The sequence below is a fragment of the Campylobacter sp. RM19072 genome (assembly GCF_024723485.1).
Lineage (GTDB): Bacteria > Campylobacterota > Campylobacteria > Campylobacterales > Campylobacteraceae > Campylobacter > Campylobacter porcelli.
On sequence record NZ_JANQCU010000001.1, the window covers coordinates 115343 to 173013 of the forward strand.

Consider the following 57671-nt stretch of genomic DNA (forward strand, 5'->3'; position numbering starts at 1 on the left):
TGTGGCAAAAAGCTGTGATTTAAGCATTGAAGAGGTTAGTTTGCACTCTAGAAATTTAGAAGGGGTTTATGATGAGAGATGAGGTCTTTAAAACCGCTATAAATAAGCAATTTGAATTTGATGAGAGTGTGGCAAGTGTATTTGATGATATGGTGTTTAGATCTGTGCCATTTTATAAGCAAACCCAGGAGCTTATAATCTCATTTTTATCTAAAAGATTAGAGCAAGGCTCTAGGGTTATTGACCTTGGATGTTCTACTGCTACTACTTTATTGGAGCTTTATAGGGTTAGGGGGGATTTGGAGCTTTTGGGCGTTGATAATAGTCCTGCTATGCTAGAGCGTGCTAAGAATAGGGCTAGTGGCTATGGAGCGAAAATTGAGCTGATTAATGCTGATATTTTGGAGTATGATTATAATAGGGCAGATGCGGTAATGCTTAATTATACTTTGCAGTTTATTAGGCCTATTAAAAGAGATGAATTTGTAAAGAAAATTTTTGCTAGTTTAGATAGAGATGGGATATTTATATTTAGTGAAAAGCTAGTATATGATGATAAGAAGTTGGCTCTAGATATGATAAATATCTATGAAGAGTATAAAGAGTCGCAAGGATATTCTAAATTTGAAATAGTACAAAAGCGTCAAGCCTTAGAGAATATCTTGATACCATATAGCGAAAATGAGAATAGAGAATTATGCATAAATAGCGGTTTTAAAAGTGTAGAAACCATATTTAAATGGGCTAATTTCGCTACCTTTGTAGCATTTAAGTGATAATATTGATTTATTAGTATTTAAATAAATTTAATGTAGAATAATCATTATTTTAAGGGGCTTTTTTGAGATTTTTGGCTTTAATATTTCTGTTTTTTGCTTCTGGATTTGGCGCTGATACGGTAACCGTGCCTACTATAAATCTTAGCCTAAGCGCACCAGATACCCCACAGCAGTTAGTTACTAGTTTAAATGTTTTAGTAGTTTTAACTCTTTTAGCTCTTGCTCCATCTTTGATATTTGTAGTTACTAGCTTTTTAAGATTAGTTATAGTGTTTTCATTTTTGCGTCAAGCTATGGGTACTCAGCAGATGCCACCTACAAATGTGCTTATATCTCTAGCTTTGATACTTACATTTTTCATTATGGAGCCAGTGGCTAAGCAGAGTTATGAGCAGGGTATAAAGCCATATTTGGATGAGCAAATTGGTTATCAAGAGGCTTTTGATAAAGGTGCAAAGCCATTTAAAGAATTTATGATACGAAATACTAGAGAAAAGGATTTGGCACTATTTTATCGTATTCGTCAGCTACCAAATCCGGCAACTATAGATGATGTGCCACTGACTATAGCGGCTCCAGCTTTTATAATTAGTGAGCTTAAAACTGCATTTGAGATAGGCTTTTTGCTATATTTGCCATTTTTGGTAATTGATATGGTTGTAAGCTCGGTTTTGATGGCTATGGGTATGATGATGTTGCCACCTGTTATGATATCGCTGCCATTTAAATTGCTTATTTTTGTCCTTGTTGATGGTTGGAATTTATTAGTTGGTAATTTAGTCCAAAGCTTTAAGTAGCTATAAAATATAAAATTGGCATTGTGATAAATATAGTTATCATACCTATGGCTACGCTTGATATGGCTAGATTTGAGTCTAAATTTGCCTTTAATATCATAGCACTTGCTAATACCATTGGCGGAGTAGCGACTTCTATTAACCCTATTACCCACTCTTTGCTAAGCTCTATACCAAAGATTTTTACGATTAATAAAAATATAATCGGCGCTAATATCATCTTGGCTAAAATCACTACCGAGCAAGCCTTATAAGAGCTTTTAATGCTATTAAACCCAAGCCTTAACCCAACGGCAAATAGAGCCACTGGCACCATACTACTAGATAGCATTTTTAAAGGCTCAAATATAATCTCAGGTAGGGTAAAATTTTTAAGTATTACAGCTAGAGCTAGTGCAATAAATGGGGGAAATTTGATAATTTTAAGACTATTTTGGATTATTGAGCTTTTCTTTGAAGTTCCAAATCCTAGTATCAATGGCCCAAAGATACTAATAGGCAAAGCTGTAACTACTTGATCATATAAAATAACTATACTCAAAGCACCCTCACCATACAATCCTTGAACTATAGGAATACCTATAAATAGGGTATTGCCAAACATACTAAGGAGTGCTATACTAGCTAAAGTAGCATTTGAAAATTTAAGCATATAGCCTATTACTACAGCTACAAAAGCAGCTACTACTGATGAGATAAGCCCCACAAGCACCATACTAATTAAATTTAAATCTACAACTAAATGATATACTTTATCAAAAATCAATGATGGCAAGGCAAACCATAAAACAAAATCCAAAAATACTATAGCTTTATTTGGCGAGATGATTCTTAATCTCTTTGCTACATATCCGCTAAATAGCAGTATAAACATTGAAAATAGGGGATATATTATCATTTTTTGCGTCTTTTTTGTATGTATAGATATATGAGCGTGATGATGGCTACAGCAATTAATAGATATATGGTGATTTGGAGTAAATACTCTTTAATTAGCTCTTTTTGGTCTCCAATATAATACCCAATAGCAATTAAAATCGCTACCCAAATTCCAGCTCCAAGCGTGGTATAAATGCTAAAAGTAAAGATATTCATCTTAGCTAGTCCTGCTGGCAAGCTGATATATTGTCTAATGCCAGGAATTAAACGGCAGTTAAATGTGGAAATTTCACCATATTTATTAAAAAATCTCTCAAATTTAGCCATTTTCTCATCTGTAATTCCTATATATTTGCCATATTTTAATATAAATGCTCTACCAAAAAAGTAGCACAAATAGTAGTTAAATATCGCTCCAGCAAGGCTACCTAATGCTCCAGATGCAAATACCATATATAAATTCATCTGATTAGTATATACCAAATATCCAGCTGGTATCATCACTACTTCACTAGGAAAAGGAAAAAAGCTACTCTCTAAAGCCATTAGTAAAAATATGCCCACATAGCCCCAATCAGCTACTAAATTCACTAAGTAATTAACGATAGTTTCTAGCATATTTGACCTATTTGTTTAGATTTTGCTCTAGCAAATTTTGCATCTTAACTCTAGTATTTTCAAGCCAATTTTTATCGCTAGTATCTACAATATCCATATAGATAATTTTCAAGGTGCCAGAATTTACGCTAATACTCTTGCTATCTATAATCTTTCTTGATCCGATGATTAGCACAGGTTGAACGACTAAATTTAGCTTATTGGCAATCATATTTGCACCGCTTTTGAATTTTAAAATCTTATCTCCATTTCCACGAGTGCCCTCAGGAAATATCGCTATTACTCTACCTTCGCTAATTCTATCTTTGGCTAATTTTATTATCTTTGGTAGTGATCTTGGGTCTTTGCGATCTATTGGTATCATCTTTGGCACACGAATTACATTACCAAAAAATGGTATATCCTCAATCTCTTTTTTGGCTATCCAGCAGATATTAGCTGGATGTATATCTTCTAATGCCATTATATCTAGCATACTTTGGTGGTTAGCTATAATCATATTTGCCCTTGGGTCTGGAGAGCCTACTATATCTATTTTATACCCAATTAGAAATTTTTGCATTCTTGACCATTTGCGTCTTACCCATAGATTAGATGATGGAGCTACAAAAAATATTAAAACTACGATAATCACACTTAGTAGTATCTCAATAGCATATAGCCAGCTTTTTATCTTATTTAATGCTTTCATTATCTACCCAGCCTATTGTTTGATTTTGTAAAATTATCTTTGTGTAATTCTCATTTTTGGTGATAATTTTAACGTTTTGCTCTTTTGCTGCTATGGCAAATATAGTTGAATTTGACATTGGGAGAATTCTTACCTTAGCATTTGCTTTGAGCTTAGCGTCGCTAAAAGGCTTATTATCATGAATAGAGTAGGCGATGAATGCTATCGCAATTAGCAACCAATAGTAGCTCCTTTGCCAGATAAAAATAAGCAAAGATATAATAATAGCAATATATATGCTAATCTCTTTATATAGTTGAAATTCTCCATCTTTTGGGTTTAGTGGAACCTGCGTGCTTAGGTCGCTATCTTGGACATTTATAGTAAGATTTATATCATCAAAGCTATTTTTATCAAGGTTATAGTAACTAAAGTTTATATTGGTTAGATTATTATCGCTTATTATTAGGTAAATTCCACTTTGATTTTTATAATCACCCTTAAGAGTGTCAAAGCCCTGTTTTTCGAAATTTCCAGGGATATTAAAGAGTGTTAAATTCCCATTTTTGCTGCTTAATTCAATGGTGGTTAGATTAGAATACTCATTAAATTTAGAGCTTTTAAACATTTTTATCTCTAAATTTTCACCTACGAAATTGGCAAAATTCCCCTTTGGTTTAATGGCTTTTATCAAAGGAAGATTTGGTTTGATTGTTCTATTTTGAAAGAACATACCATTTCTTTTAAGAGTTAGAGTAATAGCCTCAATATCAGCATTTGGACTACTAGCTATTAAATGTATGGAGGTTTCATATACTCCAGCGGCTTTTTTACTCCATAGTGGCTTTTGGTTTAGCCAAGTTATATCATTAGATTGCAAGGTAAGATTCATATCAAAATCTAGAATTTTATCAGTATTTGCAACTAAATTTAGGGTAAAAGGCTGATAGATATAGACTGATTTTTCTACACTTTGACTAGATAGGCTTAGCTCTACTGGATCGATATTTTGGTATATTAGAGATGGATCAATATCCATTATCTCATCAGTATCTGCTATGCCTTGTATCTGCTCATTCGTAATTAATCGCTCATTACTAAAAGATATATTAACAAGCAAAATAAGTGCAAAAATAGCTCTTAACAAAGAAATCCTTTAAGCATTTTAGCGCCATCTGTGCTGCCTAATATGCTCTCTACAGCTCTTTCTGGGTGAGGCATAAGGCCAAATATATTTTTATTTTTATTACAAATTCCAGCAATATTATCCACTGAGCCATTTAGATTTATCTCATTTCCATCTTTATCGCAATATTTTAGTAATACACAATCATCATCATATAGTGATTTTATAGTATCATCATCAGCGTAGTAGTTGCCCTCTCCGTGAGCTAGTGGGATATTGATTATATCGGAGTTATTGAAATTTGATAGAAATTTATTATTATTTGATACTACTTTTAGATGGTTAAATTTGCTAATAAAACTCATATTTTCATTTCGTCTCATAGCCCCAGGAAGTAAGCCAAGCTCTAAAAGCATTTGAAATCCATTACAAATCCCAAGTAGCAATCCACCGCTATTGGCGTGCTCTATAACTGTTTGCATAGCTGGGCTAAATTTAGCAATTGCTGCTGTTCTTAGGTAATCTCCATAGCTAAATCCACCAGGCAATACTATCAAATCAGCCTTAAAATCCCTATCTTTATGCCAGATTATCTCTGAATTAAATCCTAGCAAATCAAAAGCGTATTTAGTATCCCTTTCGCAGTTTGTCCCAGGGAAATTTATGATAGCTACTCTCATTTTTAGCCTTTTACTATCTCATAATCTTCTATAATCGTATTTGCTAGTAGCTCCTCGCACATATTTTTTATCTCTTCATCTGTGGTATTCTCATTTAAATTTAAGATAATTTGTTTGCCTATTCGGACATCATTTACGCTATTAAAACCAAGACTTTGTAGAGCATGTTTTGTAGCCTTACCAGCTGGGTCTAAGACCCCATTTTTTAAATATACATTTATAGTTACTTTCATAATCTACCCTTTTAAATTTATTATGATAATATCCTACGCAAAACCTCTTCATAGGCTACTTTTACACTACCTAGATCTTGGCGAAATCTATCTTTATCCATCTTTTCACCTGTATCTGCGTCCCAAAATCTACAGCTATCAGGGCTAATCTCATCAGCTAATAAAATATTTCCATCTTTATCAACACCAAATTCAACCTTAAAATCAACAAGTTTTAGCCCTTTTGAAGCAAAAAATGGCACTAATATTGAGTTGATTTGTCTTCCAAGATGACGCAGAGTTACTAAATCTTGTTCGCTCTTTACAATATCTAATAAAATAGCGTGTTCATCATTGATTAGCGGATCGCCTAAAGCATCATCTTTATAGTAAAACTCAACCAAAGTAAAAGGTAAAACGGTAGCTTCTTTAATACCCAATCTCTTGCTTAAACTTCCTGTAGCGATATTTCTAACCACTACTTCTAAAGGGATAATTGAGCATTTTTTGACTAGTTGCTCAGTTTGGCTAATGCTTTTTATTAAGGCAGTTTCTATGCCATTTTCTTTTAAAAGTTTAAATATAGCGGCGGAAATTTTATTATTCAAAGCACCTTTTCCCTCTTCGTTGCCTCTTTTTTCAGCGTTAAATGCTGTTAAATCATCTTTAAATTCAGCGATTAATAGCTCATCACTACCTTTGACCGACCACATTTTTTTACCTTTACCTTCGTAAAGCAACTCTAATTTTTCCATACATTTCTCCTTATTTGATATTTAATACTTTTATAGAGTCAATAGCTGTTTTTAGCTGAATATCATCATAAATTTGCTTTTGGGTTATTGTATTTTTATCATCTTTATCTTTTTTCTTATTTTTTGGTTCGATTTTGTTTAACTCACTCTCTAAATGTTGCTTTAAATCAGCCTCTTTTATATTAAATCCACTCTCTTCGTTTGGCACTTTGCCAGGATATACTACAATATCTGGTGTTACTCCTACTGCTTGGATAGTTCTACCGCTTGGGAGATAGTATCTTGCTACAGTTAATCTTAAAGCCTCTTTTTGATCAACTGGCATAATTACTTGAACGCTCCCTTTACCAAAGCTATTTTCTCCGATTACCACGGCTCTTTTTAAATCTTGTAAGGCTCCGCTTACTATCTCACTAGCACTAGCACTTCCGCCATTTATAAGCACTGCTAATGGTGCGTTTGTAATGAAGTTGCCTTTTTGTGCTGAGTGGATCTCATCTTCATTTTTATCTCTACCTTTTTGAGATACTATAACGCCACTTTCAACAAATAAATTTGTAAGCCCAACAGCTTGGTTTAATAATCCGCCTGGATTATTTCTTAAATCTAGGATTATGCCTTTGGCTTTTGGATATTTTTTGATAAATTCTCTAGCCTTTTTGGTTACATGTTGATCGAAATTTGTAACTCTTAAATATAGGATATTCTCATCTTCAATCATCTTAGCTTGGACTGATTCTACGGTGATTATATCCCTTACTATTTTTAGATCAAATGGCTTTTTCTCCCCTTGTCTTACTATGGTTATCTCTACTGGGGTATTTGGCTTGCCTCTCATCTTATTTACAGCCTCATCAATAGTAGTGTTTATAGTTGATTCGCCGTTTATCCTTAATATCACATCACCTGATTTAACCCCAGCTTTATAAGCTGGAGTATCATCGATTGGGGCTATAACGGTTAAAGCTCCATCTTTTATCCCAACAGTTATGCCAAGACCGCCAAATTCGCCCTTAGTTTGGATTAACATATCTTTAAAGGCTTTTTCATCTAAATATCCAGAGTGAGCATCTAGATTTGTTAAGAGTCCGGATATGGTTTTATCAACTATTTGAGTAAAATTTATATCATCTACATAGTGCTTTTCTACTATGGCTATAGTTTTTGTCAGCTTCGCAAGAGCTTCTACTCTGCTATCTTGTGTTGTTTGAGCATTTAGGGCAATGGCACTAGCGGCTATAACGCTTATAAAACCAGTTAATTGTAAAATTCTACTACTTTTCAACATATAACTCCAAAAAAATAAAATCAGCTATTTTACCTAAAATTATATTAATTTTGTTATAACATTAAAAAAATTAGTTAAATTTGATTAAAAATATTAGAAAATTTACCAAACCTTGACAAATACAGACTAAAGTTATATAATACTACTCATATAAAGTTTAAGGAGAAAATATGGCAAATATATTCAATGAACTAACATCAATGAGCCAAGATTTAATAGATAGTGCTATATCTTTAGCCATTGGAAATAAAAATCCGCAAGTTGTCCCTTTGCATATGCTTTGGGCTTTGAGTGCTGATAGTAACTCAGTATTAAATCAAATTCTAAATAAAGCAAATGTAAGCAAAGATGCCTTGGTGCTAGATATAAAAAGCAACGCTGATAAATTACCACAAAGCTCAAATGTCTCAAAAAATAATATTCAAATTTCAAATGAATTAGTAGATAGCTTAGAGCGTGCTAAGTCCGTAATGATCGGCTTAGGGGATAAATTTATAGCAGTTGATAGCTGGATAATTGGAAATTTAGATAGTGAGCCTATAAAGGGGATTTTATCAAAATATCTAGATTTGCTTGAGATTAAAAAAGAGTTAGAGCTAATGCGTGGAGGTAAGAGTATTGATACCCAAACTGCTGATGAAAATCTAGACTCTTTAAATAAATTTGGGATTGATCTAACTAAAAAGGCCGCTAGCGGTGAGCTTGATCCAGTCATCGGCAGAGATGAAGAGATCACTAGAATGATGCAAATTCTAATTAGAAAGACTAAGAATAACCCGATATTATTAGGTGAGCCAGGAGTTGGTAAAACCGCAATTGTAGAGGGCTTGGCTCAACTAATTGTCAAAAAAGCAGTCCCTACAACCTTAGCAAATAAAAGAGTAATTGCTCTTGATATGAGTGCGTTAATCGCTGGGGCAAAATATAGAGGGGAGTTTGAAGATAGATTAAAAGCTATAATTGATGAAGTTAAAAAGGCTGGAAATATAATATTATTTATAGATGAAATTCACACTATTGTAGGGGCTGGAGCTAGTGAGGGCTCTATGGATGCAGCAAATATACTAAAACCAGCCCTAGCTCGTGGAGAGTTACACACAGTTGGAGCTACAACGCTAAAAGAGTATAGAAAATATTTTGAAAAAGATGCCGCATTACAACGCAGATTTCAGCCTGTAAATGTCGCTGAGCCTAGCGTAAATGAGGCCTTACAAATACTTCGTGGGATAAAAGATAGGCTAGAAGTCCATCACAATGTAAATATCACAGATAGCGCTCTTGTAGCAGCTGCTAAGCTAAGCCATAGATATATCAGCGGTAGATTTTTGCCTGATAAAGCTATAGATTTGATAGATGAAGCAGCGGCTGAATTAAAAATGCAAATTGAGAGTGAGCCATTTGAACTAGCCAAATCTAAAAGAGAGATTGAGACTTTAGTGGTTGAAAAAGAGGCTTTAAAGATGGAGGGCGAAGATAAAAATAGAGATAGATTAAATGAGATTGAAAAAGAAGTCGCAAATTTAAATGAGAAAAAATCAAATTTAGAGGCTAAATTTAAAAATGAAAAAGCGGTATTTAATGGTATAAGTGAGGCTAAAAAACAGATAGAAACTCTCAAAAATGAAGCTGAATTAGCAAAGAGAAATAACGCTTATGAAAAGGCCGCAGAGATAGAGTATGGCAAAATTCCAGAAGCAAACACTAAGATAAAAGAGCTAGAAGCTAAATGGGAAGAGATGAAAAAGGGTGGAGTGCTACTCAAAAATGAAGTAGATGAAGATATGGTAGCTGGAATTTTAAGCAAATGGACAGGAATCCCAGCTGGCAAGATGCTCACAAACGAAAAAGAGAGATATCTAAATATAGAAAAACATCTCAAAGATAGCGTAATAGGTCAAGATGAAGCCTTACACGCACTATCTAGGGCTATTAAGAGAAATAAAGCTGGCCTAAGTAGCCAAAATCGCCCGATCGGTAGCTTTTTATTCCTTGGGCCTACGGGCGTTGGTAAGACTGAGAGTGCGAAGGCGTTGGCGAAATTTCTTTTTGATGATGAAAAAGCGATGATAAGATTTGATATGAGCGAATATATGGAGAAACACGCCGTTAGCAGACTTCTTGGTGCGCCTCCTGGATATGTGGGATTTGAAGAGGGCGGACAGCTCACTGAAGCAGTTAGGCGTAAGCCATATAGCGTGATTTTGTTTGATGAAGTTGAGAAGGCTCATAAGGATGTATTTAATATCTTGCTTGGAATTTTAGATGATGGTAGGGCTACTGATAGCAAGGGCGTAACTGTGGATTTTAAAAACACAATTATCATTTTAACTAGCAATATCGGCTCATCGGCGATTATGGATCTAAATGGTAAAGAGAGAGATGAAGCGGTTAAACTAGCTTTAAAAGAGTATTTTAAGCCTGAATTTTTAAATAGATTAGATGATTGTATTATATTTAATCCGCTTGGTGAAGGGGAGTTGGGTCAGATTGTAAAAATAATGTTTAAAGAGCTAGAGAGCAAGCTTTTGGCTCGTGGGATAAAATCAGAGCTTAGCGATAAAGCTATAAATTTAATTTCACAAGCCGGATTTGACCCTGTATATGGTGCTAGACCACTTCGCAGAGCCCTATATGAGCTAGTAGAAGATAGGGTGGCTGATATGATTTTAAAAGATGAAATCATAAGCGGTGATAGCATAATTATAGATGCTAATGATAGTCAAATTGTGATAACAAAGGGTTGATTTATCCACGAATAAATTTATCTTGCTAGATGGTTTGTGCTAATCATCTAGCAGACCTTAAATAAAAAATATTTTAGCTATATAAAATTGTCCCAAGTCTTACCATATTTGAGCCACACTCTATAGCTAGATTAAAATCCCCACTCATTCCCATTGAGCATATTATCGCTCCTTGTGGTTTTAGCTTTTCAAATATCTCTTTAGTGATTTCAAAACTCTGTTTAATCTCTTTTTCATCATCGCTATTAGCACCTATACTCATCACGCCGATTAAATTTAAATTCCTACATCTATCTTTAATCTCTTTATAAATTTCTATAGCATTTTTAGGATCAACGCCTTGTTTGGTTTCTTCTTTGGCAGAGTTTATCTGAAGTAGGGTATCAAGCTTATAATTTAGCCTTTTATCCACCTCAAGTGCTATCTCTAAGCTATCGCAACTTTGCCATAAAGCTGGGTGAAGTGATATGAGTTGATTTATTTTATTACTTTGTAAGCGACCTATAAAGTGCCATTTAATATCCAAATTTGATAGAATTTCGCTTTTTCTTTTTAGCTCTTGGACTCTATTTTCGCCAAATTCTCTAACGCCTTGATTATATAGTGTTATTACCTCATTTTGGGTTACATTTTTGCTTACAGCAATTAATCTTGCCTTGCCATTAATCTGCTTTAAAATAGTATCTAAACTCATCTACTCTCCTGCTAATCTAACTATATCATTGATTATGGTAAATGCCATTAAGGTAAAGAGCAACGCCATAGAAGCATAGCTAAGAGTTACAAAAACACGCTCATTTACCGCTTTTTTAAATATCATCTCATAAAGATTAAACACTATATGGCCGCCATCAAGCACTGGAAGTGGAAGTAAATTTAATATACCCAAATTCACTGATATTAAAGCAACGATTATTAAAAGCACAGATATGCTGATTTGACTAGCCTTAGTAGTGATATCAGCCATAGCGACAATCCCGCCCATCTGATTTACTGGGACTACTCCTGTTATTAACTTTTCTAGCCCTTTATATATTAGCGTTGATGCTTTAATTGTCTCATCATATGCAAATTTAATGCTATTAAAGCCAGAATTATATATAGTTGTAGTTTCTCCACTTGGAGTAATGCCAATTAGTGGGGTGTTTATGGTCTCGCCAAATATATTTTTACTTTGGCCAATTTGTGGAGTTAGCGTTATATTGATATTATTATCTCCACGCTTGATAAGTATATTTGTAGGCTCTGTTGATATATGTTTTTTTATCTCATCCCACTCCTCAATTTTAACCCCATTTATAGCTAGAATTCTATCATTTGTCTCTATATTAGCACTTAGTGCGGCTGAATTTGGCAATATAGTGCCAACAACTGGTGCTAATCTCTCAACCCCGATAAATCCAAGTGCTATATATAAGATAAAAGCTAATAATATATTAAAAAATGGCCCAGCAAATAAGATTATAATTCTTTTTAATGGGCTTAGTGTGTTATAGCTATCACTATCGTAATTTTTATCCTTTGGATTTATATCATCTTGCCCTTTTAATTGGACATATCCTCCAAGCGGAATGGCGCTTAGGCAGTATGTGGTATCGCCAAATTTTTTGCTATAAATTTTCTCCCCAAATCCTATGCTAAATGTCTTGACAAAAACTCCAAAATATTTAGCAGCCAAGAAGTGCCCAAGCTCGTGAAAAAATATAAGAAATGATAGTGCTAAGATAGTTACTCCAAAGTGCAATCCCCAATACCAAAAACTAGCTATTAAAAGCATTGAAACAAATATTAAACTTCTCAAATTCCACCCTTATAAAAAATTGCGTTAGTATAACAAAAAATATATAATAACCCACAATTATAAAGGTAATTTTATTATAATTTGAGTAAAATAACGCGTTTAAATAAATTTTTAAGGTAGAAAAATGTATGTAGCCCCAAGTATTTTATCAGCTGATTTTGGTAAGTTAGCCCAAGAGGTAAAAGATGTCTGTGAGGCTGGGGCTGATTTAATACACATAGATGTTATGGATGGGCATTTTGTGCCGAATTTGACAATTGGTCCACTCGTTGTAGATGCGGTGGCTAAGGCATCTACAAAGCCACTTGATATTCATTTGATGGTTGAGAATGTGCCGTTTTTTGTGGATCTATTTTTGCCATTAAAGCCTAAATTTATCAGCTTTCATATAGAAGAAGAGAAGCACCCATTAAGGCTAATTGATCATATCCGTCAGCACGGTGTAAGCCCAGCTATAGTACTAAATCCACACACGCAAATAAGCTCTTTGGAGTATATAATAAATGAGATTGATATGGTGCTTTTAATGAGTGTAAATCCTGGATTTGGCGGACAGAAATTTATCTCTTCAGTTTTATCTAAAGTTGTGCAATTAAGAGAGTTGATAGAAGCAAAAAATGCTAAATGTATGATAGAAGTTGATGGTGGAGTAAATGGTCTAAATATCTCAGATTTAGATAATGCTGGCGTGGATATTGCGGTGGCTGGAAGCTTTATTTTTGGTAGTAATGACTATACTGGGGCGATTAGGGCGTTAAAAATTTAGCAATAAAGAGTAAATTTGAAAGATAAATTAGATAATTTTATAAATTTATTAGCGAAAACTAATCTAAATTATTATGATTTTTTGCAAAAAGCAGGTGAGATAAAAGAGCTTACTGATATTATAGAGCCAAGGAATTTAGCTGATTGGCGACTTTTAGGTCTTGAGCTAGAGCGTTTAGATAATGGTAAAATAGCTATGCCAACTAGATTTAGAGATCTTAATGAGCAGGTTTTTTGTATCGTTGATATAGAGACAAGTGGCGGGATAAATAGCGGTCAAATCATCGAGATTGGTGCGGTTAAAATACAAGGTGGTAAGGAGATTGGTAGGTTTGAAACCCTAGTTTGGGCTAGCGAAATTCCGCAAAATATTAGCGAACTAACTGGAATTTATCAACTTGATTTAATAAACGCACCAAGATTAGCAAATGCACTTGAGAGCTTTAGGCTATTTTTAGCTGATTCTGTATTTGTAGCTCATAATGTTAAATTTGATTATGATTTTATAAGCATTAGCCTTACAAGGCTTGGATTTGGAATGCTACTAAATCGTAAAATTTGCACCATTGACCTAGCTAGAAGAACGATAGAATCAAATAGATATGGATTAGGAACGCTTAAGGAAATCTTAGGTATAGATAATGCTCATCATAGAGCTTTAAATGATGCGATTGCTGCGTGTGAGATATTTAAAGAGTGTATAAAGAGATTACCATGGCATATACAAAGCGTAGAAGATCTCATACTATTTAGCAAAACAGCAAAGATTTTACGAATTCCAAATATAGTAGAACAAGCAAATTTATCTAAGCAAGTTTAAGATGAGACTATTTATATTTTTAACTTTTACTATTATCTTTAGTGGATGTAGCATAAAATCCATAGATACTCAAAGCACCCAAAATATACAAGATATTAATATAAGAAATCAAGAGGCATATCAAAATCATATGAAAGAGTATGAATACACCCTAAATTTAAGCAAATATATAGGCAAAAAATCCGCAGATTGCTCCGCTTTAATCACTACTATAAGCGTAAAAAATGATGATATATACTCTCTAAGCGATTTAAGCTTGTATTATAGTAGAGATGGTCGCCGTTCACAAGCTATTTATAATCTTTATAAGAGTAAAAACCAGATTAATCACCACCTAGCTAGTCCTGGCGATTTAATATTTTTTAATAATACTACAAAATCAACAAGAGGCAAAAAGAGTCACAATATCACTCATATTGGAGTGGTAAAAAAGATAAAAGATGATGGAACAATAGTATTTTTACACAATCTTAAAGGAAAAAATGTTTTAAGTGTGATGAATTTAGAGTATAAGGATTTTCATAAAGTAGATGGCAATAAAGTAAATGCCTACATAATAGCAAATTGTAAAAGCTCAAGCTGTTTGGTCTCAAATAGATTTTCTGGCTTTGGTAAGATTAGCAAAGATATAGCGGTGAAATAATTTGATTAATACAGGGAAATTACGATTTACAGCAGCGATAATAGCGTTAAATTGCGTGGTATATTTTTTAGAGTATTTTGTCTATAATCCTTATGAATTTGGGATAATTTTTGGGCTTAATGAGCTATTTTTTGCTGGGGCTTATTGGCAGATTATTACTTCTATGTTTATCCATGGCTCTTTTATGCATATTTTGATGAATATGATAGTGCTTTATCAGTTTGGAATGCTACTAGAGAGCTATTTGGGGTGGATTAAATTTGGTATTTTATATATATTTGGCGGGATTATAACTGGATTTTTAAGCCTTTTTTATCTATTTATACAAAATGTAAATTTAGTCGGTGCTAGTGGGGCTATATCGGTGCTACTTGGATTTTTAGCTTGTATTGATAAATTTAATCGCAAAGGGCTTATAATCGTTATATTGTTAGTTAGTTTTGCACCGCTTTTAACGGGGATTAGTGTGGCTTGGTATGCACATTTAATAGGATTTGGCGTGGGGTATTTGGCTGGATTTTTAAGGGTATTTAGATGAGATTTTTTGATGAAATTTGGGAGTGTATGAACTGCTCTAATTTGGAGCAAAAATTTGATAAATTCAATCAAATTTATAGGAATTTTCAAAGCGATGATATTAATTTCAACAGCGATATTTTGCCACTAAAAGAGCCTAGCTATGCTAAATTTTGTAATGTCAAATCCATGAAAGATATAAAGCAAAACCGCACAAATGAAGCGTTTTTACACTCTATAGCTCATATTGAGTATAGTGCGATTGATATTGCCTTAGATTCGTGCTATAGATTTAGAAATTTGCCTATGGAGTATTATAATGATTGGCTAGAAGTAGCAAACGATGAGATAAGGCACTTTAATATGATAGTGCAAAAAATGGATATTTTAGGTGTAAAATATGGCGATTATGCCGTCCATGATGGGCTATTTATCGCTTTATTAAAAACCCAAGATTCACTCATAAATCGTATGGCGATTTTGCCTAGATATATGGAGGCAAATGGCCTTGATGCTAATCTATTTATGATGCAAAAGCTAAATTTAAATGGCGATAAAGATGGGATTTTGGATATATTAAGAGTGATTCATCAAGAGGAGATTAGCCATGTTAGCAAGGGTGATAAGTGGTTTAAATTTGCTTGCGTGGCTAATGGGGTTGATCCAAATTCGTGGATTGATATAGTGCGAGAGTGCTATCCAAGGGCATTTGAAGCCAAAAGAGCATTAGATATAGAGCATAGATTATTAGCAGGATTTAGCAAAGATGAGCTTGATAGAATTCAAAAATTTCAGGAGAGAGTATGAAAATTATATATTTTATCCGCCACGCAAAGGCTAAAAAAATCGCCGCTACTGACTTTGATAGGCCACTTAACTCTAAGGGCAAAAAGGCTGCAAAATTAATGGCTGGAAGATTAAAAAGCAAAAAGATACTACCAGAGCTTATAATCTCATCGCCAGCTAAACGAACAGCCAAAACGGCTAAAATCATAGCAAAAAATATAAATTTCAATGGCAAAATAAAATTTGAAAAATCCCTATACGAAGCTAATACGCAAGATTATTTAAAACTCATATGGCAGATTGATAATTCTTTAAATAGCGTATTTATCATAGGACACAATGATACTCTAACTCAAATTTGCGAAATTTTAAGCGATAGTCATATTGGCAATATTCCTACTGGTGGGGTTTTTGGGATTGAGTTTGATGTGAAGGAATTTAAGGAGATAGGGGCTAGAGTTGGGCGAGTTTTGCTCTTTGACTACCCAAAAAAGATAGAATAAACTTAAATTTAGATTAATTATAAAAATTATTTATAGTTTAATGGTTTAATTTAGTTAAAACTTGATAAAATAAACAAAATTTTAAATAAAGGACATAAATGGCAGATATAATCTACACTTACACAGACGAGGCGCCAGCTTTGGCTACATTTTCACTTTTACCGGTTATTAAGGAGTTTTTAAGTCGTGGCGGTATTACCATAGATACTATGGATATATCTTTAGCTGGTAGGATTTTGGCAAATTTCCCTGAAAATTTAAAAGATGATCAAAAAGTTCCAAACTATCTAGAAATTCTAGGTGAAATGACTAAAGAGAAAACGGCAAATATTATAAAGCTTCCAAATATTTCAGCATCGCTCCCGCAGCTAAATGCGGCTATTGCTGAGCTTCAATCAAAGGGCTTTAATGTGCCAAACTATCCAGAAAACCCATCAAATGAAAAAGAAGCTGATATAAAAGCAAGATATGCTAAAGTTCTAGGAAGTGCGGTAAATCCAGTTTTAAGAGAGGGTAACTCAGATAGAAGATGCGCTGGTGCGGTAAAAGCTTACGCCAAAGAGTTTCCACATAAAAATGGCGCTTGGGATAGCAGCATTAAAACAAGAGTGGCGTATATGGATAGTGGCGATTTTTATGGTAATGAAAAATCAGTAATAGTTAAAGATTCAACCGAATTTAAGATCGAATTTACAGACAAAAATGGCAATACAAAAGTGCTAAAAGATGGTATAAAAGCAGCTGCTGGAGATGTGATTAGTGCTACATTTATGAGTGCGGCAAAATTAGATAAATTCATTGCTAAAACCATAGAAGAAGCTAAAAAAGAGTCTTTATTATACTCAGTTCATCTAAAAGCTACAATGATGAAAGTAAGCGATCCAGTTATGTTTGGTCACTTTGTAAAGGTATTTTTCGCTGAAATTTTTGATGAATTTGGTAGTGAGTTAAATACAGCTGGAGTAGTGGCAAATAATGGTTTAAAAGATCTATTTGCTAAGATAGAAAATCTACCTATAAAAGATAAAATCATAGCAAAATATAATGAAATTTTAGATAAAAATCCTGATCTAGCAATGGTAGATAGCGATAAAGGAATTACAAATTTACATGTTCCAAGTGATGTGATAATAGACGCTTCAATGCCAGCAATGATAAGAAATAGCGGTAAAATGTGGAATAAAGATGGCAAAACAGCTGATACCCTAGCAGTTATTCCAGATCGCACATATGCGACTATTTATGAGGCTACAATTGATGATTTAAAGGCAAATGGAGCATTAAATCCAGCTACTATTGGTAGCGTTTCAAATGTAGGTTTGATGGCTAAAAAAGCAGAAGAGTATGGTAGCCACGATAAGACATTTATCGCTAGTGAAGCTGGTAAATTCATAGTTAGTAGTAGCAGTGGCGATAAAATGGAATTTGAAGTTGAAGCTGGCGATATTTTTAGAGCTATGCAAGCAAAAAGCGAAGCTATAAAAGATTGGATTAAACTTGCGATTAATAGGGCAAAAGCGACACACTCAACTACAATTTTCTGGTTAGATAGCGCTAGAGCTCATGATGCTAGTATGATCAAAATAGTAAATTCAGAGCTTAAAAACTACGATTTAAGCGGTCTAGATATTAGCATTGCAGCTCCAACTGAAGCGATTAAAAAGTCAATTTCTATAATACGAACTGGCAAAGATGCTATTAGCGTAACTGGTAATGTATTAAGGGATTATTTAACTGATTTATTCCCAATTTTAGAGCTTGGAACAAGTGCAAAAATGCTATCAATAGTCCCACTTTTAAGTGGTGGCGGTCTATTTGAGACTGGTGCTGGTGGTAGTGCGCCTAAAATCGCTCAACAATTAATAGAAGAAAATCACCTTCGCTGGGATAGCTTGGGCGAATTTTTAGCCCTTGGTGCAAGTTTAGAGCATTTAGCTAATGTAAGCGGCAAAAAAGAAGCAGCCATCTTAGCTAAAACGCTTGATAAAGCAATTGCGAGCTATTTAAAAAATGATAACTCTCCACGCAAAAATGTGGGAGAAAATGATAATAGAGGTAGCCATTTCTATTTAGCACTATATTGGGCTGATGAACTAGCTAAAAGTGAGTTATCTTCTAAATTTACGACTATCGCACAAGCTTTAAATGAGAATAAATCTGCCATTACAAATGAGCTAAATGGCTCTCAAGGAAATAGGGTAGATGTCGGTGGATACTATATTTTTGATGATGCTAAGGTATCGGCCGTAATGCGTCCAAGTCAAATTTACAACCAAGCTATTAAGAAATAAGTTGTGAAAATCGCAATAATAGGCGCTGGAAATGTAGGAGCTAGCATTGCTAGTCTTCTCATTTCTAAGCAGATGTGTGATGAGATCGCACTTATTGATATTAACCAAAATTTAGCTAAAGCCAAGGCGATTGATCTATCGCAAATGGCAATTGCCTTAGGTGTAAATATTAGCGTAATTAGTGGCGATGATTACAAGCTTTTAAGCGATTTTGATATTGTGATAATAACTGCTGGAATGGCTAGAAAAGATGGACAAAGTAGAGCAGAACTTGTCAAAATTAACGCTGATATAGTAGCCAAAGCATCTAATAAAATCGCTAAATTTGCTCCAAATTCAATAATAATCGTAGTAACAAATCCACTTGATATAATGGTTTATGTAGCTTGTAAGGCTAGTGGCTTTGATAGAAGCAAGGTTATAGGAATGGCTGGCGAGTTAGATAGTGCTAGACTTAAATTTGCCTTGCAAAATCATCTAAAGAGAGATATGAGTAGCTCAAAATCCCTTGTAATAGGTATGCATAGCGATAGTATGATACCATTAATCGATGAAAATTTAAGTGATAGCGAGCTAAATGAGATTAAATCTCAAACCATAAATGGCGGAGCATTGATCGTAAAATTGATGAATACATCTGCATTTTATGCTCCAGCAGCTGGAGTGATAAATATATGCGAAGCATTGATAAATGGTAGTACAAAGGTGCTTAGCTGTTCGGTTTTAGACTCTAATTTTATAGCATTTAGTCGCCCAGTGGTTATTGATAGAAGTGGATTAAAAGAGATTTTGGAGTTAAATTTAAAATCAAAAGATAGAGAAATTTTGGATAAAAGCATAGAAGAATTTATAATTTATATTAATAATCTTAATATAAATAGTGCTAATTTTAACTTTAGCTAAAGTTATTATTTTAGTTTTTTTATTTATCTATTTTATTAACTTTTTTAAGATAAAGTAGCACAAAAGTTTTTAAATTTGATTTTGCATTTGGCAAAATTTGGTGTTTATTTGCTTGATTTCAAGCAGTTTAGTCGCTACGATTGTAGCTAGAATTTTATTTAAGTTGTACTTAAATTTAATAGGAGATAGTAATGATAGAACAACCGCTTAATACAGCTGTTTGGGTAGATGAGAGTAGGTGTAAGGCTTGCGATATTTGTGTAAGTTACTGCCCTGCTGGTGTTTTGAATATGAAAGAAGATATTCACGCTATTCAAGGAATGATGATAGAAGTCAGCCACCCTGAATCGTGCATTGGCTGTAGGGATTGTGAGCTTCACTGCCCTGATTTTGCTATTTATGTGGCTGAAAAAGGATTTAAATTTGCTAAACTTAGCCCTGAGGCTAAAGAGAGAGCTGCGGCTATTAAGGCAAATCATTTTAGGAAAGTTAATTAAGGATATTAGATGAGAGAGTTAATAACAACAGGAAATGCTTTAGCGGCAAAAGCAGCTATTGAGTGTGGCTGTAATTTTTTTGGTGGTTACCCTATTACTCCATCAAGTGAGATTGCGCATGAATTAAGCGTAGCGTTACCAAAAAATGGTGGCAACTTCATTCAAATGGAAGATGAGATTGCTGGTATTTCAGTAGCACTTGGTGCTAGTATGACTGGAGCGAAGGCTATGACAGCAAGCTCAGGCCCTGGTATTTCGCTCAAAGCTGAACAAATCGGCCTTGGATTTATCGCTGAAATTCCTTTGGTAATCGCAAATGTAATGCGTGGTGGTCCATCAACTGGCCTTCCAACTCGTGTAGCACAAGGCGATATTTTACAAGCTAAAAGCCCAAGCCATGGGGATTTTTGTTCTATTGCAGTAGCGCCAGGAAATTTAGATGAAATTTACATTGAAACAGTAAGAGCATTTAATCTAGCAAATAGATTTAGCACTCCAGTATTTTTACTTCTTGATGAAACAATCGGTCATATGCAAGGCAAGGCTAGCATACCAGAATTAAGTGATATAAAAATTGAGCCTAGACGCGAATTTAAAGGTGACCCAGCTGATTATAATCCATATGAAGCAAAAGAAGATGAGCCAGCTACGCTAAATCCATTCTTTAAAGGTTATCGCTATCATATTACCGGTCTTCATCACGGCCCTACAGGCTTCCCTACTGAAGATGGTAAAATAGTAGATTATAATATTAAAAGATTGTTTAATAAAATTCACGCTCATCTAGATGAAGTTATCAAATTTGAAGAGTATAAGCTAGAAGATGCTGATATATGCATTATCTGCTATGGAAGTGTGAGCTTAGCAGCTAAAGAGGCAGTTGATAAGTTAAGAGCTGAAGGGATAAAAGCTGGTATATTTAGACCGATTACACTATGGCCAAGCCCAGAGGCAAAAATTAAAGAGATTTGTGCTAAATTTAAAAATATCTTAGTAACTGAGCTAAATATGGGGCAATATCTAGGCGAGATACAAAGATGCTCTTTAAGAGATGATTTTAAAACACTATTAAAAGCAAACGGCAGACCAATTAGCCCAAGCGAAATTATTAGTAAAGTCAAGGAGTTTTAATTATGGCTTTTAATTATGATAACTATTTAAGAACAAGCAAAATGCCGACACTTTGGTGTTGGGGTTGTGGTGATGGTGTAATTTTAAAAAGCGTTATCCGTGCTATAGATGCTATGGGATGGAATATGGATGATGTCTGCGTAGTAAGTGGTATTGGATGTAGCGGACGCTTCTCAAGCTATGTTAATTGCAACACTGTCCATACTACTCACGGCCGTACGATCGCATATGCTACAGGTATCAAACTAGCAAATCCAGATAAGCATGTAATAGTAGTAACTGGTGATGGCGATGGCTTGGCAATCGGTGGTAACCATACAATCCATGGATGTCGTAGAAATATAGATATTAATCACATTTTAATTAATAACTTTATTTACGGCCTTACAAACTCACAAACAAGCCCTACAACTCCACAAGGCTTTTGGACTGTTACAGCTCAATGGGGAAATATAGATCCAAATTTTGACGCTGCTAAATTAGCAACAGCAGCCGGTGCGACATTTGTCGGTCGTGAGACTGTAATTAACCCAACTAGAATAGAAAAAATGCTAATCGAAGGCTTTAAACACGAGGGTTATAGCTTTTTTGATATATTCTCTAACTGCCATATAAATTTAGGTAGAAAAAACAAAATGGGCGAAGCTACTCAGATGGTTAAATGGATAGATGAGAGGACTCTACCTAAGACTAAATTTGAAACATTAAGTGATGAAGAGAAAAAAGGCAAATTCCCTACTGGTGTGCTATTTAAAGATGAAAATCGCATAGAGTATTGTAAAGCATATGCTAAGGTTAAAGAAGCAGCTCAAAATAAGACAAAAGTGAATTTTGAGGAGATAATATGAGTTTAACAGAGTTAAGATTTGTTGGTGTTGGTGGTCAAGGTGTTATATTAGCTGGAGAGATCTTATCAGCAGCCAAGATTGAAGCTGGTGGATATGGAGTCAAGGCCTCAACATATACTTCTCAAGTTCGTGGTGGTCCAACAAAGGTTGATATAATTTTAAGCGATGAAGAGATCAAATATCCATATGCTAATGAGGGCGAAATTTGCTTTATGCTAGCAACTGCTCAAAATAGCTATAACGCATTTAAAGAAGGTGTCAAAGATGGCGGTATAATCGTAGTAGAGCCAAATTTGGTTAAGCCTAGCGAAGAGGACAAAAAACGCTGGAAAATCCATGAAATTCCTATCATCTCAATTGCCAAAGATGAAGTTGGAAATGTGATTACTCAAAGCGTTGTGGCTCTTGGTGTGGCTGTTAAATTTACAGGCGTGATGGATGAAGAGATTGTAAGAAATAAGATGCTAAGCTCAGTTCCAGATAAGGTAAAAGAAGCAAACAATAAAGCTTATGATCTAGGACTTGCATACGCTGCTAAATGTATGCAGTAAATACTCTTTTAACCAAAGCCTAAATATTGGCTTTGGTATTCTATTACAATAATTAATTAAGCAGATTTTAGAGTTTGCTTTGATATAATCTAACCTTTAAATTTACCCTTAAAGGAAACACAATGGCAAAAATTGGTATAGTATATGGCTCAAATGCTGGAGATACTAAAGCTGTAGCAGAGTATATAGGCAAAAATTTTGATAGCGAGATAATCGACGCTAAGGATTTGACGCTTGAATTTATAAATCAATATGATAGATTGATTTTTGCAGCATCTACTCATGGTCATGGAGAGTTGCAAAAGGATTTCAAAGCTAAATTAGATTTAATTAGCGAGGCTGATTTTGGTGGTAAGACTTTAGCCCTTGTAGGGGTTGGTGGCACTATCAAACATCCTACTACATTTCTTGATGGCTTGGTAGAGTTTTTACCATTAATTCGTGGCGCTAAACTTGTGGGTGCAACTGATATTGATGGATATGTGTTTAAAAACTCACTATCATTTATCAATGGCAAATTTATAGGTCTTGGAGTTGATTATAAAAATGATGAAAATTGGCAAAAAAGAGCTGATAAGTGGGTTGAATCTATTAAATCTGAGTTTTAATCTTAAAGCTTAAAATTAGCCATGGAAGCCTTTTTATTTGCAGAGTATGTCGGTATCGCATCAGCATCTTTGAGTGGCTTTTTATTTGGGATACGTAGGGGTTGTGACTGGCTAGGTGTATTTTTAGCCGCATTTTTAACAGCACTTGGCGGAGGGCTAATCCGTGATGTTATAGTCGGTCGCCCTGCGTACTCTTTTACTCACTATATTCCTGTTTGTATAGTTTTATCTGTTATGATTTTAGCTTTTTTACTGAAATTTCATAAAAAAGATAGAAATAATTTAGATAAAAAATTTATATTTATTATGACTGATGCTGTAGATGTAGTAAGCTTTTCTATTGTTGGTGCTATTGTATCTTTGGAGTTTGGTCTTAATATTTTTGGTGTAATTATGGTGGCATTTTTTAATGGTGTTGGCGGTGGGATTATACGAGATATGCTATTAAATGAGGTTCCATGGTTTTTAAAAACTGGATTATACGGCACAATTAGTATGGGGGTTGGGGCGATATACTATTTTATGTATTTAGCTGAGCTAACTAGCATTTATTGGATATTTGCTCTATTTATATTTGGTGTTGCATGGCGGCTTGTAGCATATTATAGAAATTGGAATTTGCCGCAAATTCACTATAAGGATTGATTTATGCTGATGAATAACTATAGTAGAGCTAGTGTTAGTTTTGTGCGTGGTAAAGGTGCTACTTTGTGGGATAAATGTGGTAAAGATTATATAGATTTTGCTAGTGGGATTGGGGTTTGTGCTTTGGGTCATAGCCATAAAGGTGTAGAAAAAGTCATCTCAAAACAGGCTAAAACACTACTTCACACTTCAAATTTATACAATATCACTCCACAATCTAAACTTGCCGATAAAATCTCAAATATGCTAGGTGGTGGATATGAGCTATTTTTTGCTAATAGTGGTGCTGAGGCAAATGAGTGTGCGATAAAATTGGCTAGAAAATTTGGTTTTATTAAAGGCCGAAAAAGCGAAATTATCAGCCTTAAAAACTCATTTCATGGCAGAACTATCGCAACTTTAGCGATGACTGGTCAGGATAAATTTCATCCAGATGAATTTGGGGCTTATCCAGATGGATTTAAATTTTATGATGATATAGATGAGATTATTAAAAATTTAAATCAAAATACCGCAGCTGTGATAATTGAGCTAGTCCAAGGTGAGGGCGGCATAAATCCGCTTGATAAGGCTAAAGTCCAAGAGTTAGCTAGGATTTTAAAGCAAAGAGATATTTTGCTTATCACTGATGAAGTTCAATGTGGTATCTACCGCACAGGGGAGTTTGTAACATCTAAATTATATGATATAACGCCTGATATTATTACATTTGCTAAAGGACTTGGCAATGGAGTGCCAATTAGTGCGTGTGCAAGTAGGGTATCTATCTTTAAGCCAGGAGATCATGGAAGCACATTTGGTGGCGGATTTTTGGTAACTAGCGTGGCTGAATATGTGCTTAGCCAATTAAGCAGATTAAAAAATAGTGGAAAATTGGATAAAAAAATAGCTAAATTTGAAAAAAATTTAGATAAATTAGTGGAGCAAAATAGCGATATTTTTCTTAAAAGAGTTGGTCTTGGATTAATGCAAGGCATAGTGGTTAAAGATAGCAATTTATTAAGCAAAATAGTATCAAAAGCTTTAGAATGTGGGGTTTTGGTATTAAGATCTGGTGATAGTACCTTAAGATTTTTGCCACCACTAAATTTAAGCAAAAAAGAGATGAAAGATGGTTTTGCTAGATTAAAACTAGCAATTAGCGAGATTAAAAAATGAGGCTTTTAACTTATAAACAAGATAATCAAATTAAGCTTGGTGTATTGAGTGCAAATAATGGAGTTATCGATATTAGTAGCGTTGGAATAGATAAAAAAGATATGAATGATTTGATAACCACTCTAGATAAAGCTCAATATCAAATTCTAAATGAATTAAGCTTAAAAAGCGGTGGTGAGCCATATAATAATATCCAGATATTATCGCCGATTTTAAGCCCACTTCAAGATATTATCTGTCTTGGGATTAATTATATGGAGCATGCTAAGGAGTCATATAGGTTTAAAAAGATTGAATTTGATGGCAAGAGAGAATTTCCTGTATATTTTGGTAAAAGGGCTAACTATATTTTGGGTGATGGAGCTGTATTTCCAAGCCATAGCCAGATAACTCAAACGCTAGATTATGAAGTGGAGCTAGCATTGATTATTAGTAAAGATGCTTTTAATGTTCCTATTAATAAGGCTTTAGAGTATGTCTTTGGCTATACAATTTTAAATGATATTAGCTCACGAGATATTCAAAATAGATATAAGCAGTGGTATTATGGTAAAAGCTTAGATGGCTCAACGCTAATGGGGCCTTGGATTGAGACTGACCTTGATATATCAAATTTAAAAATTAGCTCAAAAGTAAATGGCGAGCTAAGGCAAAATGCAAATACCGTAGATATGATATTTGATGCAGCATATATAATAAGTGATTTAAGTGCGGGTATGACTTTAAAAGCTGGCACAATAATATCACTTGGCACGCCAAGTGGAGTAGGTATGGGCTTTACTCCGCCAAAATATCTTAAGAAAGGCGATGTGATAGAGTGCGAGATAGAAGGCATTGGGGTATTGAAAAATATAGTTGGCTAATAGTCTTATTTAGATAAATTTAAATTAAAAAAGGAATCAAAATGGCAGATGAAGATATAAAATTAGAGAGCAAGAAAAGTCCGGTGGTGCTAATAGCTATTATTGGCGTGGTTGTATTTTTATTAATTATTGGGATAATTGTTGTTATGCTTTTAATGAGTGGCGGAGATGATAAGCAAGTCTCTCAAGCCGCTAATGTCCCCCCAACTCAAGTAGCACCAAAACAACGCTCCAATGATTTTTTTAATATCGGTCCAGTCTATCCGATGGAGCAATATGTCGTAAATTTACTTAGCGAAAGTGGCACTAGATACCTAAAAACCACAATGAATTTAGAGCTAAGCGAAGAGACTTTAAGCTCAGAAATAGATAAAAAACAAGCATTAATCAGGGATATTATCATAAGAAGTCTATCAGCTAAAACATATGAAGATGTAAGCACAGCCAAAGGCAAAGAGCGTCTAAAAGATGAGTTAGTAACTAGAATAAATGAGGTTCTAAGAGATGGATATATTAAAAATGTCTTTTTTACTGATTTTATCGTTCAATGATAGGCATTGATATTGTAAGCATAGATAGGATCGCCAATGCTAAAATAAGGCATGGTGAGCTATTTTTGCGTAAATTTTTAAATAGTAGCGAGATAGAAATTGCTAAGAGTGATGCTACTATAGCTGGGTTTTGGGCTGCAAAAGAGGCTATTAGCAAGGCTCTTGGCTGCGGAATTGGAGCGGAATTTAGCTTTAATGACGCTACCATATACAAAGATAGCAAAGGTGCTCCAAAGATTAAATTTGCCAAACACATAGAGAGTAAATTTAATATCAAAAGCTCATCGCTTAGTATCACGCACGATGGCGGATTTGCGATTGCTGCGGTTATTATTGAAAGAATAAATTCCCATTGAGCTTTAAGCCCAATGGGTTAAATTAGCAAGAATATACTGTTTTAAACTCAAATGGAGTAGGGCGTTGCTCATATGGCCATACTTGAGTTTCAAATTTATAGTGTTGATATGTATCTATAAAGTGCTCTGTCATTATAGCGCTTAAATATTTATTATCACGGATTACAGCCTCTAAGCTTCCTCTTAGTGTATGTGGTAATTGCTCAATTCCACGCTCTCTAATCTCATCAAGAGTTAGCTCAAATAGATCCTCGTCCATTGGCCCAACTGGCTCAATTTTATTTTTGATACCATCAAGTCCTGCCATCAGCATTGCTGCAAATGCTAGATATGGGCAAGCGGTGCTATCAGGAAATCTAAACTCAGCTCTTACGCTTTTTTCACCTGATCCATATGGAATTCTACAACTAGCACTTCTATTTTGGCAAGAGTATGTTAAAATGCTTGGTGCTTCAAATCCAGGAATTAATCTTTTGTAGCTATTTGTGCTTGGATTGGTAAATGCTGCAACGCTTCTAGCATGTTTTAATACCCCGCCAATATACCATCTAGCCATATCGCTTAGATTAGCGTATGTTCCAGCTTTATAAAATAAATTTTTACCATCTTTCCATATGCTTTGATGGACATGCATACCGCTACCATTATCGCCATATAGTGGTTTTGGCATAAATGTGGCTGTTTTGCCATTTAAATGAGCTACCATTTTTACTATATATTTATAAATTTGCACATTATCGGCAGCTTCTACTAATGTTCCAAATTTCACACCTATTTCGCCTTGACCTTGAGCAACTTCGTGATGCACCACAAAGGTCTCAAGACCTACTTGTTCTAGCACATTTACCATTTCAGCTCTTAGATCTACCATTGAGTCAATTGGTTGAACTGGATAGTATCCGCCTTGTGCTCTTGGACGATGACCGCTATTATAACCATCTTTATAGTCTTTAGCGTCATTCCATTCGCCCTCTTCAGTATCTACTTCATACATAGCACAATTTTGTTTATCGATAATTCTTACATTATCAAAGACAAAAAACTCATTTTCAGGTCCAAAATACGCAACATCGCCAATTCCGCTATCTTTTAGGTGTTGCATAGCCTTTTTAGCGATTGAGCGAGGGCATTTCTCATATAGATCATTTTTATATATATCATATACATCGCATATTACGATGATTGTTGTATCGGCAGTAAATGGATCTAAAAATGCAGTCTCAACATCAGGTATAAGCATCATATCCGACTTATGTATAGGCTGCCACGCATCAATTGAACTACCATCAAATGGAATTCCCTTAAAAGAATCTACATTTATTGCTTTAATATTATATGATACGTGATGCCATGTTCCTTTTAGATCAGTAAAGCGAAAATCAACAAATTTAACCTCATTTTCATCACAATATGTGAAAAATTCGCTAACGCTATTAACAAATCTACCCATAGGCAAACTCCTTAAAAATTAAAATTTTCACATTATAGCATAAAATAGCAATTTTAATTTTAAATTTATATTGAAATCTATACTATTTTAAATTTTTACCATTTTTTTCTCACGATTTTGGTATATTACAACCTCGTTATAACCAAATTTTTTAGCTTTTTCTATAGTTTTATCCATATTTAAGCCAACATGTTCTACGCAGTGAGCATCGCTAGATAGAGTAATATCAATACCCATCTGACTCATCATCTCCAAAATTTCATCTCCAGGGTAAATTTCGCCCACTGGTTTGCGAAGTCCAGCGCTATTTAGCTCGATACTCATACCGCTTTTTTTGATCTCTTTTAGAGCATCACTAGCGATAATTTTAATATCTTTTTTAGGCTTATAGTTAAAAACTTTGATTAAATCAATATGACCGACTATATCGAATTTACCATATCTTGCCATATCTTTGATAGCATTAAAATAGTCTATATAAATTTGATCAATATCTCTATTTTTATACTCTCCGATAAACTCAGGATTATCAAATCCCCAGCCATTTAAAAAATGCACCGAACCAATGAGATAATCAACCTTAGCTCCCATCACTCGCTCATCTATAAATCCTGGTAAATAATCCACCTCATAGCCAAAAAGAATCTCCATCTTGCCTTTAAATTCAGCTTTAACCATCTCAATTGACTCTTTATAATCATCCATATCCTTAAAGCTCATTCTATATTTTTGATCAAAATTCATCGGTGCGTGGTCGCTAAATCCATAATATTTACACCCTTGATTAAACGCAGCCTTAGCATACTCAATGGGCGTCCCAGTAGCGTGATTACAAAGTGGGGTGTGGTTATGTAAATCTACAATCATAAATAATCCTTGAAAATATCAATAATATTTATAATTATACAAGATGAAAGATTAAATATAAATTTGGATAATAAAATAATAAAATGGTGCGCCCTAGAGAATTCGAATCTCTGACCTTTTGAACCGCAATCAAATGCTCTATCCAGCTGAGCTAAGAGCGCACTTTAAATTTAAGAGTTAGAATTATACTAAATCATTTCTTAAAATTAGCAAAATTTAAAATATTTTTTTGAAATTTATATGAATTTGATAATGTAAAGCAAAATTTATATAAATTTAGATACAATCACGCAATTATGTTCTTAAGGAGTTCTTATGACGCAAGAAGAGTTAGATGCGTTAATGGCTGATGATTTAAGCGATTTAGGTAATAGTATAGATGATATAGATAAGATTGGTCTTGATAATGAGGCAAATTCAAAAGAAGACGCTGATAGCGTAGTTCAAGATGATGGGCATATTATAACGCATGATAATTATAGGGTAAGCTCTACTGCGGCTTGGCCACCACCGCCACCGACAGATGATCACAAAGTAGTTCATCAGCTTGATGATGTCACGAAAGATTCAGAAAAAAAAGCCACAGAGATGTTTGATAAGCTTGAGACTATTAGTGGATTTTTCGCAGATGCTGAAGGCGTATCAAATGATATAAAAGCTGGTATAGCAAAAAATCTAGAAATATTTGAAAATCTACACTCTAAATTCCCTAATGTAGCGGCATTTGAAGAGCTTTTAGAGCTTAATAAAAATTTAGATACCAAGCTAGATGATACGATAAATAGCCTTCAAATGGGACAAGATGAAGTTATGATGACTATGGATATGATGCAATATCAAGATATTCATCGTCAAAAAATAGAGAGAGTTATTAATGTAATGCGCGCTTTGAGTAAATATATGAATAGCTTATTTGAAGGTAAAATAGATGATGATAAGCGGGTTGGCTCTGCTATTCATATAGATGGGGATACTACAACCGAAGATGTCGTAAGTAACGCCGATATAGAAGCTTTAATTGAATCATTGAGTAAAAAGTGAAAAGACCAGAACTTTTAAGCCCAGCTGGGAATTTAACCAAGCTTAAAATCGCTTTGGCTTATGGGGCTGATGCGGTTTATGCTAGTGTAGGTAACTTCTCTTTGCGTCAAAGAAGTGCGAAGGAATTTAATCTTGAAAGCTTTGAATATGGTGTAAAATTAGCCCATAAAAGCGGGGTAAAATTTTACGCTACAATAAATGGATTTCCATATAATACTCAGCTTGATAATCTCAAAAAACATATTAAAACTATTAGCGAATTTGGCGTTGATGCCTTTATAATCGCTACGCCTGGGGTTATGAAACTTGCTAAAGAGATCGCTCCAAATATAGAGATACATCTATCTACTCAAGCTAATGTGATGAACTATCTAGATGCTCAAATTTACTATGATATGGGTGCTAGTAGGATTGTCGCTGCTCGTGAGATGAGCCTAAAAGATGCGGTGCTAATAAAAGAGATGATACCAAGCTTAGAATTAGAGATATTTTGCCATGGGTCAATGTGCTTTGCATACTCTGGTAGATGTCTAGTCTCAGCAGTCCAAAGCGGTAGATTAAGCAATCGTGGAAGTTGTGCTAATGATTGCAGATTTAACTATGAATTATACGCTAAAAGCCCAGATAATGGGGCGTTATTTCGCCTAGAAGAGAGCGAGCATGGCACACATATAATGAACTCTAAAGATCTAAATTTAAGTAAGCATATAGAGAGAGTCATTAAAACCCAAGCCATAGATAGCCTAAAAATAGAGGGTCGCACAAAAAGCGAGTATTATGTTGCTTGTGCGACAAAAGCCTATAAGATGGCAATTGATGATACTATAGCGGGTAATTTCCGTCCAGAAATTTATGAAGCTGAGCTAAATACGCTTAAAAATAGAGGCTTTAGCGATGGCTATCTCATTCATAAGCCTTATGAGAGAGAAGATACGCAAAATCATATAAATAGCATAGAAGAGGGCACTCATCAAGTCCATGCTATTAGCACTGATGGGGTTAGCTTTAAAACCAAATTTAAGATAGATACCAAGCATGAATACGAGATCTTTGCTCCTGTTAATGCTGTGATAAATAGCGTAGAGAATGAGCTAGGAAGTATCTATAAAAAAGATGATAAATACTATGTAAAATTCAAAAAATTAATAAGCACAAAAGGCAAAGAATTTGATGAAATTCATAGTGGAAATGAGAATGAGATTAGGCTTCCTGCTAATTTGCCTGAGTTTAGTTTTTTGCGTAAAGAGATTATAAAAGGAGAGTAGATGAAATTTATAAGCATTATAATGGGTAGTAAGAGCGATTATGAGATTATTAGTGAAACGGCTAAGATTTTAGAGGAATTTGATGTCAAATATGAGATGATTATTAGCTCAGCTCACAGAAGCCCAGCTAGAACTCATCAATATGTAGAAGATGCCGATGCTAGGGGTGCGGCTCTATTTATATGTGCAGCTGGTATGGCAGCTCATTTAGCTGGAGCGGTATCGGCTTATACTATTAAGCCAGTTATTGGTGTGCCTATGGGTGGATCAGCTGTAAATGGCGTAGATGCGCTATACTCCACAGTTCAAATGCCAGCTGGCATACCAGTGGCAACTCTAGCCATTGGTAAGGCTGGAGCTAAAAATGCTGCGTATTTAGCAATGCAAATTTTAGCCCTAACTGATGAAAATTTAGCAATAAAATTAAAAGAAGATAGAGAGAAACAAGCTAAATTATTAGAGGCAGATTCTAAAAAGATCGAGGTGCTTCTAGGTGGTGCTAAATGAAAACATATCTAGCCATTGATGAGTTTTGTCAGCTAGTTCATTTAAAACGAGAAGTTGTAGATGGCATGATCCAAAGAGGTGCATTAAATACAAAAATAGATAATGATATAGTCTATATAGAGGCAAATGAAGGCACTATGAGCGTGGTGCCAACTAGCAATGGAGAGATGGTAGTAAGCGGGGAGCCTTATACCTTGCCTGGAGAGAGCTTTGTAGAAAAGACCATTGGGACTATTTTAAATTTACACGAAAAAGTTTTAGACGCTAAAGATGAGACGCTAGATGCACTTAGAAATGAGAATAAATTTCTCAAAGAGGCTTTATACTCCATGCAAGAACTATATGATGAAGATAGAAAAACCGTAGAGACGCTTACTAATCAGCTTAAATTGGCTCAAGAAGAGGTTGAGTTTTTAAAGAGAAAATATAAGCTAATGTGGAATAAAGCAATAGAGAATTTTAATGACAATAAAGGAAATTTATGACATTTAGCCAGATAATTTTAACTCTTCAGCAGTATTGGAATGAGCAAGGTTGCATTGTCGTCCAACCATATGATATGCCAGCTGGCGCTGGGACATATCATCAAGCTACATTTTTACGCTCTTTAGGAGATAAGCCTTGGAATGTGGCATATGTAGCTCCATCTCGCCGTCCAACCGATGGTAGATATGGTCAAAACCCAAATAGACTTGGTAGCTACTATCAATTTCAAGTAATAATGAAACCAAGCCCAAAAAATATCCAAGAGCTATATCTAAAAAGCTTAGAAAGGCTTGGATTAGACCTTAAAAAACATGATATTAGATTTGTAGAAGATAACTGGGAGAGCCCAACTCTTGGTGCGTGGGGCTTAGGCTGGGAAGTTTGGCTAGATGGTATGGAGGTTACGCAATTTACATATTTTCAGCAAGTTGGCGGAATACCTTGTGAGGTAGTTAGCGCAGAAGTAACATATGGAATCGAACGCCTAGCTATGTATCTTCAAGATAAAGATAGTGTTTATGATATTATTTGGGATGAGCATAATTCAAATGTAGTAACCTACGGCGATGTCCATAAACAGAGCGAATTTGAATTTAGCAAATATAACTTTGAAATAGCTGATACTGCTAAGCTCTTTGATTGGTTTGACTCATACTCTAATGAGTGTAAGGCGATTTTGGAGCATGGGTTGGCACTTCCAGCTTATGATTATTGTATGCTTGCGGCACATACTTTTAATGTGCTTGATGCTCGTGGAGCAATTAGCGTTACGCAAAGGCAAGATTATATCCTTAAGATTAGAGAGTTGGCTAAGGGTTGTGCTATGGCTTATAAAGAGAGTTTAAATAGGTGAAAATATCTGAAATTTACGCTATTTTAGATAGTATAGCGCCATTTGAACTGCAAGAGAGTTGGGATAATTCTGGATTAATCATAGGTAGTATGAGTGATGAATTTGATGATATTGTGCTTAGCTTGGATTTAGATAGCACTATTGTGGCTAGTGCTAAGCCAAATACGCTTTTTATCACTCATCATCCGCTTATTTTTAAAGGATTAAAAAGAGTTGATAGTAGCAAATATCCATCAAATTTAATCAAAATGATGATTAAAAAGGATATTAGCCTAATCTCAATGCATACTAATTATGATAAGGTTGTTTTAAATAAATTTGTTTTAAGCGAGATTTTGGGTTATCAAGATTATGAACAATATGGCGATTTTATACTTAAATTTGAGGTAAATCAGAGCTTTGAAGAGTTTGTATCTAGGATAAAATCTAAATTAAATTTACCAACTTTAAGGGTTGTAAAGGGGTCTGAATTTATAAAAACGGCCGCAATTTGCACTGGAAGTGGGAGTGAATTAATTGGTAGCTTTGAGGCTGATTGCTTTTTAAGTGGCGACTTTAAGTATCACACAGCACTTGAATCTTATGAGAATTCGCTTAGCTTAATTGATATAAATCATTTTGAAAGTGAGCGATATTTTGGGAAGTCGTTGGCATTTTACTTGCAAAAATTTAATCTTTTTGCTACAATCACAAATTCAATAAATCCATTTGAATATAGATAACTAAAGGGAAATCAATGAATAAATATCTACAGCAACTTGTAAGTTTATCGCAAATAGACCAAAAAATAGATAGTTACGCACCAAGAATTGAGAGCATTAATAGAAATTTACAACTTAAAAAAGATGAGATAATCGCTATAGATGAAAATATAGAAAAAGTTGATAATGAAATATCAGAATTAAAAGCTCAAATTGCCAATACAAACTCTCACATTAATGAATTTAACGCTAAAATCAAAGAAATTAGTAAAAAAACTTCCGCAGTAAAAAGTGAAAAAGAGATAAAAGCTCTAAATTTAGAAGAGGATTTAGCCAAAGATCAGCTTGAAGCAGCTAATGAAGAGATTAATAGACTTGAGAGGATTATCGATAGTAAAAATGAGTTAAAATCTGAGCTTGAGATGAAAAAAACGCAAATTCAAAATAGCCTTGAGGGTATAAGTAACGAAGTTGCTGATGAGATAAAAGCTATTGATGATGAAAGAAGTAAAATTTATGATCAAAAAGAGAAGCTATTAGCTGATATGAATCAAAAAATTCTTACATTTTATGAAAAAATTCGTAAATGGGCTAAAAATACAGCCGTTGTGCCAGTGAGAAAACAGGCTTGTTATGGCTGTTTTATGAAGATAAATGATAAGACTTATGCTCATATTATCAAAAGTGATGATATCACAACTTGCCCACATTGTGGTAGAATTCTCTATAAAGAGACTACACAGGAGTGATATATACTCTATTTACGGCACTTTTGCTTGGGATTTGTTCGCCGTTTTTATGGCTTTTAAGTTTTAAGCAGAAGTTTATCCGTAGTATAAGGGCAAGATTTTTTTTAATCAAAAATCCAAAACCAAAATTAGCCAAATACCACTTCCACGCTTGTAGTCTTGGTGAAGCTCGTGCTATTGAGCCTTTAGTAAGGCGTTTGGGTGATTGTAGGGTTAGCGTGATTACTCAAACTGGATTTGACTATGCTAGTAAATACGCTGATTGTAGATTTTTGCCTTTTGAGTGTTTTTTACCTTTTTGGCTAAGCAGATCAGATGTTTTGATAGTTTTTGAAGCTGAGTTGTGGCTAAATTTATTTAAAGTTGCTAAATCAAATGGATCAAAAACGGTGCTTTTAAACGCTAGAATTAGCGATAAAAGTTATAAAAATTATCTAAGATTTAAATTCTACTATAGATGGCTTTTTAAATATGTTGATTTGGTGCTAGCTCAAAGCGATTTGGATAAAGAGCGTTTAGCTACGCTTGGGGCAAAAAATATTAAGGTTGTTGGCAATATAAAATCAGCTAATCTACCAAAGCCATCTAAAAACTATGTAAAGCTAGATAAAAGAGTTATAGTAATAGCTAGCTCTCATCAAAATGAAGAGATAAATTTGCTTAAAAATTTAAATTTAAGCCCAAATGATCAGCTTTTTATCGCTCCAAGGCACCCTGAGAGATTTGCTGAAGTGTGTAAAATTATCAAAGATAGCATTAAAAGCGATATGAGCTTTGAGAAATTTAGCGATAATATGGGGTTAAGATCGCAAATTATTCTAATTGATACTCTTGGGGAGCTAGTGAATTTATATCAAATTGCCGATATTGTCGTGCTTTGTGGCAGCTTTGAATATGGCATTGGAGGGCATAATCCTATAGAGGCGGCTCAGTTTGGCTGTAAAATTCTAAGCGGAGAGTATATCCATAATCAAAAAGACCTATATAAAGCAGTAAGCGGGATTGAGTTTTGCTCATATGAAAATGTGTGGGAGAAGATAAACTCAAATTTAAAAAGCACTAAAATTATAAATATATGCGATATGGATAAGATAATAAAAGAGATAAAAGGATAAATATGCAAAAAGCTTATAAACTTTTAGCCATTCAAGAGGGAATTTCAAATAGTGAAGCAAAAGCAATGATAGATGCTGGGCTTGTAAGCGTAGGCGGTCAAAGAGTTATGCTTGCTAGAGGACTTTTAAAAGAGAGTGCTAAATTTAAGGTAACAAAACTAGCCAAACCAGTGAAAATTTTTGAAGATGAAAATATCATAGCAGTAAATAAACCGCCATTTATCACAAGCCAAAAGATTGCTGAAATGTTTAAATTCCCACTATTAAATCGCTTGGATAAGGAGACTAGCGGAGTAATAATGCTATATAAAAATGATGATTTCCAGCAAAGGGCTATTAGGGAGTTTTCGCAAAATAGGGTGAAAAAAACCTATTTAGCAATTGTTAAGGGGATAGTGTGTGAAAATTTGACAATTAATCAGCCACTAACTACCATAAAAACAAGATCTGGAGCATTCGCAAAGATTGATTTAAAAAATGGTAAATCAGCCATCACGCATATCGCCCCAATAGCAGTCGAAGGCAAAAAATCACTATTAAAAGTAGATATAGAAACAGGTAGAACTCACCAGATTAGGGTGCATTTAGCTAGTAGTGGATTTGGTGTATTGGGTGATGAGAAGTATGCCAAAAGTAGCTCTAATAGATTATATCTACATAGTTTAAGAACTAAAATTTTTGATTATGAGTTTTACGCCGAGCCTAGTAGGGAGTTTTTTAATCAAGGATTTAATGAAATTGATAAAACCATTTTAAAAATGGTTTAAATCAGATTATTTACGCTCTTTTCGCATAAAATTCACTCCTAAACTCAGCAAATTTATCAGCCATTATCGCCTCTCTTATTTGCTTCATTAAATTTAGATAGTAGTGTAGATTATGCAAACTTGCTAGTCTAAAAAATGTAAGCTCTCTAGCCTTATATAGATGATTTAGATAGCCCCTAGAGTATCTTTTACAAGTATAGCACTGGCACTCTTGGTCGATTGGCTCATGGTCGTTTATAAAAGCAGCCGCTTTGATATTGAGCTTACCAAAACTAGTAAATAAAGTCCCATTTCTAGCATTTCTTGTAGGCATCACGCAATCAAACATATCCACCCCACGACTTACATTTTCTACTAGATCCTCTGGGGTACCAACGCCCATTAGATACCTAGGGCGATTTGGGTCGATATATGGCATAACGCCTTGAACTGTATCATACATCTGCTCATTTGACTCACCCACACTTAATCCACCTATGGCTAATCCATCAAAATCCATATCACATAGCGCCGTAGCGCACTCTTTTCTAGCTTTATAATCAGTCCCGCCTTGTATGATACCAAAGAGATTTTGATGAGCGCCAACTCCATTTGCTTTTTGAGCTTTGTGATACATTTGAGCCTCTTTGGCCCATTTTATCGTGCGTTTTAGGCTTAGTTCTATGCGTTCTTTTGTCGCTGGAAGAGCCACTAAATCATCTAAAATCATCATAATATCACTGCCTAAATCATACTGCGTATCTAGCACACTTTTTGGTGTAAAATAGTGCAAACTACCATCTATATGACTTTTAAATTTAATCCCATTTTCATCAGCCTTAGAGCGATGAGAGAGAGAAAAAGCTTGAAATCCACCGCTATCAGTTAGAAAATTTCTATCAAATCCACTAAATCCATGAAGTCCGCCAAATCCCTTAACAACCTTGCTAGTAGGGCGTAAATAGAGATGATATGTATTTGCTAAAATTATCTTAGCGTCTAAAATTTCGCTCATATCTACCGCATCAAGACTCTTAATCGCTCCAAGTGTGCCAACTGGCATAAACACTGGAGTTTGAATTATGCCGTGAGCCATTTTGATGGTGCAAGCTCTTGCGTTTTGGCTTATTTTGTCTATTTTAAATTCCATATAAATCCTTATTTAATTAGCATAATTTTATCAAAATCTTGCTTAGAATTTAGGATATTTAAAGGACAAAATCAAATTTAATCGCTTTTTATCTTTTTTAAATTTCAATTATGCTAAGATAACCATTTTTTATGGAGAGTTGATGAAAAATATTTTGATTATTGCTGATGGAATTTTGGCTAAAAATTTCCTTGAGAGATTATTTAATAGCAAAAATAACGCCTTACATAACTATACAGTAATAACCTATAATGAAGAGACTATCCCTAGCTGGGATGTGAATTTTGAAAATTTTATATTTTATAACTTTGATCCAACTAGTCTTGGTAAGCTAAAGCTACATTTAAAGAGCGAATTTGAACAAGCTATGGTGATAATGCAAAATGAATTTGACATAAAATGCGTATGCGAAAATCTGCGTCAAATTTACCCAAATTTAGATATGGATGTGCTGGATTTATGGGGTATGGGTAGATATTTTAGCGGTGATAATCATATATCTATCATTGATGCTAGGAAAATTTTAAGCTCTAGATTTATGGATTTTTTACCAGATGTGCCAGTTATCGCTGATAATATAGGCATGGGGGTAGGCGAGATTATGGAGGTTCAAGTCCCAAATGGTAGTAGCTACGCCTATAGACATGTAGGAAATATCCGTAAAAAGCGGTGGAAAATAGCTATGATATATAGAAAAGGTAGCTACACCATCGCTACTGCTGATGATTTAATAATGCCAAATGATACACTTTTAATCGTAGGGGAGCCTAGAATTTTAGAAAGCGTTTTTCGTGCGATTAAAAAGGAGCCAGGTCAATTCCCAAATCCATTTGGAAACAATATATATTTAGAGTTAGATATGAAATTTATGAGTAAAAATGAGATAGATCTACTCATAGATGATACTATCGAACTTCATAATAGATTAAATAATAAAAAGCTTTTTATAAAGGTGATAAATCCGACTCTATGCTCTAATTTTAGCCGTATAAAAGAGCTAAAATCTAATAAAATATTTATAGATATTGACTATTTTAGCACTAAAATTTCGATTAATAAATCTAAGATGAATGAGCTTGATATAGGCTTAGTAATCACTAATAGCAAGGTCTTTAACCACTATAAAAGAGGTTTTGAAGCCCTTAAAGTGCCTATTTTAAAAATAGGAAAAAATGGATTTAAAATATTAAAAAAAGGTGTAATACTAGGTGATAAAACAGATGCCGAGAGCAACTCTAGCGTGATAATGGACTGCTGTAAGCAGCTAGATTTTAGTATCGATTTTTATCATTTTGATACTAAAATTGATAATGATAGCAAAAAGGTTATAGAGCATTTTAAGAGTCTTTCTAAAATCTTTAATAAAAAGGTAAATATAATAAATGATGATATTAATCCGCTTTTAAAGTTGCGTAATAGTGATGATATTTTACAATTTTTAAGCTTTAGTAATAAAATTTTGGATAATAAATTTGGAGCGATATTCTCTAAAGATATAAAACGCCTTTACTATATATTAGATGATAATTATCAACTTTTCATACCACAAAATGATAAAATTTAAAGGATAGATATGAAAAATACAGCTTTTATAACTGGAGCTACTTCTGGTTTTGGGGAGGCGATGGCTAGGGCTTTATCTAAAGATGGTTATAAGCTAATCTTGCTTGGTCGCCGTAAAGATAGGCTAGAGAATTTAGCAGATGAATTGCCAAATTCTCATATAATTGCTTGTGATATTAGGGATAAAAATGCTCTATTTAAAGCCGTTGATGAGCTACCAAGTGAGTATAGAGATATTGAAATTTTGATTAATAATGCTGGGCTTGCCCTTGGGCTTGAGAGGGTTAATGAGGCGAGTTTAGATGATTTTGAGACTATGATTGATACCAATATAAAGGGACTTTTATACGCTACTAAGGCCGTTTTGCCTATTATGACTAAGAGAAAAAGTGGCTATATATTTAATCTTGGCTCCGTAGCTGGTCAGTGGCCATATCCTGGTGGGAATGTATATGGTGCTACCAAGGCTTTTGTAAAGCAATTTAGCTTTAATCTTAGAAATGACTTAAAGGGTGATAATATAAGGGTTACAGAGATTGCTCCTGGCATTGCTAAGACTGAATTTAGCCTAGTAAGATACAAAGGAGATGAGCAAAAAAGCGATGCAGTATATGATGGGACAAGCTACCTTGAAGCTGATGATATAGCAAAAATCGTGCTTGATTGTATAAATTTACCTAAACATGTCAATATAAATAGCCTTGAAGTTATGCCTACGACGCAGAGTTGGGCTGGATTTTTCTTTGAAAAAGAGTAGGGCGTGGATTGTAAATATTTACATAAATGTGGTAGTTGCGCCTTAACGATTAGCTATAATGAGCAAAAGAAGCTAAAAATCGCTAAGATAAAAGAGCTTTTTGGAAAGTTTTATAGCGGGGAATTTGAATTTTTTCAATCAAATGAAGTTGGATTTAGGAGTAGGGCGGAGTTTGGTATCTGGCATGAAGATGGCGATATAAGCTACTGTATGCGTGGGGTTAATTCTCAAAAATTGCCAATTGATAGCTGTCAAATAGTGGATTTGAAAATATCAAATTTAATGCCTAGACTGCTAAATGCTATTAAAGATGATGAGGCTTTAGTGGGGCGGCTATTTGGTGTGGAGTTTATCAGTTCGGCTAAAAGCTTGGTGGCAACACTTTTGTATCATAAGGATATAGATCAAATTTATGATAATCTAGCAAGATTACAAAGCAGATTAGAAATCGGCTTGATCGCTAGAAGTAGGGGAGTGAAGCTAGAATTTGGCAATGTAAATATCGATGAGATATTGATGGTAAATGGGCGTAAATTTTACTATACTATGAGTGATACTGCCTTCATCCAGCCAAATAGAAATATGAATGAAAAGATGATTTCATGGGCTGTAGATGGGATTATGGGTGGGGCTGATTTAATAGAATTATATTGCGGTCATGGTAACTTTACTTTACCTATTAGTTTTAAATTTAATCAAGTTTTAGCTACTGAAATCTCAAAAAGCTCAATCAATATGGCTCTTGAAAATTGTAAATTAAATAGCGTAAGCAATATTAAATTTGTTCGCTTAAGTGCTGCTGAGATAATGAGCGCAATGGCTAAAGAGCGAGAGTTTGAAAGATTGCGTGGTGTAGATCTAGATAGTTATAAATTTAGCCATATATTAGTCGATCCACCTCGTGCTGGGTGCGAGGATAGTGTGCTAAAATTTATGAGCGGGATTGATAATATTATCTATATTTCGTGTAATCCACATACACTTAGAGATAACCTAAATATTTTATCACAAACTCACAAGGTGGTTAAATTTGCCATTTTTGATCAATTTGTCCATACTAACCACATAGAATGTGGCGTAATATTAGAAAAATTCAATTAAGATTACTTTCTTTCTATTTTTAATCATACTTTTAAATATATTAAGCTAAATTTAATTTTTGCATTCAAAATTTATATCTTTTTATATAGTATAATTTTACATAAAATAATACACATACAAAAGTCAAATATTTCACCTTAAATTTTATGGATAAATTACTATCATACAAAAGGTAAAGTCAATTAAAATATGGTAAAATCGATATATTAATATATAAAAATAGGTTGGAAATTGCTAAATTTATTTTAGTTTGAAAATTATAGTTTTCAATACTAAATATATAAAATAGTTTGAATTTTACTTTTTTAATCAAATTTGCCTAGATCTATATCTAGCTTGACATCTATGATATTTATACAAAATCAATTAATTTTAATGGACATTAATCAATATAAAAATATATATTTTAAAACTAAAATTATCAATCAATATTGTGGCTAAATTCATAGTTTTCAACTAATCTCAATCTTTGGTAGCTTAAATTTAATTATATTTATCTATCTTTAATTTACAAAATACTTTATCTTGGCAAATAGTTTTCAATATAAAATATATAAATATGATGATAATTATTTGACAATTTATAGATTGAGATATTAAAATATTTGATTCAATACTCCAAAATTATCAATCAATATTGTGGCTAAATTCATATTAATTTATCCAAGGCTTTATCTATGTTTTTAACTAATCGTTATCTATGTTTTTAACTAATCTCAATATTTAGTAGCTTAAATTTAACTAAATTTATCTATCTTTAATTTACAACATACTTTATCTTGGCAAATAGTTTTCAATATAAAATATATAAATATGATGATAATTATTTGACAATTTATGGATTGAGATATTAAAATATTTAATTCAATACTCCAAAATTATCAATCAATATTGTGGCTAAATTCATATTAATTTATCCAATGCTTTATCTATGTTTCAACTAATCTCAATCTTTGGTAGCTTAAATTTAATTATATTTATCTATCTTTAATTTACAACATACTTTATCTTGGCAAATAGTTTCCAATATAAAATATATAAATATGATGATAATTATTTGACAATTTATAGATTGAAATATTAAAATATTTGATTCAATACCTTTGATTTTTATTTATAAATACGAATTTAAAACCATAATTTATATATTTATAGAGCCTAAATTTGGCTTTGATTAGGCTAAATTTTAAAGCTAAATTTCTATCTTAGCATAACTTAAATTTGATAAATCTGTTTAGTAGATATTTGATATGAATTTTTAAAGAATAGAATATAAGATCATTATTAAAAGTGTGATAAATAGGGGATTGGCGCACTCCCCTACTCTATTAATGTGATACAGCTCCACTAGCGCCAATGCCAGTTTGTGCTCTAAAATCTTGAGCCTCAAATCCAGTTCTATCCATTTTAGCCCTTTGTGAGTTATCTAGTTTTGATATGATATAGATAGCTACAAATGTAATAGGCATACTAAATATCGCAGGATAGTTATAAGGGAAAATAGCATTTTCAAATCCAAGCACACTTACCCAAATACTAGGGCTTAATATAACTAGACTAATTACGCCCAATAGTCCTATCAAGCCACCATAAAATACACCTTTTGTGCTAAGCCCACGCCAATATATACAAAGCAAAATTATAGGGAAATTCACACTAGCTGCTATACTAAATGCAAGTCCAACCATGAAAGCTACATTTTGTCCCTCAAAGGCCATACCAAGCACAATTGCTAACAATCCCAAGGCTATTGTAGCTCTTTTAGTTACTTTCATCTCTTGTTTTGCATCGCATTGTCCATTTTTGCAAACATTTACATACAAGTCATGGCTGATAGCTCCAGCTCCAGATATAGTAAGTCCAGCCACCACAGCTAAGATAGTAGCGAAGGTTACAGCACAGATAAATCCATAAAATATATCTCCACCTAGCACTTTAGATAGCTCTATAGCTTCCATATTTGCTATACCATTAAATTTCCCATCACTACCTATAAATTCAGGATTACCAAGCAAAAATGCAATAGCCCCAAAACCTATAATAAAGGTTAAGATATAAAAATATCCTATAAACCCAGTAGCATAAAATACAGATTTCCTAGCCTCTTTGGCATCCTTGACCGTGAAAAATCTCATCAAAATATGAGGTAATCCAGCAGTACCAAACATCAAAGCAAGTCCTAAAGATATAGCAGATATAGGATCAGCTAATAAACCACCAGGCTTCATAATATCTTCTCCGTTAGGATGATTTGCAATAGCCAAATCAAAATATAAGCCAAGATTAAACTCAGAGCGATAAATTATCATAATAGCCATAAAAGTAGCCCCACCTAGCAATAATCCAGCCTTAATAATCTGCACCCAAGTAGTAGCATGCATACCACCAAAAGCCACATATAGTATCATCATAATGCCTACGATGACTACTGCTATCTCATAAGGCAACCCAAAAAGAACTTGTATCAAACTCCCAGCACCAACCATTTGAGCTATAAGATAAAATACAATAAGTATAAGTCCGCTAATTGCTGAGATTATCCTTACAGGCTTTTCATCTAATCTATAGGCAATAATATCTGAAAATGTAAATTTGCCTAGATTTCTGAACTTTTCTGCTATCAAAAATAGCACAATAGGCCAACCTACAAGCCAACCTATTGAATATACAAGCCCATCAAAACCGCTGTGAAATACAATCCCCACGATCCCCAAAAAGCTAGCCGCACTCATATAATCCCCGGCTGTCGCCATACCATTTTGAAATCCAGTGATATTGCCACCAGCGGTGTAAAATCCAGAAGCAGATTTTGAAAGCTTATTGGAGTAATATGTGATACCAAGCGTAGCTAAGACAAAGATAGCAAACATCACAATTGCTACAATATTTAGCTCACTTTTTGCTCCATCTAAATCTAAGCTAGCCCCATAAGAATAGGCAAAAAATAGTAGTGATATTATAAATACTCTCATTCTAACCCCTTTATACCATATTTTTGAGCGTTATCTAATTTACCATTTGATTTTAGTATTTCAATAATTTGCATTTGCTCCTTATCAAAATATTTATTTGCAAATAGAGTATAAACTCCAGTGGATAATATAGCAATGATTATTATTGATACACCACAAATTATCCCAAGAGTAACAGAGCTAGATCCTATTTTGTATCCTAAAATATCAGGATAAAAACCAATAGCTAGTATAAAAGCGAAAAATATAGCAAAAATTCCGCAACTCATCAAAACGCAAAATCTATTTCTAAAAGAGATAAATTTATAGTATCTCTTTAAAAGATCTTGATTTTTCATCTTCTCTCCTTATTAAATTTGACCCTAATTCTATCTCAATTATAAGGATTAATCAATAATTTTTTTTATTAAAATATTAATTTAAATTTATATTAATATTATTAAGAATATATAAATTTATTCTATATTTCTTTCTATTATTTTATTTTTTATAAATATTATATTATTCACTTATAAAAAATATCTATAGAAGAGATTTATTATATTTGATTTAATTATATAAGAAATTTAAATATATAAGATAATTTAATCTAATAATAGCTAAAATTTAAATTTTAAAATAGATTTTTAAGCACTACTCATCAAATCTAGAAGCGCTTTGAATTTTGCTTTTGGTATTTTCTGATGAGTCATTTTCTATCATTGAGATAATCCCTTTTAAAAGCTTGATCGATGCTTCTATCTCTATTTTTCTAGTGGATATGCTCTCTACATTTGCCCCTACGCTAACGCCCTTTGTCTGGCCATATTTGTATAAAAACTCAAACATATCAAGGCTTAATTTTACAGAGTTTTCTAATGGATCATTACTATCAAAGATTCTACGCTTAGATAATTCACTTATAGATACTCCTAGCCACTGCATAAATTCTAATGTCTTTTCATTGCCACAAGGCGTGAAAGTGAAGATTATCGGAGTATTTTTGATCCCTAATGCCGCAAAATCATCTAAAAATCTCTTCGCAGTTTCGATATCATAAACCGCTTGAGTGATGAAAAACTCACATCCTTTAAGGCGTTTGGATGCTACACGCAGATCTTCATTGTGCTTTTTCATATGTCTTTCTGGGATACATATACCGCCAAGAGTTAGGCTATTTGCTATCTCTTTTTTCATTTTATAGGCTTCATTTAGGCTTAGTTTTGGAGTATCGTTGGCTGAACTTGCGCCCACAAATACGCTTATAGCACTACTATAAGTAAGCAAAAAATCCCTAAATTCATCTCTATCATAATTCCCAACTGCTTTATATATCACAGCTTCATATCGATTTTGTAAATAATCTTTGGCATAAATTTCAGGATTTATAGTGCGGACAAATTCAAATGTCCTATTATCTGAGTTGCGACTACTCTCATCTTGTAAATCATAGATTACTAGGCCATCTATCTTTATCCCTTCAAGCCTTTGAAGTTGCTTAAGAGCAATCTCTTTAGCTTTATCTGAGCTTAAACTAATCTTAGGTGGTGTAAGACCATATAGAATGATTCCGGATTTTCCTTGTTTTATCTTATCTTTTAGCATATAACTCCAAATTTATTTAATAGAGCCAACCGAAGTTAGCTCTGTAAATAAATTAACTCATACGGACAATTTTAACCGCTTTTACCATATTTTCTAAGCTAGGTTTTACCTCTTGCCATTTGCGTGTTTTTAATCCGCAATCTGGATTGATCCATAGCTGAGATTTAGGTAATACCTCTAAAAGAGCGTTGATTTGAGTTGCTATCTCTTCGACCGTAGGAATTCTAGGACTATGTATGTCATAGACACCTGGACCAACCTCTTGTTTGTAGCCAACTGATTTAAAGATTTTTAATAGCTCATTACCACTTCTTGCTGTCTCGATACTGATTACATCGGCATCCATTGCTTCAATAGTTTTAATGATATCATTAAATTCAGAATAGCACATATGTGTGTGAATCTGCGTAGATGCTTTTGCTACGCTAACGCTTAATTTAAAGCAATCAACGGCGAATTTTTCATATGCTGCGATATTCTCTTTGCGAAGTGGATACCCCTCTTTAAATGCTGCTTCATCAACTTGAATTATCTTAATACCAGCTTTTTGTAAATCATCAATCTCATCATAGATACAAAGCGCAAGCTCTTTAGCTATCTCACTTCTTGGTTTATCATCTCTAACAAAGCTCCAATTTAGGATAGTTACAGGGCCTGTTAGCATACCTTTCATAATCTTTGAAGTTTTGCTTTGAGCGTATGTGATCCAATCCACAGTCATAGGTGCTGGGCGACTCACATCACCAAAAAGAAGTGGTGGCTTAACGCACCTACTACCATAGCTTTGAACCCAACCATTAGCACTGAATGCGTAGCCTTTTAGCTGTTCGCCAAAATACTCAACCATATCATTTCTCTCAGGCTCACCATGGACTAATACATCCAATCCGCACTCTTCTTGGAATTTGATACAATCATCAATATATTTTTTAATCTCACTCTCATATGACTCTTTTGTGATTAGAGATTTTTTATATGCGTTTCGGACTTGTCTAAGCTCTGGAGTTTGTGGGAAGCTACCTATTGTAGTGGTAGGAAGTTCAGGTAGATTAAAGGCGGTTTTTTGGATTTTAATACGCTCTTCATAGGCTGTATCTCTATCAAATTTATTTAGTGATTTTACCCTATTTTGGACATTAATATCATTGATTAATTCTGAAGTTTTTCTTGAAGCGACTGCTGAGCGATTAGCCTCAATCAATGAGTTACCAATCTCACAAAAATCACCACCATTTACCAATTTTTTAAGAAGTCTAAGCTCGGTAAGCTTCTCAACACCAAAGGCTAGCCACTCTTTTATAGCTAAATTCTCTTCATATTTTAAAGTATATGGAACATGTAAAAGCGAACACGAAGTGCCGATATATAGGCGATCATCTGGGATAAACTCTTTTATCTTATTTACGATTTGAGCCTTAGCATCAAGGTTGCTAACCCATACATTTCTACCATCTATCAAGCCAGCAAAAAGCACCTTATCGCTCTTAGATAGTATTTTAAGAGCTTTATCTTGTGAAGAGGCATGGACAAAATCCAAACCAATAGCCCAAATTTTGCTTTTAACTACCTCTTCAACAGCTTCATTAGCATGCTCAAAATAGGTCATAAATATGATTTTAACATTATTTGCAGCAGTGACTAAAGCGTCATAAATCGGGACTATTTTACCAGCTAATTCACTAGCTTTATCAGTTACAAATATCGGCTCATCAATTTGGATTATAACTTCGTTATCGAGTTTTGAAAGCTCATTAATTAGTTTGATATACTCATCTTTCAAGCTCTCAAGATGATCAAATGCGTTACTCCCATCTGTTGTTTTACTAAGTGCTAAAAATGTAATAGGGCCGATTAAATTTATCTTAGCATTATCTACGCCAGCTTCTTTGGCCTCTTTATATTCTGCGACAATCTTGCTACTATCTAATTTAAATTTGGTATCACGGCTAAGTTCAGGGACGATATAATGGTAGTTTGTATTAAACCATTTTGTCATTTCCATAGCTACGCTATTAGCATTTCCTCTAGCCATTGAGAAGTATAGATCATAGCCACTGAGTCCATTAAAGCGTGGCGGAATAGCGCCAAAAGTTATGATATTATCAAGCATTAAATCATAATATGAGAAGTCATTAACACTGATTAAATCAACTTTAGCCTCTAGCTGATATCCCCAGTGGCGTTTTTTAAGCTCGCTAGCTACCTTTTGGACTTCACCAAAGCTACTTTTACCAGCCCAGAAATTCTCAAGGGCGAATTTTAACTCTCTTTGTTCTCCGATTCTAGGAAATCCTGTTACAAAACTTTTTGACATATTATTATCCTTAATATAATTATTTTAAAAAATTAAATTTAAATTCTACCATCAATAAAGTCGCGCATCTCGAAGAAAACAAGCGGAGGCCGCAATCCATGAAATCTATAAAATTGACTAAAATCACTAAAATAAAATTTTTTTAATTTCAGTAGTGCTATACGAGTTTTACGCCTAAATATGCAGTTACAATGTATAGGGAAAGCAACCATAAAGACCAAATATGATATAGCGTTTATAAATGAGAGCTGCAAACTAACTAAAAATAGAAATTTATCTTTATATAAAGCCTTAGAAATAGTATTATAAGCAAGCACACATGGGACAGCTCATAGCCTTTATATCCTTAAAAAATTTAAAATTTGGCGGGAATTCTAGCAAAAATCTTATAAATACTAGCTGAAATAGCCTTGCTTTAAGCAAGGACTATTAGCTCTCTTTAAAGAGTTTTGAAGCTAAGATTTGAACCTTATCTTGATCGCTTGATTTTTTCATTGTTTTAAAGATTTTATTTAGATAACCTTCGAAAAATTCGTGATTATTTATCGCTTTTTCATTTGGAGCTCTTACCACACTGCTATACTCTCCATCGCTACCTAATTCAAATGCTAACTCATTATCTTGGATTTGTAAGCGTAAAATTTCGCCCAATTTGCCTTGAGATACAGAGTCTGTAATAGGCGTCATAAGCTCTAATCTTCTTTCTAAATTTCTAGGCATCCAATCAGCGCTACTTATATAAAATTTAGGATTAGAGTGTTTAAAATAGAATATTCTAGCGTGTTCAAGGTATTTACCGATTATCGATCTAACCTTGATATTTTCGCTCATTCCTAGCACACCTGGGCGAAGGCAGCATATACCTCTGATTATTAAATTTATCTGTACTCCAGCATTGCTAGCTTCATATAAAGCCTTGATAACATCGCTATCTACTAGAGCATTCATCTTAGCTATGATTCTACCCTCACTACCCATTTTGGCTTCGTTTTTGATCATTGCTATTACACGCTCTTTAATCTGCATTGGCGACATAGATAGCTCATTTAATCTACGATTTTTGCTAAATCCAGATAGAATATGGAAAAATGTAGTTGTATCCTTAGCTAGATCATCTCTTGAAGTAAAATAGCTAATATCTGTGTAAATTTTTGCGCTACTTCCATTGTAATTACCAGTGCCTAGATGGATATAGAAATTCAGTTTATCCCCAACTTGGCGTATAACTTGGCTAACCTTAGCATGGACTTTAAACCCAGTGATTCCATAAATCACATGAGCGCCGGCATTTTCAAGTTCTTTTGCCCAATGAAGGTTATTTTCTTCATCAAATCTAGCTTTTAACTCCACCATTACAGTAACTTGTTTGCCTTCATTAGCTGCATCTATTAATGCTTGAATTATAGCTGAGTTTTTCTCAACTCTATAAAGGGTCATTCTAATAGATATAACTTTTGGATCTTTGGCTGCTTCTTTGATAAATTGAGTCACCGGATCAAAGCTCTCATACGGGTGAAACAACAACACATCTTCTTTATCAATGGCATCAAACATAGAGACATTTTGACCAAATGGTGGTAGAGTTTTAGGCGTATATGGCGGCAATAAAAGATGTGAAAATTCCTTATCAGATATAATTTGCCAAAGCGACCCAAGAGTTAAAGGAATACTATACTCATATATATCTTTATAGAAAATTTTCATATGTAAATTTAGAAAATCTAAAATTTCAGGATCGCAACCAGAGTCTATTTGTAATCTTACAAACGCACCTTTTCGGCGAAGTTTTAGCCCCTGTTCTAAAATAAGCATAAAATCATCAGCCTCTTCTTCTTCTATAACCATATCAGCATTTCTAGTAACCCTAAACGCACAGCTACTAAGCAATCTATAACCCGGAAATATCTCTTCAGCGTGCCTATGGACTATGCTCTCAATAGGCACATAAATCCCATCACCAGCATAGTAAAATCTAGGCAACACTCTACTAATCCTAATCATCCCAAATTTAACAATCTCAGGATGCGCATCATCACAAAGCTTCACAGCCAGAGTAAAACTAAGATTATTAAGATGCGGAAATGGATGAGTAGGATCTACAGCGATAGGCACTATCACAGGTAAGATATTTGAGAAGAAATACTCATCTGCCCTAGCCTTGACTTCATCATTTAACTCTTCATAATTTTGGATATGTAGCCCTTGTTCGGCAAGCTTGCTTACTGTATCTTTGTAGTATGCTTCTAAGATATCTTGTTCATCTTTTAGATATTTTCTAATCTCTCTTAACTGATCCAAAGGCGTCATCTCATCACTACCGCTCACTACTATACCAGCGGCAAATAACTGCTTAAGCCCAGCTATCCTAATCATATAAAATTCATCTAAATTTGTATAATATATCGCTATAAATTTCAGCTTTTCTAATAGTGGAAGATCTTTATTACATTGTGCTAAAACTCTAGAATTAAATCTAAGCCAAGATAGCTCACGATTGATAAACATATCTTTATTTTCCATCTATTGATCCTTCTTACTATTTTTATTGCCAAATTCACGCAAAAATCTAGCTTGAGTTTTAAACCACTCTTTAAGCTCCATAAGTGGATATCCGCCATACTCTTTAGAGCCTTCAACGCTCTTTGATACAGCGCCACGCCCAGCGATCTTAGCAAAATCACCTATGCTTAGATGCCCTGCGGTTCCGCTTTGACCGCCCATTATTACATTGCGACCAAGCTTAGTGCTACCTGCTAAACCAACTTGAGAGACCAAGATACTGCCATAGCCGATTTCGCAGTTGTGGCCTATTTGGACTAGATTATCAATTTTTGAGTATTTACGCACAATTGTCGGCTCAAAAACTCCCCTATCTATCGTGGTACAAGCGCCAATTTCTACGCAATCTTCTAAGATTACCCATCCATTGTGATATATCTTAATGTGTTCGCCAGTTTTGGTATGTGCGTAGCCAAAACCATCACTACCGATAACTGAATTTGCGTTAATTATACACTCATTACCGATCACGCTATCAGCGTAGATTGTAACATTTGGGTGGATTATACAATCATTGCCGATTGTTACATTATCACCTATATATACTCCGGGCATTATTAGGCTATTTTTGCCGATAGTTACGCCACTTCCTATATAGGCATTTGGCATTATAGTTACGCTCTCATCTATATTTGATGGTTTGAATTCTCTAATCAATGGCTTTGAGAAGTGCTTTGATAAGATAGCAAAAGCAAGATGGGGATTTTCTACCACAACCGCCCTACTCTTTACCATATCAACCATATCTTTACTCACTAGCACGGCACCAGCCTTACAATCAGCTAGATATTTTGTATTTTTAGGTGAATCGCAATAGCTCATTTGAGCCCTTTGAGCTAACGCTAAGGAGCTAAGAGAGACAATCTCGATATCATCACCGCTAAATTCTAATCCTAAAATAGAGTAAATTTGACTTAATTTCATCATACTTCCATCATTACTGAGCCGCTTCGGACTATTTGTATTGGGTTATATTTTTTCATAACTTTAATAAAACAATCAATTCTAGCAGAGTTATCACAGCCCATTACTATTATGTATTGTTCATTTGCGTTAGCTACTATAGCGTTATATGATTTGAGTATCGCATCAAGTCCGCTAAAATCCTCATTTAGCGAAATTTTGATAAGCGCCATCTCTTTTTCTACATATTCGCCACTATCATCTATAACTTTATAAGTTGGTATGAGTTTGTGAAGTTGCTTAACTATCTGCTCAAATACCCTAGCATCGCCACTTGTGGTGATCGTAACTCTAGAAAATTCACTCTCTGGCACAGGAGCTACAGTCAAAGAGTCTATATTGTACCCACGCCCTGAAAATAGCCCAACTATACGGCTTAAAACCCCGTGTTCATTTAATACAATTGCAGAAATAACCCTTCTCATTCTCACTCCAATATCATATTATAAATAGCCGCACCGGCTGGAACCATCGGCAAGACATTTTCAAATCTATCTATCTTAACCTCAATCACGCTTACGCACTCGCACTCCAAAGCCTGATTTAAAGCAGATTCAAACTCACTCTTTGTAGTAGCTACAAATCCTTTACCGCCAAAGCCTTCGCAAATTTTGACAAAATCAGGCTGAATGCTAAGATCGGTATTAGAGTATCTCTCATCGTAAAAAAATGTTTGCCACTGACGCACCATACCTAAGAAATTATTATTTAAGATGATATTTATCACTCGTTTTTTGTTTGCTACTAAGGTTATTAGCTCTTGGATATTCATCAAAAATCCACCATCACCGCTAACAGCAATAACAGGCGCATCACTAGCCCAAGCAGCCCCCATCGCAGCTGGAAGTCCATATCCCATAGTGCCTAAACCACCACTTGTAAGTAGCTGTCTAGGGCGATTAAATGGGAAAAATTGCGCAACCCACATTTGGTGTTGGCCGACATCTGTGGTGATTATGCTCTCTTTTGGCAAAATTTCCCCCATTTTTTCTATCACCCATTGAGGCTTTAAGACTTCATCACTATCTTTATAATTAAGCGGGTGAAGCTTTTTGTAAATTTCGATCTGATCTCTCCAAGCGCTAAATTCATCGCCATTTAAATTTATCTTCTCATTTAATTCTATCATTACATTGTTCAAATCACCAACAATAGGATAATCTACTTTGACAATTTTACCAATGCTACTTGGGTCTATATCTATATGTATGATTTTGGCATTTTTGGCAAATTCGCTTAGTTTGCCTGTAACTCTATCATCAAATCTAGCCCCAAGACAGATGATCAGATCAGCCTCGCTTAATGCCATATTTGCAGCGTAGCTACCATGCATACCAACCATAGCTAAATTTAAAGGATTAACAGAGGTTAAAACTCCAAGCGCCATTAGTGTCTCTACTGCTGGAATTTGGGTCTTTTGGATAAATTTTCTAATCTCATCACTAGCCCCGCTACTTACAGCGCCACCGCCTATATAGGCTATTGGTTTTTTAGATGCCATAATGACTTCACAGGCCTTTTTAATCTGATTTGGATGGCCTTTTGTGGTTGGCTTATATGTTTTCATCTTTATCTCGCTAGGATACTCAAAATCGCCAATAGCAGCCGTTACATCCTTAGGTATATCTACATGGACTGGACCTGGGCGGCCACTTCTTGCTATATAAAAAGCTTGCTTTAAGATAAGTGGCAACTCTTCAATACTTTTGACTAAAAAATTATGCTTCACACAAGGCCTTGATATGCCTACGGCGTCAATCTCTTGAAATGCGTCTGTGCCGATTAATGGTAGGCCAACTTGACCGCTAATTAAAACTAATGGGATGGAGTCAGCATACGCCGTAGCTAGACCGGTTACAGCATTTGTAAATCCTGGGCCGCTAGTTACAAATGCCACGCCGACTTCGCCACTAACTCTTGCGTAACCATCGGCTGCATGTAGGGCTGCTTGTTCATGGCGGGTTAAGATATGAGTGAAATACTCTTGTTTATATGTCTCATCATAGATATTTAATGCTGCGCCACCAGGATAACCAAAAACAACGCTAACACCTTCATGTTTTAGCGCTTCGCTTATCATTTGCGAGCCATTTAGCTTTTTCATATTTTTACCTTTAATTAACTTTGATTTTCAAATTCTTTGATTATAGCATTAATTTTATTCAAAAAGTTTAAAAATATGAAATTAAATCAAATTAAATGATAAATGTATCAAATTTACACATTGAATTTATATTTTCTATCACCTCTTGGGCGTTTTGGCAATTTATGCTATTTGGAATTTGAGTTTTTCTCCCCCAATTGACATTTATGTATGGTATATTGGCATTTTGTGCTGCTAAAAAATCTTTATAGCTATCACCTATAAATATCGCATCTTTTTTGAGTTTGTCTTTTATAAAATTTAGCATATCTGGGGCTGGTTTAGGCGGCATTGTATCACTAGCACCCACAACTATCTCAAATTTATTTAATATTTTAAGATTTGATAGTATCAACTCTAGGCTAGAATTTGGAGCATTAGAAGCAAGGGCGATTTTATAGCCTATTTGCTCTAAATACTCTATTAAATTTAAAGCATCTTGATAGATTGTAGCGTGAATAAAATAGTTTTTTTGATACTCTTCTTCAAAGATTTTAGCTAGATTTTTGCTAATCTTCTCAACACCATAAAATTCAATCATAAAGTTTTTATCTGGATTATTGATAACTTCTATGATATCTTCATCAAGTAGCGTGGGCATATTTAGCCCTTTTCGCATATAATTTATGGTGTTACAAATAGCTTTTGCGCTATCAACGAGCGTCCCATCCATATCAAAAATTATAACTCTATTCATAAATTTGGCCTTTGTGTTTGTCTTTTTTATAAGTTTTGGAATTTTTGAGCTTATCAAGTGAATTTGCAGCTTTTAATAGCGTTGTTTTATCATCATTATTAATTACTAAATTGACGAATTCGCAAAGCGATTTTGAGTATGGTTGGTCTAGATAAACAGGCTCAATTTTGGATAAAATTTGAGCATTTTTATCGATGAGAGATCTGAATTTGATAGGATCATAATCATCTCTTTTTAAGCTTTTTATAGCCAATATAGCAAATTTTTCAAGCCCACGCAGATATTTGACTCGTTTTGCTTTATCATTCATGGTTTTACTATATCTAGCCCTTTTTGTGTAGCTAAAAGCATACCACCGGATAAATTTATCACATCTTTATATCCGTGTTGAATTAAAATTTCAGAACCCCTTTGACTTCTATGCCCACTTCTACAAATTAGAGCGATCTTCTTATTTGGGTCGATTTTGTTTTTAACTTCATCTACGAAATTTTCATTATAATTGCCGTTATTATCAGTTAAATTCACCAATATCGAACCCTTTAAAACGCCATATTCCCACTCGATTGGAGAGCGAATATCTATAATTTGTATATTATTATCATTTACTATATTTTCATCAATTTCTATTGTCATATACTTGGCCATAGCCATTATAGCGCTACAAAATATCATCATTAACACCTTTAACATTTTATATCCTTTAAATTTGGCTTAGCGATTTTAATAGCTCATCAGAGCTTACTAAGCCAGTTATTTGGGATTTTAACTCACCTTTATTGTAGATTAGCAAAACCGGTGGGCCAAAAATTTGATACTCTCTCATTAACTCTTGATTTTCTATACTATTTTGGCTTAAATCAATTTTAATAAGCCTAAAATTATTTAATTTTTCCCTTATCTCATCTTTGGTAAAGACCTCATTTTCAAGCTCTTTACAATTCACGCACCAACTAGCCCAAAAATCTATAAAAAGCGGAGTTTGGCTAGATTTTATAATATTTTTAAGCTCTTTTAGGTTGGTTACATACTCAAATTTAAGCTCGTTTTTAGGTTGTGCGATTTGCGATATTGGCTTTAAATTTGGCGCTAATTTATTGACACTAAAATCCAAAATCACCACTATACTAATAGTAAAAATAATTATAGATATAGCCTTAATTACCCTTTGAGTAGCACTAATAGCACTCTCAAAAGCACCAAATAAACTAGCTAAAATAACTCCCAAAATAGCATAGCCAACCATAGCAAATTCATCTGTTATCAATGGCGAAACTACCCAAATAGCCATCGCTAGCATGATAAAACCAAATAGAATTTTGATTCTTACCATCCATTCACCTGGTTTTGGTAAGAACTTGCTAGCCCCAAGTCCGATAGCAAGAAGTGGCAAGCCCATCCCAAAGCTCATTACAAATAAAGCTACTCCACCAACTACCATATCACCACTATTTGCAATATACAAAAGTGCTCCAGCCAGTGGTGCTGCTACGCATGGCCCTACTATCAAAGCTGATGTAACACCCATAAAAATCACACCGCCAATATGGCTAAATTTAGAGCTTTTAGAGTTTATATAACTTTGCAAACTCTTTGGAATATCAAACTCAAACAGCCCAAACATACAAAGAGAGAGTATAACAAAAAGAGCACTAAATATAATTAGCACAACTGGAGTTTGGAGCAATCCTTGAACGCTAGCTCCTATCATACTAGCCACTACTCCGGCTATAGCGTAGGTAAAACTCATAGATAAGACATAGATTAAGCTGATGATAAAGTTGCTTTTAATATCCTTAGAGCCTTTGGAGATTATTAGTCCAGAAAGAATTGGTATCATAGGAAATACGCATGGGGTAAACGAGAGTAAAACTCCATAGATAAAAAAGGTAGAGATTATCCATAAAATCGAGTTATTTTCTAAATTTAAAGCGATTTGAGATTGCTCATTTTGTGTGGTTTTACCGCTATCTTTATTTAGTGATTTTGGCGTTTGATCTGCTTTTAATCTATTTGCTATAACCTTGCCATCTGTATCAAATTTAATATCAAATTTATCCCGCAAAGGTTGATAGCAAAATCCACTATCGCTACAACCTTGATAGTAAATATCAAGCTCAAATCTATCTTTATTTATCGCCAAGCCAGCAGGGATAAATATCTCTAAATCCCTATAAATTTCATAATTATCATATTTTATCGCTTTTGGAATATTTAAAAATTTAGTAATATCACTACTATCAAGCTCTATTTTTATCTTATCTTGATATAGATATACCCCATTAGCAATATCAAATTTAGCCACTATACCGCTTTGGTTATCCCCTAAAATAGCGATTTTAAAGGCATCTTTAGGCTCTAAAATATTACCAAGACATAAAGATACAATGAAAATAGATAGATATAATAGCTTTTTCATATATTAAATCTGTTTAAATATCTCTACAGCATCTAGCTTCTCCCATGGATAGCTAGGATCTCCTACTTGCCCTTTAGCCGCTACATTAGAGTATAAAAATGTATCTTTGCTAGGTTTATCTAGTCCAAATTTATCAGTAATCCACTTTGGAGTTAAGGCAAATTTCTCATAGACAAACTCAGAAAGCTTATCATCATTGCTATTTATATTTGTCCCCATACAATCCACGCTTACGCTCACTGGTTTTGCTACCCCTATAGCGTAGCTTAGCTGGACGATACACTTTTTAGCAAGTCCTGCTGCGACTATGTTTTTAGCTATCCATCTAGCTGCGTATAATCCACTACGATCGACTTTTGTGTAGTCTTTACTACTTTGAGCGCCACCGCCAATAGGTGAGTATCCACCAAAGCTATCTACGATCAATTTCCTACCTGTTAATCCGCTATCGTGAAGTGAGCTGTGATTTACATATCTGCCAGTTGGATTTATGTAGATTATGGTTTTTTCTTTGTCATAAAGCTCTTTTGGAAGTCCAGCATCATCTATCAAGCCTTGTATCAAATCTCTTACTTCTTCTATTTTTAAGCTCTCAACGCTTGGGGCTGAAACTACTATTGTATGGATTTTTTCTGGTTTGCAATTTTCAAAATTTGATTTTGTGCCATAATCGATTGTAACTTGTGTTTTTATATCCACACCTAGTTTATCTGGATTTTTAAGAGCGTAATTATAAACCTTATCGCAAAGCACTCTTGCGTAAGTTATCGCTGCTGGCATTAAATTATTAGTCTCACACGAAGCAAATCCAAACATAATCCCCTGATCTCCAGCACCTATTTCGCCACTTTGTTGATCTACGCCTTGATTTATATCTGGGCTTTG

60 protein-coding genes and 1 tRNA gene (2 of these 61 running past the window's edge) are annotated in these 57671 nt (G+C 34.2%); 34 read left to right on the forward strand and 27 right to left on the reverse strand.

Annotated features, from left to right (window positions below; genetic code table 11):
* From CSUIS19072_RS00595 to fliP, 3 genes are all read left to right on the forward strand, one after another.
* Positions 1-82 carry the 3' end of a bifunctional riboflavin kinase/FAD synthetase gene (locus CSUIS19072_RS00595; protein WP_180379367.1) on the forward strand. The gene continues 818 nt to the left of window position 1, outside the view, so only the last 82 of its 900 coding nucleotides appear in the window; the start codon falls outside the window, past its left edge; the stop codon is at positions 80-82.
* Positions 72-776 carry a carboxy-S-adenosyl-L-methionine synthase CmoA gene (gene cmoA / locus CSUIS19072_RS00600; RefSeq protein ID WP_086236633.1) on the forward strand — a complete coding sequence of 235 codons (705 nt, stop codon included), beginning with the start codon at positions 72-74 and terminating at the stop codon, positions 774-776. The genes CSUIS19072_RS00595 and cmoA overlap by 11 nt, the downstream gene beginning before the upstream one ends.
* Before the next feature lie 74 nt (positions 777-850).
* Positions 851-1576: a flagellar type III secretion system pore protein FliP gene (gene fliP / locus CSUIS19072_RS00605; protein ID WP_180379368.1), complete on the forward strand. Its 726-nt coding sequence runs from the start codon at positions 851-853 to the stop codon at positions 1574-1576.
* On the opposite strand, the gene CSUIS19072_RS00610 is transcribed toward fliP, so the two are convergent.
* From CSUIS19072_RS00610 to CSUIS19072_RS00645, 8 genes are read right to left on the reverse strand one after another with little or no spacing between them, the layout of a single operon-like run.
* Positions 1569-2474: an AEC family transporter gene (locus CSUIS19072_RS00610; protein WP_086236635.1), complete on the reverse strand. Its 906-nt coding sequence runs from the start codon at positions 2472-2474 to the stop codon at positions 1569-1571. The genes fliP and CSUIS19072_RS00610 overlap by 8 nt on opposite strands.
* Positions 2471-3073, reverse strand: a complete 603-nt coding sequence (locus tag CSUIS19072_RS00615) for a DedA family protein (protein ID WP_086236636.1) — start codon at positions 3071-3073, stop codon at positions 2471-2473. The genes CSUIS19072_RS00610 and CSUIS19072_RS00615 overlap by 4 nt, the downstream gene beginning before the upstream one ends.
* Before the next feature lie 7 nt (positions 3074-3080).
* Complete coding sequence (locus CSUIS19072_RS00620; protein WP_086292707.1) at positions 3081-3764, reverse strand: lysophospholipid acyltransferase family protein; 684 nt, start codon at positions 3762-3764, stop codon at positions 3081-3083.
* Positions 3748-4890, reverse strand: a complete 1143-nt coding sequence (locus CSUIS19072_RS00625; protein ID WP_086236638.1) for a hypothetical protein — start codon at positions 4888-4890, stop codon at positions 3748-3750. Before CSUIS19072_RS00625 ends, CSUIS19072_RS00620 begins: the two co-directional genes overlap by 17 nt.
* Positions 4884-5549, reverse strand: coding sequence for a phosphoribosylformylglycinamidine synthase I (gene purQ, locus CSUIS19072_RS00630; RefSeq protein WP_086236639.1), 666 nt, complete (start codon positions 5547-5549; stop codon positions 4884-4886). Before purQ ends, CSUIS19072_RS00625 begins: the two co-directional genes overlap by 7 nt.
* A gap of 2 nt (positions 5550-5551) precedes the next feature.
* Positions 5552-5782: a phosphoribosylformylglycinamidine synthase subunit PurS gene (purS, locus tag CSUIS19072_RS00635; protein ID WP_086292705.1), complete on the reverse strand. Its 231-nt coding sequence runs from the start codon at positions 5780-5782 to the stop codon at positions 5552-5554.
* A gap of 20 nt (positions 5783-5802) precedes the next feature.
* Positions 5803-6516, reverse strand: coding sequence for a phosphoribosylaminoimidazolesuccinocarboxamide synthase (purC, locus tag CSUIS19072_RS00640; RefSeq protein ID WP_086242085.1), 714 nt, complete (start codon positions 6514-6516; stop codon positions 5803-5805).
* Positions 6517-6526: 10 nt separating this feature from the next.
* Complete coding sequence (locus CSUIS19072_RS00645) at positions 6527-7801, reverse strand: S41 family peptidase (RefSeq protein WP_439099125.1); 1275 nt, start codon at positions 7799-7801, stop codon at positions 6527-6529.
* Positions 7802-7974: 173 nt separating this feature from the next.
* Here CSUIS19072_RS00645 and CSUIS19072_RS00650 point away from each other — a divergent pair, with 173 nt between their 5' ends.
* Positions 7975-10548 (forward strand): ATP-dependent Clp protease ATP-binding subunit, encoded by a 2574-nt coding sequence (locus tag CSUIS19072_RS00650; protein WP_086292702.1) that lies wholly within the window; start codon positions 7975-7977, stop codon positions 10546-10548.
* 73 nt (positions 10549-10621) lie between these two features.
* Here CSUIS19072_RS00650 and CSUIS19072_RS00655 read toward each other — a convergent pair whose 3' ends face one another.
* Together CSUIS19072_RS00655 and rseP are read right to left on the reverse strand one after the other, a co-directional pair.
* A complete protein-coding gene (locus CSUIS19072_RS00655; RefSeq protein WP_086242088.1) occupies positions 10622-11242 on the reverse strand; it encodes a YggS family pyridoxal phosphate-dependent enzyme in 621 nt (206 codons plus the stop codon).
* A complete protein-coding gene (gene rseP / locus CSUIS19072_RS00660) occupies positions 11243-12349 on the reverse strand; it encodes an RIP metalloprotease RseP (RefSeq protein WP_086292700.1) in 1107 nt (368 codons plus the stop codon).
* 124 nt (positions 12350-12473) lie between these two features.
* Here rseP and rpe point away from each other — a divergent pair, with 124 nt between their 5' ends.
* The 18 genes from rpe (at position 12474) to acpS (ending at position 26784) form a co-directional block, all read left to right on the forward strand.
* The gene (gene rpe / locus CSUIS19072_RS00665; protein WP_086292698.1) at positions 12474-13115 is read left to right on the forward strand and encodes a ribulose-phosphate 3-epimerase; all 642 of its coding nucleotides are present in this window, start codon (positions 12474-12476) and stop codon (positions 13113-13115) included.
* A 15-nt stretch (positions 13116-13130) separates the two neighbouring features.
* Complete coding sequence (locus CSUIS19072_RS00670) at positions 13131-13934, forward strand: 3'-5' exonuclease (RefSeq protein WP_086292696.1); 804 nt, start codon at positions 13131-13133, stop codon at positions 13932-13934.
* 1 nt (position 13935) lies between these two features.
* Positions 13936-14577: a hypothetical protein gene (locus tag CSUIS19072_RS00675; protein WP_086236648.1), complete on the forward strand. Its 642-nt coding sequence runs from the start codon at positions 13936-13938 to the stop codon at positions 14575-14577.
* Positions 14578-14581: 4 nt separating this feature from the next.
* On the forward strand, positions 14582-15115 hold the full coding sequence (locus CSUIS19072_RS00680) for a rhomboid family intramembrane serine protease (RefSeq protein ID WP_442863270.1): 534 nt from the start codon (positions 14582-14584) through the stop codon (positions 15113-15115).
* Positions 15112-15900 carry a ferritin-like domain-containing protein gene (locus CSUIS19072_RS00685; RefSeq protein ID WP_086236649.1) on the forward strand — a complete coding sequence of 263 codons (789 nt, stop codon included), beginning with the start codon at positions 15112-15114 and terminating at the stop codon, positions 15898-15900. The genes CSUIS19072_RS00680 and CSUIS19072_RS00685 overlap by 4 nt, the downstream gene beginning before the upstream one ends.
* A complete protein-coding gene (locus tag CSUIS19072_RS00690; protein WP_086242089.1) occupies positions 15897-16382 on the forward strand; it encodes a SixA phosphatase family protein in 486 nt (161 codons plus the stop codon). Before CSUIS19072_RS00685 ends, CSUIS19072_RS00690 begins: the two co-directional genes overlap by 4 nt.
* A gap of 98 nt (positions 16383-16480) precedes the next feature.
* A complete protein-coding gene (locus CSUIS19072_RS00695) occupies positions 16481-18673 on the forward strand; it encodes an NADP-dependent isocitrate dehydrogenase (RefSeq protein ID WP_086292694.1) in 2193 nt (730 codons plus the stop codon).
* Positions 18674-18676: 3 nt separating this feature from the next.
* Positions 18677-19576 carry a lactate/malate family dehydrogenase gene (locus tag CSUIS19072_RS00700; protein WP_086236652.1) on the forward strand — a complete coding sequence of 300 codons (900 nt, stop codon included), beginning with the start codon at positions 18677-18679 and terminating at the stop codon, positions 19574-19576.
* Between the two features lie 191 nt (positions 19577-19767).
* The gene (locus CSUIS19072_RS00705; RefSeq protein ID WP_086224495.1) at positions 19768-20073 is read left to right on the forward strand and encodes a 4Fe-4S dicluster domain-containing protein; all 306 of its coding nucleotides are present in this window, start codon (positions 19768-19770) and stop codon (positions 20071-20073) included.
* 9 nt (positions 20074-20082) lie between these two features.
* Positions 20083-21204, forward strand: coding sequence for a 2-oxoglutarate synthase subunit alpha (locus CSUIS19072_RS00710; RefSeq protein ID WP_086292692.1), 1122 nt, complete (start codon positions 20083-20085; stop codon positions 21202-21204).
* Positions 21205-21206: 2 nt separating this feature from the next.
* Positions 21207-22052 (forward strand): 2-oxoglutarate ferredoxin oxidoreductase subunit beta, encoded by an 846-nt coding sequence (locus CSUIS19072_RS00715; RefSeq protein WP_086292690.1) that lies wholly within the window; start codon positions 21207-21209, stop codon positions 22050-22052.
* Complete coding sequence (locus CSUIS19072_RS00720; RefSeq protein ID WP_086244633.1) at positions 22049-22603, forward strand: 2-oxoacid:acceptor oxidoreductase family protein; 555 nt, start codon at positions 22049-22051, stop codon at positions 22601-22603. Before CSUIS19072_RS00715 ends, CSUIS19072_RS00720 begins: the two co-directional genes overlap by 4 nt.
* A gap of 122 nt (positions 22604-22725) precedes the next feature.
* Positions 22726-23211 carry a flavodoxin domain-containing protein gene (locus CSUIS19072_RS00725; protein ID WP_086236656.1) on the forward strand — a complete coding sequence of 162 codons (486 nt, stop codon included), beginning with the start codon at positions 22726-22728 and terminating at the stop codon, positions 23209-23211.
* 21 nt (positions 23212-23232) lie between these two features.
* A complete protein-coding gene (locus tag CSUIS19072_RS00730; protein ID WP_086236657.1) occupies positions 23233-23856 on the forward strand; it encodes a trimeric intracellular cation channel family protein in 624 nt (207 codons plus the stop codon).
* 3 nt (positions 23857-23859) lie between these two features.
* Positions 23860-25014 carry an aminotransferase class III-fold pyridoxal phosphate-dependent enzyme gene (locus CSUIS19072_RS00735; RefSeq protein WP_086292688.1) on the forward strand — a complete coding sequence of 385 codons (1155 nt, stop codon included), beginning with the start codon at positions 23860-23862 and terminating at the stop codon, positions 25012-25014.
* Positions 25011-25877, forward strand: coding sequence for a fumarylacetoacetate hydrolase family protein (locus tag CSUIS19072_RS00740; RefSeq protein WP_086292686.1), 867 nt, complete (start codon positions 25011-25013; stop codon positions 25875-25877). Before CSUIS19072_RS00735 ends, CSUIS19072_RS00740 begins: the two co-directional genes overlap by 4 nt.
* Positions 25878-25918: 41 nt before the next feature.
* Positions 25919-26428 carry a flagellar basal body-associated protein FliL gene (gene fliL, locus CSUIS19072_RS00745; RefSeq protein ID WP_086242093.1) on the forward strand — a complete coding sequence of 170 codons (510 nt, stop codon included), beginning with the start codon at positions 25919-25921 and terminating at the stop codon, positions 26426-26428.
* A complete protein-coding gene (gene acpS / locus CSUIS19072_RS00750; protein ID WP_086242094.1) occupies positions 26425-26784 on the forward strand; it encodes a holo-ACP synthase in 360 nt (119 codons plus the stop codon). Before fliL ends, acpS begins: the two co-directional genes overlap by 4 nt.
* A 22-nt stretch (positions 26785-26806) precedes the next feature.
* Here acpS and glnA read toward each other — a convergent pair whose 3' ends face one another.
* From glnA to CSUIS19072_RS00765, 3 genes are all read right to left on the reverse strand, one after another.
* The gene (gene glnA, locus CSUIS19072_RS00755) at positions 26807-28234 is read right to left on the reverse strand and encodes a type I glutamate--ammonia ligase (RefSeq protein ID WP_086236662.1); all 1428 of its coding nucleotides are present in this window, start codon (positions 28232-28234) and stop codon (positions 26807-26809) included.
* Positions 28235-28321: 87 nt separating this feature from the next.
* Positions 28322-29101, reverse strand: a complete 780-nt coding sequence (locus CSUIS19072_RS00760) for a histidinol-phosphatase (RefSeq protein WP_086242095.1) — start codon at positions 29099-29101, stop codon at positions 28322-28324.
* 84 nt (positions 29102-29185) lie between these two features.
* Positions 29186-29262: transfer RNA gene (locus tag CSUIS19072_RS00765), tRNA-Arg, on the reverse strand.
* A 154-nt stretch (positions 29263-29416) separates the two neighbouring features.
* Here CSUIS19072_RS00765 and CSUIS19072_RS00770 point away from each other — a divergent pair.
* Genes CSUIS19072_RS00770 through CSUIS19072_RS00810 form a run of 9 tightly spaced genes read left to right on the forward strand, consistent with a single transcriptional unit; the run spans position 29417 to position 36585 of the window.
* A complete protein-coding gene (locus CSUIS19072_RS00770) occupies positions 29417-30142 on the forward strand; it encodes a chemotaxis protein (RefSeq protein WP_086236664.1) in 726 nt (241 codons plus the stop codon).
* Positions 30139-31407, forward strand: a complete 1269-nt coding sequence (locus CSUIS19072_RS00775; RefSeq protein WP_086292684.1) for a peptidase U32 family protein — start codon at positions 30139-30141, stop codon at positions 31405-31407. Before CSUIS19072_RS00770 ends, CSUIS19072_RS00775 begins: the two co-directional genes overlap by 4 nt.
* Positions 31408-31914 (forward strand): 5-(carboxyamino)imidazole ribonucleotide mutase, encoded by a 507-nt coding sequence (purE, locus tag CSUIS19072_RS00780; RefSeq protein ID WP_086236666.1) that lies wholly within the window; start codon positions 31408-31410, stop codon positions 31912-31914.
* Positions 31911-32399, forward strand: a complete 489-nt coding sequence (locus tag CSUIS19072_RS00785) for a DUF3972 domain-containing protein (RefSeq protein ID WP_086236667.1) — start codon at positions 31911-31913, stop codon at positions 32397-32399. Before purE ends, CSUIS19072_RS00785 begins: the two co-directional genes overlap by 4 nt.
* Entirely contained in the window at positions 32396-33253 is an 858-nt protein-coding gene (gene glyQ, locus CSUIS19072_RS00790) for a glycine--tRNA ligase subunit alpha (protein ID WP_086236668.1), read from the forward strand. Before CSUIS19072_RS00785 ends, glyQ begins: the two co-directional genes overlap by 4 nt.
* Positions 33250-33975 (forward strand): Nif3-like dinuclear metal center hexameric protein, encoded by a 726-nt coding sequence (locus CSUIS19072_RS00795; protein ID WP_086242096.1) that lies wholly within the window; start codon positions 33250-33252, stop codon positions 33973-33975. The genes glyQ and CSUIS19072_RS00795 overlap by 4 nt, the downstream gene beginning before the upstream one ends.
* A 14-nt stretch (positions 33976-33989) precedes the next feature.
* Positions 33990-34703, forward strand: a complete 714-nt coding sequence (locus tag CSUIS19072_RS00800; protein ID WP_086236670.1) for a zinc ribbon domain-containing protein — start codon at positions 33990-33992, stop codon at positions 34701-34703.
* Positions 34700-35818 (forward strand): lipid IV(A) 3-deoxy-D-manno-octulosonic acid transferase, encoded by a 1119-nt coding sequence (waaA, locus tag CSUIS19072_RS00805; protein ID WP_086292682.1) that lies wholly within the window; start codon positions 34700-34702, stop codon positions 35816-35818. Before CSUIS19072_RS00800 ends, waaA begins: the two co-directional genes overlap by 4 nt.
* A 2-nt stretch (positions 35819-35820) precedes the next feature.
* The gene (locus CSUIS19072_RS00810) at positions 35821-36585 is read left to right on the forward strand and encodes a pseudouridine synthase family protein (RefSeq protein WP_180380993.1); all 765 of its coding nucleotides are present in this window, start codon (positions 35821-35823) and stop codon (positions 36583-36585) included.
* Between the two features lie 10 nt (positions 36586-36595).
* On the opposite strand, the gene tgt is transcribed toward CSUIS19072_RS00810, so the two are convergent.
* Positions 36596-37714 carry a tRNA guanosine(34) transglycosylase Tgt gene (gene tgt, locus CSUIS19072_RS00815; protein ID WP_086236673.1) on the reverse strand — a complete coding sequence of 373 codons (1119 nt, stop codon included), beginning with the start codon at positions 37712-37714 and terminating at the stop codon, positions 36596-36598.
* A 142-nt stretch (positions 37715-37856) separates the two neighbouring features.
* Between tgt and CSUIS19072_RS00820 the strand changes: the two genes are divergently transcribed.
* The 3 genes from CSUIS19072_RS00820 to trmA are packed head-to-tail and all read left to right on the forward strand — an operon-like array spanning position 37857 to position 41135.
* Positions 37857-39278, forward strand: a complete 1422-nt coding sequence (locus CSUIS19072_RS00820; protein ID WP_086292678.1) for a COG3400 family protein — start codon at positions 37857-37859, stop codon at positions 39276-39278.
* A 9-nt stretch (positions 39279-39287) separates the two neighbouring features.
* Positions 39288-40034 (forward strand): SDR family NAD(P)-dependent oxidoreductase, encoded by a 747-nt coding sequence (locus CSUIS19072_RS00825; protein WP_086292677.1) that lies wholly within the window; start codon positions 39288-39290, stop codon positions 40032-40034.
* Positions 40035-40037: 3 nt separating this feature from the next.
* On the forward strand, positions 40038-41135 hold the full coding sequence (gene trmA / locus CSUIS19072_RS00830) for a tRNA (uridine(54)-C5)-methyltransferase TrmA (RefSeq protein WP_086292675.1): 1098 nt from the start codon (positions 40038-40040) through the stop codon (positions 41133-41135).
* A gap of 1328 nt (positions 41136-42463) precedes the next feature.
* Here the strand turns inward: trmA and CSUIS19072_RS00835 are convergent.
* The 13 genes from CSUIS19072_RS00835 to metK all read right to left on the reverse strand — a co-directional run.
* Entirely contained in the window at positions 42464-44107 is a 1644-nt protein-coding gene (locus CSUIS19072_RS00835) for a cation acetate symporter (protein ID WP_086292673.1), read from the reverse strand.
* Positions 44104-44445 (reverse strand): DUF485 domain-containing protein, encoded by a 342-nt coding sequence (locus CSUIS19072_RS00840; protein ID WP_086292671.1) that lies wholly within the window; start codon positions 44443-44445, stop codon positions 44104-44106. Before CSUIS19072_RS00840 ends, CSUIS19072_RS00835 begins: the two co-directional genes overlap by 4 nt.
* 295 nt (positions 44446-44740) lie before the next feature.
* Positions 44741-45691 (reverse strand): methylenetetrahydrofolate reductase, encoded by a 951-nt coding sequence (locus CSUIS19072_RS00845; RefSeq protein WP_141083157.1) that lies wholly within the window; start codon positions 45689-45691, stop codon positions 44741-44743.
* A gap of 52 nt (positions 45692-45743) precedes the next feature.
* Complete coding sequence (gene metE, locus CSUIS19072_RS00850) at positions 45744-48005, reverse strand: 5-methyltetrahydropteroyltriglutamate--homocysteine S-methyltransferase (protein ID WP_086292669.1); 2262 nt, start codon at positions 48003-48005, stop codon at positions 45744-45746.
* A 429-nt stretch (positions 48006-48434) separates the two neighbouring features.
* Positions 48435-50525, reverse strand: a complete 2091-nt coding sequence (locus CSUIS19072_RS00855) for an RNA degradosome polyphosphate kinase (RefSeq protein WP_086292665.1) — start codon at positions 50523-50525, stop codon at positions 48435-48437.
* On the reverse strand, positions 50526-51488 hold the full coding sequence (gene lpxD, locus CSUIS19072_RS00860) for a UDP-3-O-(3-hydroxymyristoyl)glucosamine N-acyltransferase (protein ID WP_086292662.1): 963 nt from the start codon (positions 51486-51488) through the stop codon (positions 50526-50528).
* Entirely contained in the window at positions 51488-51952 is a 465-nt protein-coding gene (gene ilvN, locus CSUIS19072_RS00865) for an acetolactate synthase small subunit (protein ID WP_086224528.1), read from the reverse strand. The genes lpxD and ilvN overlap by 1 nt, the downstream gene beginning before the upstream one ends.
* 2 nt (positions 51953-51954) lie before the next feature.
* Positions 51955-53631: an acetolactate synthase large subunit gene (locus tag CSUIS19072_RS00870; RefSeq protein WP_086292660.1), complete on the reverse strand. Its 1677-nt coding sequence runs from the start codon at positions 53629-53631 to the stop codon at positions 51955-51957.
* A 91-nt stretch (positions 53632-53722) separates the two neighbouring features.
* Positions 53723-54367: an HAD family hydrolase gene (locus tag CSUIS19072_RS00875; RefSeq protein ID WP_086292658.1), complete on the reverse strand. Its 645-nt coding sequence runs from the start codon at positions 54365-54367 to the stop codon at positions 53723-53725.
* Positions 54360-54677: a hypothetical protein gene (locus CSUIS19072_RS00880; RefSeq protein ID WP_086292656.1), complete on the reverse strand. Its 318-nt coding sequence runs from the start codon at positions 54675-54677 to the stop codon at positions 54360-54362. The genes CSUIS19072_RS00875 and CSUIS19072_RS00880 overlap by 8 nt, the downstream gene beginning before the upstream one ends.
* Positions 54674-55060 (reverse strand): rhodanese-like domain-containing protein, encoded by a 387-nt coding sequence (locus tag CSUIS19072_RS00885; RefSeq protein ID WP_236847899.1) that lies wholly within the window; start codon positions 55058-55060, stop codon positions 54674-54676. Before CSUIS19072_RS00885 ends, CSUIS19072_RS00880 begins: the two co-directional genes overlap by 4 nt.
* 10 nt (positions 55061-55070) lie before the next feature.
* Positions 55071-56786, reverse strand: a complete 1716-nt coding sequence (gene dsbD, locus CSUIS19072_RS00890) for a protein-disulfide reductase DsbD (protein ID WP_086292654.1) — start codon at positions 56784-56786, stop codon at positions 55071-55073.
* A 3-nt stretch (positions 56787-56789) separates the two neighbouring features.
* On the reverse strand, positions 56790-57671 hold the 3' portion of the coding sequence (gene metK / locus CSUIS19072_RS00895; RefSeq protein WP_086236690.1) for a methionine adenosyltransferase. Its footprint extends 312 nt past the window's final position; 882 of the gene's 1194 nt are visible here — the last part of the coding sequence; its start codon lies beyond the right edge, outside the window; its stop codon occupies positions 56790-56792.

Coding starts and splice junctions, on each gene's coding strand:
- cmoA (WP_086236633.1), top strand. CDS start 72: ATGAGAGATGAGGTCTTTAAAACCGCTATAAATAAGCAATTTGAATTT.
- CSUIS19072_RS00610 (WP_086236635.1), bottom strand. CDS start 2,474: ATGATAATATATCCCCTATTTTCAATGTTTATACTGCTATTTAGCGGA.
- CSUIS19072_RS00615 (WP_086236636.1), bottom strand. CDS start 3,073: ATGCTAGAAACTATCGTTAATTACTTAGTGAATTTAGTAGCTGATTGG.
- CSUIS19072_RS00620 (WP_086292707.1), bottom strand. CDS start 3,764: ATGAAAGCATTAAATAAGATAAAAAGCTGGCTATATGCTATTGAGATA.
- purQ (WP_086236639.1), bottom strand. CDS start 5,549: ATGAGAGTAGCTATCATAAATTTCCCTGGGACAAACTGCGAAAGGGAT.
- purS (WP_086292705.1), bottom strand. CDS start 5,782: ATGAAAGTAACTATAAATGTATATTTAAAAAATGGGGTCTTAGACCCA.
- purC (WP_086242085.1), bottom strand. CDS start 6,516: ATGGAAAAATTAGAGTTGCTTTACGAAGGTAAAGGTAAAAAAATGTGG.
- CSUIS19072_RS00650 (WP_086292702.1), top strand. CDS start 7,975: ATGGCAAATATATTCAATGAACTAACATCAATGAGCCAAGATTTAATA.
- CSUIS19072_RS00655 (WP_086242088.1), bottom strand. CDS start 11,242: ATGAGTTTAGATACTATTTTAAAGCAGATTAATGGCAAGGCAAGATTA.
- rpe (WP_086292698.1), top strand. CDS start 12,474: ATGTATGTAGCCCCAAGTATTTTATCAGCTGATTTTGGTAAGTTAGCC.
- CSUIS19072_RS00675 (WP_086236648.1), top strand. CDS start 13,936: ATGAGACTATTTATATTTTTAACTTTTACTATTATCTTTAGTGGATGT.
- CSUIS19072_RS00685 (WP_086236649.1), top strand. CDS start 15,112: ATGAGATTTTTTGATGAAATTTGGGAGTGTATGAACTGCTCTAATTTG.
- CSUIS19072_RS00690 (WP_086242089.1), top strand. CDS start 15,897: ATGAAAATTATATATTTTATCCGCCACGCAAAGGCTAAAAAAATCGCC.
- CSUIS19072_RS00695 (WP_086292694.1), top strand. CDS start 16,481: ATGGCAGATATAATCTACACTTACACAGACGAGGCGCCAGCTTTGGCT.
- CSUIS19072_RS00705 (WP_086224495.1), top strand. CDS start 19,768: ATGATAGAACAACCGCTTAATACAGCTGTTTGGGTAGATGAGAGTAGG.
- CSUIS19072_RS00710 (WP_086292692.1), top strand. CDS start 20,083: ATGAGAGAGTTAATAACAACAGGAAATGCTTTAGCGGCAAAAGCAGCT.
- CSUIS19072_RS00715 (WP_086292690.1), top strand. CDS start 21,207: ATGGCTTTTAATTATGATAACTATTTAAGAACAAGCAAAATGCCGACA.
- CSUIS19072_RS00720 (WP_086244633.1), top strand. CDS start 22,049: ATGAGTTTAACAGAGTTAAGATTTGTTGGTGTTGGTGGTCAAGGTGTT.
- CSUIS19072_RS00725 (WP_086236656.1), top strand. CDS start 22,726: ATGGCAAAAATTGGTATAGTATATGGCTCAAATGCTGGAGATACTAAA.
- CSUIS19072_RS00730 (WP_086236657.1), top strand. CDS start 23,233: ATGGAAGCCTTTTTATTTGCAGAGTATGTCGGTATCGCATCAGCATCT.
- CSUIS19072_RS00735 (WP_086292688.1), top strand. CDS start 23,860: ATGCTGATGAATAACTATAGTAGAGCTAGTGTTAGTTTTGTGCGTGGT.
- CSUIS19072_RS00740 (WP_086292686.1), top strand. CDS start 25,011: ATGAGGCTTTTAACTTATAAACAAGATAATCAAATTAAGCTTGGTGTA.
- fliL (WP_086242093.1), top strand. CDS start 25,919: ATGGCAGATGAAGATATAAAATTAGAGAGCAAGAAAAGTCCGGTGGTG.
- acpS (WP_086242094.1), top strand. CDS start 26,425: ATGATAGGCATTGATATTGTAAGCATAGATAGGATCGCCAATGCTAAA.
- glnA (WP_086236662.1), bottom strand. CDS start 28,234: ATGGGTAGATTTGTTAATAGCGTTAGCGAATTTTTCACATATTGTGAT.
- CSUIS19072_RS00760 (WP_086242095.1), bottom strand. CDS start 29,101: ATGATTGTAGATTTACATAACCACACCCCACTTTGTAATCACGCTACT.
- CSUIS19072_RS00770 (WP_086236664.1), top strand. CDS start 29,417: ATGACGCAAGAAGAGTTAGATGCGTTAATGGCTGATGATTTAAGCGAT.
- purE (WP_086236666.1), top strand. CDS start 31,408: ATGAAATTTATAAGCATTATAATGGGTAGTAAGAGCGATTATGAGATT.
- CSUIS19072_RS00785 (WP_086236667.1), top strand. CDS start 31,911: ATGAAAACATATCTAGCCATTGATGAGTTTTGTCAGCTAGTTCATTTA.
- glyQ (WP_086236668.1), top strand. CDS start 32,396: ATGACATTTAGCCAGATAATTTTAACTCTTCAGCAGTATTGGAATGAG.
- CSUIS19072_RS00800 (WP_086236670.1), top strand. CDS start 33,990: ATGAATAAATATCTACAGCAACTTGTAAGTTTATCGCAAATAGACCAA.
- CSUIS19072_RS00810 (WP_180380993.1), top strand. CDS start 35,821: ATGCAAAAAGCTTATAAACTTTTAGCCATTCAAGAGGGAATTTCAAAT.
- tgt (WP_086236673.1), bottom strand. CDS start 37,714: ATGGAATTTAAAATAGACAAAATAAGCCAAAACGCAAGAGCTTGCACC.
- CSUIS19072_RS00820 (WP_086292678.1), top strand. CDS start 37,857: ATGAAAAATATTTTGATTATTGCTGATGGAATTTTGGCTAAAAATTTC.
- CSUIS19072_RS00825 (WP_086292677.1), top strand. CDS start 39,288: ATGAAAAATACAGCTTTTATAACTGGAGCTACTTCTGGTTTTGGGGAG.
- CSUIS19072_RS00835 (WP_086292673.1), bottom strand. CDS start 44,107: ATGAGAGTATTTATAATATCACTACTATTTTTTGCCTATTCTTATGGG.
- CSUIS19072_RS00840 (WP_086292671.1), bottom strand. CDS start 44,445: ATGAAAAATCAAGATCTTTTAAAGAGATACTATAAATTTATCTCTTTT.
- CSUIS19072_RS00845 (WP_141083157.1), bottom strand. CDS start 45,691: ATGCTAAAAGATAAGATAAAACAAGGAAAATCCGGAATCATTCTATAT.
- metE (WP_086292669.1), bottom strand. CDS start 48,005: ATGTCAAAAAGTTTTGTAACAGGATTTCCTAGAATCGGAGAACAAAGA.
- CSUIS19072_RS00855 (WP_086292665.1), bottom strand. CDS start 50,525: ATGGAAAATAAAGATATGTTTATCAATCGTGAGCTATCTTGGCTTAGA.
- lpxD (WP_086292662.1), bottom strand. CDS start 51,488: ATGAAATTAAGTCAAATTTACTCTATTTTAGGATTAGAATTTAGCGGT.
- ilvN (WP_086224528.1), bottom strand. CDS start 51,952: ATGAGAAGGGTTATTTCTGCAATTGTATTAAATGAACACGGGGTTTTA.
- CSUIS19072_RS00870 (WP_086292660.1), bottom strand. CDS start 53,631: ATGAAAAAGCTAAATGGCTCGCAAATGATAAGCGAAGCGCTAAAACAT.
- CSUIS19072_RS00875 (WP_086292658.1), bottom strand. CDS start 54,367: ATGAATAGAGTTATAATTTTTGATATGGATGGGACGCTCGTTGATAGC.
- CSUIS19072_RS00880 (WP_086292656.1), bottom strand. CDS start 54,677: ATGAATGATAAAGCAAAACGAGTCAAATATCTGCGTGGGCTTGAAAAA.
- CSUIS19072_RS00885 (WP_236847899.1), bottom strand. CDS start 55,060: ATGTTAAAGGTGTTAATGATGATATTTTGTAGCGCTATAATGGCTATG.
- dsbD (WP_086292654.1), bottom strand. CDS start 56,786: ATGAAAAAGCTATTATATCTATCTATTTTCATTGTATCTTTATGTCTT.